The following is a 50474-nucleotide window of genomic DNA, read 5'->3' as shown; positions in this document are numbered from 1 at the left end:
GTTACATTCCGAACCCGGAAGCTAAGCCTCACAGCGCCGATGGTACTGCAGGGGGGACCCTGTGGGAGAGTAGGACGCCGCCGAACAATCATTCAAAGACCGAGGCCCCCAGCGATTTCGCTGGGGGCCTCGGTCTTTTTTTGGTAGTACCGCCGCTCCGAGGCGGTGCCGGCCTCTGCTTGCAGGGGCCGGACCACAGCGGATGCCGGACAATGGATGAGGTGGGCACGCGGCCATGGGGCCGGCGGCCCGGACGCGCTGGGACCGATCGACGGTCGCTGGCGCCACAGCTTGTAGCAGCAGACAGGAGTCACCAGCATGTCTAACCCGTCCCAGGACCGTCCCGAGCGTCGATCGGACGGGGGCCGCGGTTACGAGCCCCGTCGTGGGGGCGGGCCCAACGATCGTGGCCCGCGCCGGGACGACCGGGGTGAGGGCGGTTTCCGTCGCGACGACCGCGGCGGAGAGCGTGGTGGCTTCCGTCGTGACGACCGCGGTGGTGACCGTCCGCAGGGCGGTGGCTTCCGTCGGGACGACCGTCCCTCGGGTGGCTACGGCTCCCGTGACCGTGACGACCGTGGCGGCGACCGTGGTGGCCGTTCCTACGGTGACCGCCCCCAGGGTGGCGGCTACCGCGGCGGCGACCGTCCCCAGGGCGGCGACCGTCCGCAGGGTGGTGGCCGTTCTTACGGTGACCGTCCGCAGGGTGGCGGTTTCCGTCGGGACGACCGTCCGTCGGGCGGTTTCAACCGTGACGACCGCGGTGGCGACCGTGGTGGCCGTTCCTACGGCGACCGCCCCCAGGGCGGCGGTTTCCGTCGCGACGACCGTGACGACCGCGGCGGCCGTTCCTTCGGTGGCGACCGTCCGCAGGGTGGTGGCCGTTCTTACGGTGACCGTCCGCAGGGTGGTGGCTTCCGTCGGGACGACCGTCCGTCGGGCGGTTTCAACCGTGACGACCGCGGTGGCGACCGTGGTGGCCGTTCCTACGGCGACCGCCCCCAGGGCGGCGGTTTCCGTCGCGACGACCGTGACGACCGCGGCGGCCGTTCCTTCGGTGGCGACCGTCCCCAGGGCGGCGGCTTCAACCGTGACGACCGCCCGCGTCGGGACGACCGTCCGCAGGGCGGCGGTTTCCGCCGCGACGACCGTCCCTCGGGCGGCTACGGCCGTGACCGTGACGACCGCGGTGGCGACCGTGGTGGGCGTTCCTACGGTGACCGTCCGCAGGGTGGCGGTTTCCGTCGGGACGACCGTCCGTCGGGCGGCTTCAGCCGTGACGACCGTCCGCAGGGCGGGTACCGGCGCGACGACCGTGACGACCGTGGCGGCGACCGCGGTGGCCGTTCCTACGGCGACCGTCCGCAGGGCGGCGGTTTCCGTCGTGACGACCGTCCCTCGGGCGGCTTCAGCCGTGACGACCGTGGCGGCGACCGCGGTGGGTTCCGTCGGGACGACCGTCCGTCGGGCGGCTTCAGCCGTGACGACCGTCCGCAGGGCGGGTACCGGCGCGACGACCGTGACGACCGTGGCGGCGACCGCGGTGGCCGTTCCTACGGTGACCGTCCGCAGGGCGGCGGTTTCCGTCGCGACGACCGTCCCTCGGGCGGCTACGGCCGTGACCGTGACGACCGCGGCGGCGACCGCGGTGGCTTCCGCCGCGACGACCGCGGTGGTGACCGTGGCGGGTTCCGCCGTGACGACCGTGGCGGCGACCGCGGTGGGCGTTCGTACGGTGGCGACCGTGGTGGCGACCGCGGCGGGTTCCGTCGTGACGACCGCGGTGGCGAGCGTGGCGGCTACCGCCGGGACCAGCAGGACGAGCGCCGTCACGAGCCGGTGCAGCGGCTGCCGATCCCGGACGACGTGACCGGCTTCGAGATCGACGCCGATGTCCGTCAGGACCTGAAGAGCCTGCCGAAGACCCTCGCGGACGACGTGGCGCGCAACCTGGTGATGGTGGCGCGGCTGCTCGACACCGAGCCGGAGGAGGCGTACAAGTACTCGCGCGTCGCGCTGCGGCTGGCGTCCCGGGTCGCGAGCGTTCGCGAGGCGGCGGGTTTCGCGTCGTACGTGACGCAGCGGTACTCGGAGGCGCTGACGGAGTTCCGCGCGGCTCGTCGGATGACGGGTCGGGTGGACCTGTGGCCGGTGATGGCGGACTGCGAGCGTGGTCTGGGCCGTCCGGAGCGGGCGCTGGCGATGGCCGGTGAGCCCGAGGTGAAGCAGCTGGACAAGGCCGGCCAGGTCGAGATGCGTCTGGTCGCGGCGGGTGCCCGCGGCGACATGGAGCAGTTCGAGGCCGCCGTGGTGACGCTGCAGAGCCCGGAGCTGGCGTCGAGCGCGGTGCACCCGTGGACGGCGCGGCTGCGGTACGCGTACGCGGAGGCGCTGATCGCGGCGGGCCGCGGTGACGAGGCGCGCGACTGGTTCGCGAAAGCGGCGGAGGCGGACACCGACGGTTCGACCAACGCGTCGGAGCGGCTGGCGGAGATCGACGGCATCGAGTTCGTGGACGCGCTCGACGAGGACGCCGAGGACGACGACGTCGAGGACGTCGAGGAGGCGGAGGCCGGGGCGAAGCCGGCTCGGCACATCGCCAAGGACGAGATCGGCGACGACCGGATGATCTTCGAGGACGAGGAAGACGTCGAGGAGTTCTACGACGAGGACGACGTCGAGATCGACGAGGACTACGAGGACGAGGCGCCGAAGCGCACCGACCGCGACTGATCCGCGATCGACTGATTGATCGACTGACCGAAGAGCCCCGGTACGCATCCGCGTACCGGGGCTCTTCGCGTTTCTCAGCCCAGGTCGAGGGAGCGCAGGACCAGCCCGGTGGCGGGCTTGGGGCCGAAGGAGGTGGACTTGCGCGGCATGGTGACGCCCTGTTCGGCCAGACGGCGGACCACCCGCTCCTCGACGGGGTGGAGCAGCACGGCGGTGCCGCCGGTGCGGGCGGCCTCGGCCTCGGCGGCTTCGGCGGAGTGCAGGTAGCCGATGTCGTCGGGGCCGTCGGGGAGGCGCCAGGTGTGGTCGAGCAGGGTCTCGTGGAGCACGGTGGCGTCGAGCCGGCGCCACTCCTCGGGGCGGTCGGTGCGGACCGTGTCGGCGAGCAGGGCCGGGTCGGGGTCGCTGAGCAGCCGGTAGGTGCCGTCGCCCGCGGTGAGCAGGAAGGCGTTGGCGTCCGAGTGCTTGGCGTCGGCGAGGGCGTGCAGGGCGGCGTCGAGCGGGCCGGGGACGTCCTTGACCTGCCAGTGGTCGCCGAGGGCGGCGAGCGCACGGTCGAGGGGGAGGCGGTAGAGGACGCGGTGGATGGCGCGGACGGCCAGCGGGTAGCGGGCGGTGTCGACGAGCAGGACCAGGCCGCGGTCCCAGGGGCTGCGGGGGAGGTGGCGGTGCTCGCGCTGGAGCCGCAGGTACATCTCCCAGCGGTGGTGGCCGTCGGCGATGAGGGCGCGGCAGGTGGCGAGGTCGCGGGTGACCTTGGCGAGGTCGGTGGGGTCGGTCACGGCCCACAGCCGGTGGTCGGTGCCGTCGCTGGTGGTGGTGGCGAGCAGGGGCTCCTGCCGGACGGTGCGCTCGATGACGTCGGCGGCGCCGCCGTTGCCGCGGTAGGTGAGCAGCAGCGGTTCGAGGTTGGCGCGGGTGGTGCGCATCAGGCCGACGCGGTCGGCGACGGGGCGGGGCATGACGTCCTCGTGGGGGAGGACGACGCCGGCTTCGCGTCCGCTGACGGCGAGGGCGCCGATCAGGCCGCGCTGCAGGGTGTCGGGGCCGTCGCCGTGCAGGCGCTGCTCGTAGACGTAGAGCGCGGGGACGGGGTCGGCGGTGAGGACGCCCTGCTGGCGCCACTGGGCGAGGAGGCGGGCGGCGTGCCGGTAGCGGGTGTCGCGGTCGGGGCGGTCGCCGGCGTCCTCGGGTTCGGGGCGGGGCAGGATGAGGCGCACGATGTTGTGCGGGTCGGCGGTCTCGAGGTCGAGGCGACGGTCGGGGTCGACGACGTCGTACGGGGGTGAGGTGACGGCGGCCAGCGTGCCGACCCGGTCGGGGACGTAGCGCAGGCCCCGGAACGGGGACAGGGACAGTCCTGCGGTGGCGACGTGGCCGGGGTCTCCGGGGCCGCCCGCCGAGGGCTCTGCGCCGCTTTCGGCACGGTGTGAGCTCATCTTGGGCATGTTAGTCGGGTAGTCCTTGTTGAGAGATCACTATGTGCGCGGCCGCGGCGGCCGCGGGCGGTGGGACCGGAAGCGGGGTACGGCATGGTGGGTGGGCACGGGTACCTGAACGGCAACAGCGCGGACGGTGGGGCGGGCATTCCCGGCGGCGGTGCGGGGGAGGACGGTGCGGGGCTGCCGGAGGGCGGCGTCTACGACTGGTTCCGGCGCGGGGTGCTGCTGCTGGAGCAGCGGCATCCGGCTGCGGCGGTGCAGTTGCTGGCGCGGGCGGCGGAGGCGGAGCCGGGGTCGAGATCGATCCGGGAGGCGCTGGCCCGGGCGCAGTACGACGCGGGGTCGTACGCGGAGGCACTGGAGAACTTCCGGACGGTGGCGCAGGCGGATCCGACGGACGACTACGCTCAGTTCGGTTGGGGAGTGGCGGCGGCGCGCCTGGGTGATTTCGAGGCGTCGGCGAAGCACCTGTCGTTGGCGGTGGCGATGAGCCCGGAGAACGCGCACTATCGGGCGGCGCTGCGGCAGACGCGGGCGACGCTGGCGGCCCGGGCGGGTGCCTACGGGCCGCTGCTGCCGGGTGCGCCCGGGTACGAGGCGCCGCCGCAGGACCCCGAGCAGGGCGTGTAGCCGACCGACGAGATGGCAGAGGTGGAAGAGGGATGACGCAGGGCGCCGCCGGAGGGTCCCGGGTCGCACCGGGCGGTTGCGACCGTCCGCTGACCGGGGCGTACGACACCGCGCTGTTGGACCTGGACGGGGTGGTGTACGCCGGCCCGGCCGCGATCGAGCACGCGGTGGAGTCGTTGGCGGTGGCGCGGGCCGCGGGGATGCGGCTGGCGTACGTCACCAACAACGCCTCGCGGCCGCCGCGGGTGGTGGCGGCGCACCTGTCGGAGCTGGGTGTGCCGGCCGAGCCGGAGGACGTGATCAACTCGGCGCAGGCGGCGGCGCGGCTGGTGTCGGAGCGGGTGCCGGCCGGGTCGAAGGTGCTGGTGGTGGGCGGCGCGGGGCTGGAGGAGGCGCTGGTCGAGCGCGGTCTGGTGCCGGTGCGTTCGCTGGACGACGATCCGGCGGCGGTGGTGCAGGGCTACGACCCGACGATCGGCTGGGCGGACCTGGCGGAGGCCTCGTACGCGGTGGGCCGGGGGCTGCCGTGGGTGGCGTCCAACACCGACATGTCGATTCCGACGGCGCGGGGCATCGCGCCGGGCAACGGGACGCTGGTGGCGGCGGTGCGGGCGGCGACCGGGGCGGAGCCGGAGGTGGCGGGCAAGCCGCTGCCGCCGATGCACCGGGAGACGGTGATCCGCACGGGTGCGCGGCGGCCGCTGGTGGTCGGTGACCGGTTGGACACGGACATCGAGGGTGCGTTCAACGGCGGAGTGGACAGCCTGCTGGTGTTCACGGGGGTGACGACCCCGGCGATGCTGCTGTCGGCGCCGGTGGAGCACCGGCCGACGTACCTGGCGGAGGACCTGCGCGGGCTGCTGGAGGCGCAGCCGGAGGTGGTGGCGCTGGGCGGTGGGGTGTTCGGCTGCGGCGGCTGGTCGGCGTCGGTGGTGGACGGTGCGCTGCGGCTGGAGGGCGCGGGGGAGCGCTGGGACGGGCTGCGGGCGCTGTGCGGCGCCGCCTGGTCGGCGCTGGACGCGACGGGGGCGGCGGCGGACGGGCGGAAGGCGCTGGCCGAGCTGGCGCTGTAGGCGCAGGCCCAGAGGGGCGTACGCCCCGGGGGCTAGAGGAGGGTCCGCAGGCGGAGCAGGTCGCGGAAGCCGGCTTCGAGGCGGACCCGTCCGGCGGCCCAGGCGGAGGCGAAGTTGAGCTTGCCGCCGACCAGGGCGACCAGGTCGTCGCCGCTCATGGTGAGCCGGATGTCGGCCTTGGTGGCGGGCCTGCCGGGGGCCTCGGTGACGTCGGTGATCCGGCCGTCGCGCAGGCGGCCGGTGAACGTCAGGTCGAGGTCGGTGAGGTGGCAGGTCAGCGAGCGGTCGAGGGCGGCCGCCTTGCGGACGTCGCCGCCGGAGCCGGCGAGGTTGTGGCTGAGCTGCTCCAGTGCCGTGCGGCACTCCTCGATGCTGGCCATGGCGGTGGGGCTCCTGGTGCGGGCGGGTACTCGTCCGGTCCACGCTAGCGCAGCGGTTGGCGGAGCCGGAGGGCCGAGCTGCGGCGGGCGGGCGGGGGTTGGGGGTAGCGTCGGGTGTCGGGAAGTCCGGTGCACGGCGCGAGCGAGGAGGCACAGGGATGCTGCGGGATGCGGTGCGGGGCGTGGTGGTGGTCGCCGCGGAGCTCGCCGAGGAGGCGGGGCGGCGGGCGCTGGGGGCGGCGGAGGGGCTGCTGGCGCGCGGCGGGGTGGACGTGGCGGAGCTGGAGCGGCGCCTCGGCGGGCCGTTCCCGACGTCGCCGGAGGAGCTGCGGACGCTCGCCGGGGAGGCGGTGACCGCGGGCCGGGCCGGGATCGACCTGGTGACCGGGGTGGCGCGCAGCGAGGTGGAGCGGGTCTTCGAGAAGGTCGGCGACCAGGTGGTGAAGGTGGGCGTGGTGCTCAGCTTCCTGGAGTCGAAGCTGCGGGAGGTCGAGGAGGAGCAGCCGGCGCCGGCGAAGCCGGAGAGCCGGGCGGGCGGGCTGTTCCAGGCGGGCTGGGAGGCGGAGGCGCCGGCCTACGAGTCCGAGCCGGGCAACGGCTGGGACGCGGAGGAGTGGGCCGAGCCGGAGCCGGAGGACGTGCCGTCGGCGGCGCCGGCAGCTCCGAGGAAGGCCATGCCGAGGAAGCCGGCTGCGGGGAAGAGCACGGCGAAGAAGGCGGCGGCGCAGGGTTCGGCGGCGGGTTCGGCCGCGAAGAAGAGCACGGCGAAGAAGGCGGCGGCGAAGAAGGCCACGGGCACGTCGGCTGCGGCGAAGAAGGCGGCGGCGAAGAAGACCGCGTCCGCGGGTACGGCGAAGAAGGCGGCGGCCAGGAAGGTCGCGGTGAAGAAGACCGCGGCGGCGGGCACCGCACGGAAGACGTCGGCGAAGAAGACCACCGTGGTACGGCGCAGCAGCAGTGCGAAGGAGAGCGGTTCCGATGGCTGAGCCGGAGCCGACCGGCCATCCGGGGGTGGACGACGCGCTGGCCCGGCTGGAGGAGCTGGACGGGGTGGACACGCAGACGCGGGTCGAGGTGTACGAAGATGTTCACCGGCGGCTGTCCGAGTCCCTGGCCGCCCTCGACAGCGAGTGATTCTTCGTAGGAGCTGAGTTCCCCAGTGGCAGTGGCACGACGCCGTCTCGACGCGGAGCTGGTCCGTCGCAAGTTGGCCCGGTCGCGTGAGCACGCGAGCGAGTTGATCGCGGCGGGCCGGGTGACGGTCGGCGGTACCACGGCGACCAAGCCGGCGACCCAGGTGGAGACGTCGGCGGCGGTGGTGGTGGCGAAGGACGACAGCGACCCGGAGTACGTGTCGCGGGGCGGCCACAAGCTGGCGGGGGCGTTCGCGGCGTTCGTGCCGCAGGGGCTGCTGGTGGAGGGGCGCCGGGCGCTGGACGCGGGTGCGTCGACCGGCGGGTTCACCGACGTGCTGCTGCGCGCGGGCGCGGCGCACGTGCTGGCGGTGGACGTCGGCTACGGGCAGCTGGCGTGGTCGCTGCAGAGCGACGAGCGGGTGACCGTGATGGACCGCACCAACGTCCGGGAGCTCACCCCGGAGCAGCTCGGCGGGGTGCCGGTGGACCTGGTGGTGGGCGACCTGTCGTTCATCTCGCTGGGCCTGGTGCTGCCGGCGCTGGCGGGCTGCTGTGCGCCGGACGCGGACCTGGTGATGATGGTCAAGCCGCAGTTCGAGATCGGCAAGGAGCGTCTGGGCAGCGGCGGTGTGGTGCGCAGCCCGGAGCTGCGGGCGGAGACCGTTCGGCAGGTGGCGGACCAGGCGTGGGCGCTGGGTTTGGGGGTGGTGGCGGTGACGGCGAGCCCGCTGCCGGGCCCGTCGGGGAACGTGGAGTACTTCCTGTGGCTGCGCCGGGGTGCGGAGCGGCTGGATCCGGCGGACGCGGACCGGGCGGTGGCACAGGGCCCGCAGTAGCGGTCGGCCGCGGCGGAGGACTTAGGCTACTTGGCAGGCGTCCGACCGCCGCGCAGACTGGCGGCTCGACCGGGTCGCTGTGTGGCGGGACCGGCAGGCGTAGGGAGAGGGCAGCGGGCTGATGAGTGACGTTCGTACGGTCTTTCTGATCGCGCACACGGGGCGGGAGGCGGCGCTGCGCAGCGTCGAGGGCCTGGTGCACGGCCTGCTGAAGGCCGGGATCAGAATCCGGCTGCTGGCCGCCGAGGCGGTGGGGCTGGATCTGCCGGAGGGCGTCGAGCTGGTCGGCGGCGGGCACGGCGCGGCCGACGGCTGCGAGCTGATCCTGGTCGCCGGCGGGGACGGGACGCTGCTGCGCGGTGCGGAGCTGGCCCGGGAGTCGGGGCTGCCGATGCTGGGCATCAACCTGGGCCGGGTGGGGTTCCTCGCGGAGGCGGAGCGGGACGACCTGGCGGTGGTGGTCGAGCGGGTGGTGGACGCCGACTACGAGGTCGAGGAGCGGATGACGGTCGACGTCCTGGTGCGCACCAACGGCGATGTGGTGCACGAGGACTGGGCGCTGAACGAGGCGTCGATCGAGAAGGCGTCGCGGGAGCGGATGCTGGAGGTGGTCACCGAGGTGGACGGCCGTCCGGTGTCGAACTTCGGCTGCGACGGGGTGGTGCTGTCCACGCCGACCGGGTCGACGGCGTATGCGTTCTCGGGCGGCGGGCCGGTGGTGTGGCCTGAGGTGGAGGCGCTGCTGATGGTGCCGATCAGCGCGCACGCGCTGTTCGCGCGGCCGCTGGTGACCTCGCCGGACTCGGTGCTGGCGGTGGAGGTGCAGCCGAAGACGCCGCACGGGGTGCTGTGGTGCGACGGGCGCCGTTCGGTGGAGCTGCCGGCCGGGGCGCGGGTGGAGGTGCGCCGGGGGAAGACGCCGGTGCGGCTCGCACGGCTGCACCGGGCGCCGTTCACGGACCGTCTGGTGGCGAAGTTCGCGTTGCCGGTGACCGGTTGGCGGGGGCGTACGGACACCCACTGAAGTGGGCGGCGGGGTTCCGGAACCCGGGGGCGTCGGTCGGAACTTGACGGAGTGTCAGTGACGTTGGAGGGGGCGCTGGCGTTTTCTCTCCGTCGAGTGAGGACTGACACCGATGCGTTTCCTTTTCACCGCTCCGGCCGCGGCCGGTCACCTGTTCCCGATGGTGCCGACGGCGCACGCGCTGCTGGCGGCCGGGCACGAGGTCCTGTTCGCGGGCTCGGCGCCGCTGGACTTCCTGCGCAACACCGGCATCCCGGTGGTGGACGTCGGTGACGGCGGCACGCTGGGCGACCACTTCGCGCGGATGCGCGAGGAGGGCGTGGAGTTCGTCTCCAACGGCCGGTCGGACGAGGAGACCTTCCGGCTCGCGGCGATCGGCTTCGCCCTGCACGCCCGGGTGACGGTGCCGGCGCTGCTGCGGGTGGCCGAGGCGTGGCAGCCGGACGTGCTGGTGCACGCGCCGTTCCAGGCGGCCGCGCCGCTGGTCGCGGCGAAGCTCGGGATTCCGACGGTGGTGCACAACTTCGGTGCGATGCCGACGGCGGCCATGGTGGGGATGCTGGCCGAGCAGTTCGCCGACGAGTACCGGGAGCACGGCGTGTCCGGTCCGGTGGTGGGCCGGGTGCTGGACGTGCTGCCCGCGTCGCTGGGCGGTGACGGGACGGGCTGGCGCAGCCGGTACGTGCCGTACAACGGCGGCGGGGTGGTGCCGGTCGAGCAGCTCGGCGGGGCGGGCGGGCGTCCGAAGGTGGTGGTGACGCTGGGCACCGTGCTGACCGAGTGGGACGGCGTCCGGGCGATCACCGGGCTGGTGCGGCAGGCGGCCGCGGTGGACGCGGACTTCCTGCTCGCGGTCGGCGAGGCGGACCTGGCGATGCTGGGCGAGCTGCCGGCCAACGTCCGTCCGCTGCCGTGGGTGCCGCTGTCGGTGCTGGTGGGCGGGGTTGACGCGATCGTGCACCACGGCGGTGACGGGTCGACGTGGACGTCGGCGGCGGCCGGGCTGCCGCAGTTGGTGCTGCCGCAGGGCGCCAACCAGTTCATCAACGCCGGTGTGGTCGCCGACCAGGGCATCGGGCTGCGGTCGAGCTCCGAGGAGGTGGACAGCGCGCTGCTGGAGCGGCTGCTCACCGACGAGGGCCTGCGCAAGGCGGCGGCGGGTGTCCGGGCGGAGATCGCCGCGCTGCCCTCGCCGGCCGAGCTGGTGCCCGAGCTGGTGGCGTACGGGAAGCGCTGACGGCGGTGCCCGGCCGGGCCCGGCCGGTGTCAGACGGCGAGCGGCGAGGTGTCGTCCAGCGGTGACCAGCGGCCGGTGGCGGCCAGGTCGGCGGCGGCGACGAGCCGGGCGACCGCGGCCTCGGCGCCGGCCGGCGGGACGGTGAGCGGGATCCGCAGGTAGTTCTCGAACGCGCCGTCGACGCCGAACCGGGTGCCCGCCGCGAGGCGGACGCCGACCCGCTCGCCGGCCCGGGCCAGGGCGCCGCCGGAGACCCCGGCGGTGCCCACCCACAGCGCCAGGCCGCCCGGCGGCATGGTGAACCGCCAGTCGGGCAGCTGCCGGTGGAGCTCGGCGGCGAGGGCGCGGGCGCTGGAGCGCAGCCGCTCGTGCTGGTGGGCGCGGACCTCCGCCAGGTCGTCGGTGAGCAGGACGGCGGCGATCAGCTGGTCGAGCACCGGGGTGCCGATGTCGCTGAACGCGCGGGTCTCGGCCAGCTGCCGGACCAGGGCGGGGGCGGCGCGCAGCCAGCCGATCCGCAGGCCGCCCCACAGCAGCTTCGCCGCGGAGCCGGCGGTGACCACCTGGGCGGTGCGGTCCAGCGCGGCCAGCGGCCGGGGGAGCGCCGACTCCGGGGTGTCCCAGCCGAGTTCGGCGGGGGTCTCGTCGACCAGGACGGCGGTGCCGGCGGCGCGGGCGTACGCGAGCAGCTCGCGGCGCTGGTCCTCGTCGATCAGGGCGCCGGTCGGGTTGTGGAAGTCCGGGATGGTGTAGGCGAGCCGGGGTGCGGCGCCGCGCAGCACGCGCTGCCACTCGGCGAGGTCCCAGCGGGGCCGGCCGGGGCCGGCCATCGGCACCGGGACCAGGCGGGCGCCAGTCAGCCGCAGCGACTGCAGGCTGTGCGCGTAGCTGGGCGCCTCGACGGCGACCCGGTCGCCGCGGCCGATCAGGGCGCGCTGCGCGAGGTTGAGGGCGCTCATCGCGCCGGTGGTGATCAGCACCTGGTCCGGGGTGGTCGGCAGGCCGCGCTCGGTGTAGCGGCGGGCGACGGCCTCGCGCAGCACCGGCACCCCGGTCGGGTAGTTGCCGTGCCCGGCGGCGTAGGCGGGCAGCAGCTCCAGGGCGCGGGCCGCAGCCCGGCCGAACCAGGGCTGCGGGGCGGGCAGGGCGGCCACGCCGAGGTCGAGGACGCTCTCGCGCTCGTCCGGCGGGACGGGGTGCAGGGCGTCGCCGGGCGGGCGGGAGCCCTCGGGCAGCGTCGTCCAGCTGCCGGATCCGCGGCGGCTCAGCAGGTAGCCCTCGGCGCGCAGCGCCTCGTACCCGGCGGCGACGGTGGTGCGGCTCAGGGCGAGTTCGGCGGCCAGTTCGCGTTCGGCGGGCAGCCGGGTGCCGACCGGCAGCCGGCCCTCGGCGACCAGGGCGGCGATCCGGTCGGCGAGCGCCCGGTAGGCGGGGCGGCGGGGGAGGTCCGGCAGGCGGGTGCCGTCCAGCAGCCGGGCCAGGGCGGGCGGGGTGAGGGTGCTGTGCCAGTCGCTCATCGGAGAATCAGTCCACTTGTCGGTGATTGGACCTGTCGGAGTCCTGATTGGACTTCCCATGATGGGTCCAGTTCGTGAACCAGAGCAAGTGAGGAGAGACAGCCATGGCGACCGACGTGCTGCCCCGGCCGGGGATCGAGTGGAGGGGGCGGCGGCTCGGCCGGCGGCTCGGACAGCTGGCGGTCGGCCTGTGGCTGTACGGGTCGAGCGTCGGACTGATCCTGCGGGCCTCGCTCGGCGGCAGCCCCTGGGACAGCCTGCACCAGGGGCTCTCCCGGCACCTGGGGATGGGCGTCGGCGTGTGGATGACGATCGTCGGCGCGCTGGTGCTGCTGCTGTGGATCCCGCTGCGCCAGCGCCCCGGGGTCGGGACGGTCGGGAACGTCCTGGTGCTGGGGGTGGCGCTGGACACCACCTTGGCGGTGGTGCCGGTCCAGCACGCGCTGGCCGTCCGGGTGCCACTGCTGCTCGCCGGCGTGCTGCTCAACGGCCTGGCCACCGGGATGTACATCGGCGCCCGGCTCGGCCCCGGCCCGCGGGACGGCCTGATGACCGGCCTGCACCGGCGCACCGGCCGCTCGATCCGCCTGGTGCGGACGCTGATCGAGGCGACGGTGCTGACCGCCGGGGTGCTGCTGGGCGGCACGGTGGGCGTCGGCACGGTGCTGTACGCGCTGGCGATCGGCCCGCTGGCGCAGTTCTTCCTGCGCTGGTGCACCGTACCGGAGAGCCGGGCGGCGTAGCCCCCGACCGGGTCCCGTGGGGATGAAAATGGGCTCGTGGGGCCGGTGGTCGTCGCGGAGCGACGGTGGAACCTCGTAAGGTCGTCACCGTGTTGGACGAGATGCGGATACGGGATCTGGGCGTCATCGACGACGCGGTGGTCGAGCTGGCGCCCGGCTTCACCGCCGTGACCGGTGAGACCGGTGCGGGCAAGACCATGGTGGTGACGAGCCTGGGGCTGCTGCTCGGCGGCCGGGCGGACCCGGGCCTGGTGCGCAACGGCTCGGACCGGGCCGTGGTGGAGGGCCGCCTCGCGCTGTCCGCGGACAGCCCCGCGGTGGCCCGCGCGGTCGAGGCGGGGGCCGAGCTCGACGACGGTGAGCTGCTGATCAGCCGGACCGTCTCCGCCGAGGGCCGCTCCCGCGCGCACGTCGGCGGGCGCTCCGTCCCGGTCGGCCTGCTCGCCGAGCTGGGCGAGGACCTGATCGCCGTGCACGGCCAGACCGACCAGCAGCGGCTGCTGCGCCCCTCCCGCCAGCGCGGCGCGCTGGACCGGTACGCGGGCGAGGCGGTCGCCGAGCCGCTGGCGCGCTACCGCGAGGTGTACCGGCGGCTGCGCGAGGTGTCGGCGACCCTGGAGGAGCTGACCACCAGGGCGCGCGAGCGCGCCCAGGAGGCGGATCTGCTGCGCTTCGGCCTGGACGAGGTCGCCGCCGCCGAGCCGGTGGCCGGCGAGGACGTGGAGCTCGCCGCCGAGGCCGAGCGCCTGGGCCACGCCGACGCGCTGTCCTCCGCCGCGACGCTGGCGCACGCCGCGCTGGCCGGCGACCCGACCGACCCGGAGGCGGTGGACGCGGGCACCCTGCTCGCCCAGTCCCGCCGCGCGGTGGACGCGGTCCGCCACCACGACGAGCGGCTGGCCTCGCTCGCCGACCGGCTGAACGAGGTCGGCTACCTGCTCGCCGACGTGGCGGGCGACCTCGCCGGGTACGCCGACGACCTGGACGCCGACCCGGTCCGCCTCGCCGCGGTCGAGGACCGCCGGGCGGTCCTGTCGCACCTGCTGCGCAAGTACGCGGGCCCCGAGGGCACCCTCGCCGAGGTGATCGCCTGGGCGGAGGCCGGTGCGCTGCGGCTCGCCGAACTCGACGGGGACGACGATCGGATCGACGAGCTCGGCGCCCAGGAGACCGCGCTGCGCGCCGAGTTGGGCGACCTGGCCGCCGAGGTGTCGGGCGCCCGGCAGGCCGCCGCCGACAAGTTCGCCGCCGCGGTCTCCGACGAACTGGCCGAACTGGCCATGCCGCACGCCCGGGTGAGCTTCGCGATCAGCCAGGTCGACGACCTGTCCGGGATCGAGGTGGACGGCCGGGCCGTCGCGTACGGCGCGCACGGTGTGGACGAGGTCGAGGTGCTGCTCGCCCCGCACCCCGGTGCCCAGCCGCGGCCGATCGCCAAGGGCGCCTCGGGCGGTGAGCTCTCCCGGGTGATGCTCGCGGTCGAGGTGGTGTTCGCGGGCGCCGACCCGGTGCCCACCTACCTGTTCGACGAGGTGGACGCCGGTGTCGGCGGCAAGGCGGCGGTCGAGATCGGCCGGCGTCTGGCCAAACTGGCCCGCAGCGCGCAGGTCGTGGTGGTCACCCACCTCCCGCAGGTCGCCGCCTTCGCCGACCGGCACCTGGTGGTGGAGAAGACCAACGACGGCACCGTCACCCGCAGCGGCGTCAAGACGCTCAGCGACGAGGAGCGGGTCCGCGAACTCTCCCGCATGCTGGCCGGTCTGGAGGACTCCGAACTCGGCCGCGCCCACGCCGAGGAACTGCTCGCCGCGGCGCGCACCTCGCGCGTCGGATGAAGCCGTCGGGTGAAGCCGTCGGACGGAGCCGCGGGGTGAACCCGCGGGGGTGAACCTGTCACAGTGCCCGCGGGCGCGGGGCGCGACGTGCCGCGCGACGCGCCCGCAGGCGACGCCGACTGTCCAAGGACCCGCCGGACCTGGCATGGTGGCGGCTGGACACTGGCTTTTGATCGAGTCGGAGCGAGACGACGTGGAGCATTCCGCCGCCCGGGCCACCGCAGCAGCACCCCAGCTGCACGTGGTCCTCGTCATGGCCGCCGCCACCGGCGGCATCGGCGCCCATGTGCGGTCCCTCGCACACGGGTTGGTCGCACACGGAGTCTCGGTGACGGTGTGTGCCCCGGACGGTGCGGACCAGCTGTTCGGCTTCTCCGCGACCGGCGCGCGGCTGCACGTCGTCGAGATCACCCCGACCGCCGGCGCCCGCAGCGACGCCACCGCGATCGGCGAGCTGCGCAAGGCGTTCACCGGTGCCGACGTGGTGCACGCCCACGGCATGCGCGCCGGTCTGCTCTCCGACCTGGCGCTGCGTACGGCCGGCCGCTTCCCCGGACTGCGCCCGCAGACCCCCCTGGTGGTCACCTCGCACCACGCGGTGCTGGCCACCGGCATGGAGCGGCGGCTGCAGCGGCTGATGGAGCAGCGGGTGGTGCGGACCGCCGACCTGGTGCTCGGCGCCTCCTCGGACCTGGTCGCCCGGGCCCGTGAGCTGGGCGCCGCCGACGCCCGGCTCGGACCGGTCGCCGCGCCGCCCATCCCGCCCGGCACCCTCGGACGGGACGAGGCGCGGGCCGCGCTCGGCGCGGAGCCCGAGCAGCCGGTGGTGCTCGGCGTCGGCCGACTGGTGGCGCAGAAGTGCTTCGGGCTGCTGCTGGACGCGGTCGGCCGGTTCACCGCCGCGGACCCGCTGGTGGCGATCGTCGGGGACGGCCCGGAGCGGTCGGCGCTGCGGGAGCGGATCGCGGTCGAGAAGCTGCCGGTCGAACTGCTCGGCTACCGGACGGACGTGCCGGACCTGCTGGGCGCCGCGGACGTGGTGGTGGTGAGCAGCCGCTGGGAGGCGCGCTCGCTGGTGGTGCAGGAGGCGATGCGCGCCGGGGTGCCGGTGGTGTCGACCTCGGTGGGCGGCGTGCCGGAGCTGGTGGGGGACGCGGCGGTGCTGGTTCCCTTCGGGGACGCCCGGGCGCTGGGCGACGCGGTCGCGAAGCTGCTGGGGGACCCGGGTCGGCGGCGGGAGCTGGCGGAGGCGGGGCGGCAGCAGGCGACGACGTGGCCGGACGAGGCGGCGACGGTGGCGCAGGTGCTGTCGACGTACGACGAGTTGGTGCAGAGGTCGGGGAACTAACCTGAGGGTGTAACCGGTTGCGGGATGCCCTCGCAGTTCCCCGAGCCCCTGATGGTTGCTCTAGACCGTCACCGGTTCGGCCATGTAGGCGCCGGCGCAGGCGGTGAGGCGCAGGGCGGTGTCGATCAGCGGGACGTGGCTGAAGGCCTGCGGGAAGTTGCCGACCTGGCGCTTGGCGCGCGGGTCCCACTCCTCGGCGAGCAGGCCGAGGTCGTTGCGCAGCGCGAGCAGCTTCTCGAACAGCTCGCGGGCCTCGCCGACCCGGCCGATCATGGCGAGGTCGTCGGCCAGCCAGAACGAGCAGGCGAGGAACGCGCCCTCGTGGCCGGAGAGCCCGTCGACGTTGACGCCCTGTTCGTCGTGGGTGGGGTAGCGCAGCACGAAGCCGTCATCGGTGGACAGTTCGCGCTGGATGGCCTCGATGGTGCCGATCACGCGCTTGTCGTCGGCGGGCAGGAAGCCGACCTGCGGGATGAGCAGCAGCGAGGCGTCGAGCTCCTTGCTGCCGTAGTACTGGGTGAAGGTGTTGCGCCCGGGGTCGTAGCCGCGGTCGCAGACGTCGCGGTGGATCTCGTCCCGCAGCTCGCGCCAGCGCTCCAGCGGGCCCTCGGCGTTGGTCTGCTCGATCAGCTTGATGGTGCGGTCCACGGCGACCCAGGCCATCACCTTGGAGTGGACGAAGTGCCGGCGCGGGCCGCGGACCTCCCAGATGCCCTCGTCGGGGTTGCGCCAGTGCTCCTCCAGGTAGCCGATCAGCTTGAGCTGGAGGTGGTGGGCGTGGTCGTGCCGGGCGAGGCCGGTCATGTGGGCGAGGTGCAGGGCCTCCACGACCTCGCCGTAGACGTCGAGTTGGAGCTGGCCGGCGGCGCCGTTGCCGATCCGGACGGGCTTGGAGTTCTCGTAGCCCGGCAGCCAGTCGAGCGAGGACTCGGTGAGCTCGCGCTCGCCCGCGATGCCGTACATGATCTGCAGGTTCTCCGGGTCGCCGGCCACCGCGCGCAGCAGCCACTCGCGCCAGGCGCGGGCCTCCTCGCGGTAGCCGGTGCGCAGCAGCGAGGAGAGGGTGATCGCGGCGTCCCGCAGCCAGGTGTAGCGGTAGTCCCAGTTGCGTTCGCCGCCGAGGTCCTCGGGCAGCGAGGTGGTGGGGGCGGCGACGATGCCGCCGGTGGGGGCGTAGGTGAGCGCCTTGAGGGTGATCAAGGAGCGGACCACGGCCTCCCGGTAGGGGCCCTGGTAGGTGCACTGGCCGACCCAGTCGCGCCAGAAGCGCTCGGTGGACTCCAGCTCCCGCTCGGCCTCCGGCGGGGCGGGGGCCGGCTCGTGCGAGGCCTTCCAGGTGAGTCCGAAGGTGATCCGCTCGCCCTCGCCGACGGTGAAGTCGGCGTAGGTGGTGAGGTCGCGGCCGTAGGTCTCGGCCGCGCCGTCGAGCCAGACCGAGTCGGGGCCGGCGACGGCGACCGTGCGGTGTCCGCCGTCGGGCTGCTCGACCCGGTGCACCCAGGGGACGATCCGGCCGTAGGAGAAGCGCATGCGGACCGCGGAGCGCATCCGGACCCGGCCCTTGAGGCCCTCGACGATGCGGATCATCTGCGGGACGTCCGGGGTGCCGAGCAGGTGGCGCGGCGGCATGAAGTCGATCACCCGGACGCTGCCGCCCTGGGTGTCCCACTCCTGTTCGAGGATCAGCGAGTCGCCGCGGTAGCGGCGCCGGTCGCACGGCACGGCGGGGGCGGCGGCGGTGACCGGGGGCATCGGGCTTTCACCCGGATCGGTGAACGTGCCGAGCGGGGCCGGGGGTACGGCGGGAGTGTCGACCGGCTCGGCGGGGCCGATCCGCCAGAACCCGTGCTCATCGGTGCCCAGCAGCCCGGCGAAGACCGCGGGGGAGTCGAATCTCGGCAGGCACATCCAGTCGACGGCGCCGTCCCTGCTGACCAGGGCGGCGGTCTGCATGTCCCCGATGAGTGCGTAGTCCTCGATACGGCCGGCCATGGTTCTCCAGTTCGCGGTCGGTGCTCGGTGACCCGACGGCGGGCGTTCGGAGGGGGAGTGGGGAGCCCGGGAACCGGGCCGGGCGCTCCGGGCCGTCGGCGAGGCGTCCGTGCAGAATAAACCGGCGTCGGGGGCGGGGGCACGCGGAGATCGCACAGTGCGGCCGTCCTGGCGGAAAGTCGGAACATAATCGGTCCAATCGGGGGATACGGCGTTGCCCGGAAGGACCATCCGGAGATGATCCTTCCGGGTCATCCCGGACCGCCCCGAGGGGGCCCGTCGCGACACGCGCGGACACCTCCTCGCCGTCGCACTGATACGCTGGTATCCCGTGGACTGGTGGGCAGGACAGGCGGACAGCCCCTCCACCGGCGTCACCCTCGACACGCGACCCACGGGAGCCCCCTCTTGGCACAGCCCCATTCCGGCAAGTCGGCCTCCGGCCGCGCCGTGACGACCAAGCACCTCTTCGTCACCGGGGGTGTCGCCTCTTCGCTCGGCAAGGGGCTCACCGCCTCCAGCCTCGGCGCCCTGCTCAAGGCGCGCGGCCTGCGCGTGACGATGCAGAAGCTCGACCCGTACCTCAACGTGGACCCGGGCACGATGAACCCGTTCCAGCACGGTGAGGTCTTCGTCACCGACGACGGCGCCGAGACCGACCTGGACATCGGCCACTACGAGCGGTTCCTCGACACCAACCTGCACGGCTCGGCGAACGTCACCACCGGCCAGGTGTACTCGACGGTCATCGCCAAGGAGCGCCGCGGCGAGTACCTGGGCGACACCGTCCAGGTCATCCCGCACATCACCAACGAGATCAAGTCCCGGATCCGCCGGATGGCGACCGAGGACGTCGACGTGGTCATCACCGAGGTCGGCGGCACCGTCGGCGACATCGAGTCGCTGCCGTTCCTGGAGGCGGTCCGCCAGGTCCGCCACGAGGTCGGCCGGGACAATGTCTTCTTCGTGCACGTCTCCCTGCTGCCGTACATCGGCCCCTCGGGCGAGCTGAAGACCAAGCCCACCCAGCACTCCGTCGCCGCGCTGCGCAACATCGGCATCCAGCCGGACGCGATCGTGCTGCGCGCCGACCGCGAGGTCCCGCAGGCCATCAAGCGCAAGATCTCGCTGATGTGCGACGTGGACGAGGAGGCCGTGGTTGCGGCCATCGACGCCAAGTCGATCTACGACATCCCCAAGGTGCTGCACGGCGAGGGCCTGGACGCGTACGTGGTGCGCCGCCTGGACCTGCCGTTCCGCGACGTCGACTGGACCACCTGGGACGACCTGCTGCGCCGCGTCCACGAGCCGCAGCACGAGGTCAAGGTCGCGCTGGTCGGCAAGTACATCGACCTGCCGGACGCGTACCTGTCGGTCACCGAGGCGCTGCGCGCCGGCGGCTTCGCCAACAACGCGCGGGTCCAGATCAAGTGGGTCACCTCCGACGACTGCCTGACCCCCGAGGGCGCGCAGGAGCAGCTCGGCGACGTCGACGCGATCTGCATCCCCGGCGGCTTCGGCGACCGCGGTGTGGACGGCAAGGTCGCCGCCATCACCTACGGCCGCGAGAACCGCATCCCGCTGCTGGGCCTGTGCCTGGGCCTGCAGTGCGTGGTCATCGAGGCGGCGCGCAACCTGGCGGGCCTGCCGGCCGCCAACTCCACCGAGTTCGACCCGGCCGCCAAGTACCCGGTCGTCTCGACCATGGCCGAGCAGCTGGCGATCGTCGACGGCAAGGGCGACCTGGGCGGCACCATGCGCCTGGGCCTCTACCCGGCGAAGCTCGCCGAGGGCTCGATCGTGCGCGAGGTCTACGCCGGCGAGCAGTACGTCGAGGAGCGCCACCGCCACCGCTACGAGGTCAACAACGCGTACCGCGCCGACCTGGAGAAGACCGGCCTGCAGTTCTCCGGCCTGTCCCCGAAGGGCGACCTGGTGGAGTACGTCGAGTACCCGCGCGAGGTGCACCCCTACCTGGTCGCTACCCAGGCGCACCCGGAGCTGAAGTCCCGCCCGACCCGCCCGCACCCGCTGTTCGCGGGTCTGGTGGCGGCGGCCATCAAGATCAAGACCGGCGAGCAGTAAGCCCCTGCCGGCAGTCGGGCGGCGGTCGTGCGGATGTGTTCCGTACGGCCGCCGTTCGGCGTTTCCGGGCGCGGTGTGGCGTAGATTGTGTCGTACTGACGAAAAGGGGAGTGGTGCGACATGGCCGAGCAGGTTCGGGACACGGCGGAGCAGTGGCCGGAGCGGAACGGATCCACGCCGTTCCAGGGCAGGGTGACCGGGGTGCGGACCGAGGAGGTCCGGATGCCGGACGGGAGCTGGGCACGCCGCGACTACCAGCTGCACCCCGGGTCGGTGGCGGTGCTCGCCCTCGACGCGGAGCAGCGCGTGCTGGTGCTCCGCCAGTACCGCCACCCGGTGAAGCGGCGCCTGTGGGAGCTGCCGGCCGGCCTGCTGGACGTGCCCGGCGAGAACCCGCTGCACGCCGCCCAGCGGGAGCTCTTCGAGGAGGCGCACTGCAAGGCCGGTGAGTGGCGGGTCCTGGTCGACCTCTACACCTCGCCGGGCGGCTCGAACGAGGCGCTGCGGCTGTTCCTGGCGACCGACCTCGCCGAGGCGGAGGAGGAGCGCTACGCCGCGCACGGGGAGGAGCTGGAGATCGAGACGGCCCGGGTGCCGCTCGCCGAGCTGGTCCGGCTGATCCTCGCCGGGGAACTGCAGAGCCCGACCATGGTGAGCGGCGTGCTGGCGCTCAACGCGGCGCTCGCCGCGGGCGGCCTCGACGCGCTGCGCCCGGCGGACAGCCCCTGGCCGGCCCGGCCGTTCTGACGCCCCGGCGCGGCCGGCCGGCGGGTGCCCGCTCGGTGCACTGCCGCTCCGCGGCGCGGTCCCCGGAGGGGGGCCGGTCACCTGAGCGGGTGGCCCTCCCGGGCGGGGGCTGCCCTCTCTCCGACGGCCTGCCGCTTCGCGGCGCGGCCGCAGGCGCGGGTGGCGGGGGAGAGCCGGCCGGGCCGGTGGGGCTGCCGGGGCCTGTGCCTTCGGCCGGCGGGGTGCCCGCTCGGTGCGTCCCGTCGGCGGACTGCCGCTCTGCGGCCCGGTTCCCGAAGGGGACGGTCACCCGAGTGGGTGGCCCTCCCGGGCGGGGGCGCGGGTGGCGGGCGGGGGCGTCGGTTGATCCGGTGGGGTGATTCGGCGGTTGGTAGTACCGGATGTCAGCTCGGCTGGGGCGCGGGCTCGAACTACGCTTCGCGGACAGGGTCCGAGGTGGGCCGGGTCGGCTGAGCGACTGGTCGGGAGTGGCGCGGGTGGCGAGGAAGACGGCGACGATCGACGAGCAGCCCACCGCGGCGGGCGGGCCCGACCGGCTGCCCGCCACCACCGCGCCGTTCGGCGGGCGCGGCGCCGAGCTGGCGGCCCTCGCGCAGGCGGCCGCCCGTCCCGGCAAGGGCCGCGGCCGGCTCGTGGTGCTGGCCGGCCGGCCCGGCTCCGGCCGGACCTCGCTCGCCGTCCGCTACGCCCGCTCGGTCGCCGCGGACTACCCCGACGGCCTGCTGTACGCCCGGCTCTCCGCCCCCGACGGCACCCGGGTCGAGGCCGGTCGGGCCGCCCGGCTGCTGCTCGACCAGCTCGGGGGCGCGGTCGAGGCCCTGCTGCCGGGTGCCACCGAGGACGACCCGGCGTGCGAGGCGCTGCGCGCCGAACTCGGCGGGCGGCGGGCGCTGCTGCTGCTCGACGACGTGCGGGACGCCGCGCAGGTGTGGCCGCTGCTCGCCGAGAAGACCGAGTCGCTGGTCCTCGCCACCACCTTCGGGCCGCTCACCGGGATCGAGGGCATCGACCCGGTGATCCTGGGCGGGCTCGACCAGTCCGTCGCGGTGCGGCTGCTCGGCGAACTGGTCGGCGGCACCAGGATCAGCTGCGACCCGGCCGGTGCCGGCGACCTCACCGAGGCGTGTGCCGGCCGTCCGGCGGCCCTGCGGATGATGGCGGGCTGGCTGCGGGCCAACCCGCAGGCCGCGGTCACGGACGCCGCGAAGGCCCTGCACCCGCCGACCGAGGAGGACGCGACGGCGCGGCCGCGGGCCCGGGGCGCCCAGTGGTTCGGCGGCCGGAGCGGCAAGAGCGGCAAGGGCGGCAAGGCGGGCGAGGCGGGCGAGGAGCGGAAGGGCGGCCGTGCGGGCGCGGCGTCCCCGGTGCCCGGTGGGATCGCCGCGGACGCGGAGCGGGTGGACTCCCGCTGGAGGAGCGGCGGCGACGGCGCGGCCGGGGGCGAGGGACGCGCGAGCGGTGCGCGCGTGGACGCCGCCGCCGGCGGTACGGCCTCCGCCGGGCGGCCCGGGGATGCGCGGGACGGGGCCGGGCGTGCCGGGGCGCCGGAGGTGCGGCGGGAGCCGCGGGAGGCGGAGCCGGTGCCGGTGGCGGACAGCGATCCGCTGAAGGGCGCCTTCGAACTGCTCTACCGGCGGCTGCCGGCCGCCCGGGCGCGGATGCTGCGGATGCTGACCCTCGCCCCCGGGCAGCTCGCGGACCTGCGGATCGCCTCCGCCCTGGTCGGCTGCCCCGCGCCGGAGGCCGGGGAGGCGCTGGAGCAGCTGGCCGAGCAGGAGCTGCTGGAGCGCGAGCCGGCGGCCGCCGACGGCACCCGGCGCTACCGGGTGCCGGGCCGGCTGTACGTCCGCCTGGTCGAGCTGCGCGAGGAGCAGGACCGTCCGTCCGAGGTCGAGCTGGCCCGGGCCCGGATGCTGGAACGGCTGGTCCGGCTGGTCGACTCGGCGCGGATGCTGCTCGACCCGGCGGCCGGCCCCAATCCGGACCCGCTGCCCGGGCCGCTGCGGCTGCGCACCGCGGCCCACGCGGCCGGCTGGCTCGCCGAGGAGCGCGAGCAGCTGCTGGCGGCCGTGGCGAGCGCGGTCGGCGAGGGCGATCTGGACGGGACCGCCGGCCGCCTGGTCACCGCCCTGCTGCGGGCCCTGCCGCTGACCGGCGCCGCTGCCCCGGCCGACCTGTACCAGCTGCACGAGTCCGTGCTGAAGGTCGCCGAACGCCAGCGGGCCCCGCGCCGGGCCGCGGCCGCGCTGCTCAACCTGGCCGACCTGCAGGCGGCGGCCGGCCACTGGGAGCAGGCCGACGGGCAGTACCGGCAGGCGGTCGACCGGGCCAGGGAGGCGGGCGACGAGCCAGGCTGCGCCCGCGCGATGGAGGGCGCGGGCAACGCCCAGCGGGCGCTCGCCGACCCGGTGCGCGCCGCGGATTGGTACGGCCGGGCGCTCGCCCTGCGCCAGGGGTTCGGCGACCAGGCCGGCGAGGCGCGGCTGCTGGCCCGGCTCGGCGAGGCGCACGCCGCCCAGCGCCGCTTCGAGGAGGCGCTGCGCGAGTACCGCGCGGCGGCCGGGGCGCTGCGCCGCCTGGGCGACGTCCGGGGCGAGGCGGCCGTGACGGCCATCCTGCACCGTCTGCAGCAGCGGCTCGATCACGAGGGTAAAGGCATGATTCAGGAGTAGTGTCTGTTATGGGTGTTTTACTGCGCTTTGGCGCCTGAAGTGCCCTGCAAGCCTACGAACCTGCCAATGGGTCCGGCGGATTTAGTCACTTTGGAAGGCTGACGGATCCGCTGGGCTTCATTACACTCGACAGCAGTCGCGCAGCGAACCGTGCCCCGGCGTATCCGGCGGCTCCTGTCGTGCGCGCCGCCCGCCGGTCTTCTCCGGTAGGGACCCCCATGGCAAGAGGACGTGTTTAGCCGTGAAGGTCGGCATCCCCCGCGAGGTCAAGAACCACGAGTACCGCGTGGCCATCACGCCCGCCGGCGTGCATGAGCTGGTCCGCAACGGACACGAGGTCGTCATCGAGGACAACGCCGGTCTCGGCTCCTCGATCCCCAACGAGGAGTACGTGGCCGCCGGCGCCACGATCCTCCCCACCGCCGACGAGGTGTGGGCCGCCGCCGACCTGCTGCTGAAGGTCAAGGAGCCCATCGCCGAGGAGTACCACCGTCTGCGCAAGGGCCAGACCGTCTTCACGTACCTCCACCTCGCCGCGGACCGCGCCGGCACCGACGCGCTGGTCGCCTCCGGCACCACCGCCATCGCGTACGAGACCGTGCAGCTGGGCAACGGCGCGCTGCCGCTGCTCGCCCCGATGTCCGAGGTCGCGGGCCGTCTCGCCCCGCAGGTCGGCTCCTACCACCTGATGCGTCCGGCCGGCGGCCGCGGCGTCCTCCCCGGTGGCGTGCCCGGCACCCACCCGGCCAAGGCCGTCGTCATCGGCGGTGGCGTCTCCGGCTGGCACGCCGCCACCATCGCCATCGGCATGGGCTACGACGTGACCCTGCTCGACCGCGACATCAACAAGCTGCGCGAGGCCGACAAGATCTTCGGCAACAAGATCAAGGCCATCATGTCCAACAGCTTCGAGCTGGAGAAGGCTGTCCTCGAGGCCGACCTGGTCATCGGCGCCGTCCTCATCCCGGGCGCCAAGGCCCCGAAGCTCGTCACCAACGAGCTGGTCTCCCGCATGAAGCCGGGCTCCGTGCTCGTCGACATCGCGATCGACCAGGGCGGCTGCTTCGAGGACTCCCGTCCCACCACGCACGCGAACCCGACCTTCGAGGTCCACAACTCGGTGTTCTACTGCGTCGCCAACATGCCGGGCGCCGTCCCGAACACCTCCACCTACGCGCTGACCAACGCGACGCTGCCGTACGTCGTCGAGCTGGCCAACCGCGGGTGGAAGGAGGCGCTGCGCCGCGACGCCGCGCTCGCCAAGGGCCTGAACGTCCACGAGGGCCAGATCACCTACGCGGCCGTCGCCGAGGCCTTCGGCCTGCCGTCGGTCTCCCTGGACAGCGTCCTCGCCTGACGCCACCGCTCGACGAACGCCCCCGGCCCGCTCCCCTCGGGCCGGGGGCGTTTCGCCGTGCCTGCCGCCCGCCCCCACCTGCGGCGCGCCGATCAATCCGGACGGGTTGGTCAATTTCTGTGCGTCGTGTCACCCGCTCTGTCGACAATGGCATCTGACGCGACCTCGGGGGAGAGTCGGGGTCCGCAGAAACGTTAGGGTCGTAGGGCAGCTCATCCCTTGACAGTGAGGCGATGAACGGCCGACACATCATGCCCACTACCGTGGATTGTGTTGCTGCGAATGCCCGCAACGGCCTAGAGTCGCAAACCGTCGGCATGCTGCCACGCTGACGAATCGACATAGAGTCCTGGACGCCCAAGGAGGTAAGACGACTTGTGAATGAGTCGACATTTGCTCCCGGGGGTGGTCAGCCAGGACTGGCGGAGCTCTCCGCCGGGCAGCCGAACGATGAGGCCCGGCAGGCCACGGTGGGCACGGTGGAGGTCGGCTCGGTCGCGGTCCGCACCTTCGAGGCGCGGCAGAGCGCCGCTCCCGCCGCCCCCGACTTCGACGCGGACTTCGCGGCGTACGGGCTGTCCTACAGCGAGCTGGCCTACGGCCCCTACGACGACCCGGACGCCGAGTACGAGCCGGACCCGGAGTACGCCGCCACCCTGGCGCCCGACGCCGCCCGCCAGCGCCGCGAGCGGGTCGGCCCGACCGGCCGGCCGCTGCCGTACTTCCCGATCCCCGCGCCGCTGGCCGAGCACGGCCCCGCGCAGATCATCGCGATGTGCAACCAGAAGGGCGGCGTCGGCAAGACCACGTCGACCATCAACCTGGGTGCCGCGCTGGCGGAGTACGGCCGCCGGGTGCTCCTGGTCGACTTCGACCCGCAGGGGGCGCTGTCGGTCGGCCTGGGCGTCAACCCGATGGAGCTGGACGTCACCGTCTACAACCTGCTGATGGAGCGGGGGCTGACGGCCGATGAGGTGCTGCTGAAGACCGCGGTGCCCGGCATGGACCTGCTGCCGTCCAACATCGACCTGTCCGCCGCCGAGGTGCAGCTGGTCAGCGAGGTCGCCCGCGAGTCGGCGCTGGCCCGCGCGCTGAAGCCGCTGCTGCCGGACTACGACTACGTCATCATCGACTGCCAGCCGTCCCTCGGCCTGCTGACGGTCAATGCGCTGACGGCGGCTCACAGCGTGATCGTGCCGCTGGAGTGCGAGTTCTTCGCGCTGCGCGGTGTCGCGCTGCTCACCGAGACGATCGAGAAGGTCTGCGAGCGCCTCAACCCGGAGCTCCGCCTGGACGGCATCCTCGCCACCATGTACGACTCGCGCACCGTGCACAGCCGCGAGGTGCTGGCGCGCGTCGTGGAGGCGTTCGGCGAGCACGTGTTCCACACGGTCATCGGGCGGACCGTCCGGTTCCCGGAGACCACGGTGGCCGGCGAGCCGATCACCACGTACGCGACCAACTCGGTCGGTGCCGCCGCCTACCGCCAGCTCGCCAGGGAGGTGCTCGACCGGTGCCGCCCCGCCGAGTGAGTCTCCCCGGGGCCGACGAGCTGTTCCGGGCCACCGGGGGAATGGCCCTGTCGCCCTCCCTCGCCCGGTCGGGCGAGGGCCGCACGGAGACCGCCCGCACCGCCGAGCCCGGCGGCGCGCCGGCCGACGGCGGCCGGGCGAACGGCGCACCGGTCAACGGCGCGGTCAACGGTGTACCGGGACCCGCCGGCCCGGCGGGCGGCCCGCAGGCCGGCAGCGGGGCCGTGGCGGCCCCGGGAGGCGCCGCCGAGGGTCAGGTGCCCGGACAGGGCGCCGGGGTCCGCAGCGGCCCGCACGCGGCCGCTGCGGAGGAGGCCGCGGACGGGGTCCGCCGCCCCCGCGCGCCGCGCGGCCGCGGCCCGCGCCGCCCCACCGGGCGCGAGCGGCACGACGAGAAGATCACCGTGTACGTCTCCGCCGAGGAACTGATGGACCTCGAGAGCGCCCGTCTGGTGCTGCGCGGGGAGCACGGTCTGGCGGTCGACCGCGGTCGGGTGGTTCGGGAGGCCATCTCGGTCGTGCTGGCCGACCTGGAGCAGCGCGGCGAGGCGTCGATCCTGGTCCGCCGCCTGCGCGGCCGGTGAGCGGCCGCTAGCGCGCGCTCGCGCGCCACTGCCCGTCCGCCCCGACCGGGTGCGAGGATGGGCAGGTCATGACGGGTCCGGGTGTGCCGCAGCAGGTCGCCGGCGTCTCCGAGGCGGAGGCGCGCGGGGTCTTCCAGGTGCGGCTGGCCAACTTCGAGGGCCCGTTCGACCTGCTGCTGAGCCTGATCGCCAAGCACAAGCTAGACGTCACCGAGGTCGCCCTCTCCAAGGTCACCGACGAGTTCGTGGCGCACATCCGGGCGATGGGGCCGGAGTGGGACCTGGACGCGGCCACCGAGTTCCTGGTGGTGGCGGCGACCCTGCTCGACCTCAAGGCGGCCCGGCTGCTGCCGGCCGCCGAGATCGAGGACGAGGAGGACCTGGCGCTGCTGGAGGCACGCGACCTGCTGTTCGCGCGGCTGCTGCAGTACCGGGCGTACAAGCAGGCGGCGGCCGTCTTCGCGGAGCGCTGGGCGGCCGAGCTGCTCTCCCGCCCGCGCACCGTCGGCCTGGAACCGCACCACGCGGAGCTGCTGCCCGAGGTGGTGCTCACCATCGGCCCCGAGCGCTTCGCGCAGCTCGCCGCGAAGGCGATGGCGCCGAAGCCGAAGCCCGTCGTGTACGTCGACCACATCCACACCCCGCCGGTGAGCGTGCGCGAGCAGGCGGCGCTGGTGGCCGACCGGCTGACCGCGCTCGGCGAGGCGAGCTTCGGCCGGCTGGTCGCGGACGCGGAGAACACCCTGGTGGTGGTCGCGCGCTTCCTCGCGCTGCTGGAGCTCTACCGTGAGAAGGCGCTGGACTTCGAGCAGCCGGAGGCGCTCGGGGAGCTGCTGGTGCGCTGGGTCGCGGAGACCGACCGGCAGGTCGAGGTGACGGACGAGTTCGACCGCCCGCCGGGCGAGAGCAGGGAGGACGATCCCGCATGACCGCCAAGCAGCCGCGCCGCACCCTCGGCCTGCCCGGGCAGGCCCGCCCGGAGGAGTGGCAGGAGTCGGCGTACGCGGAGCAGCCCGACCCGCTGCCCGAGCCCGTCGTCGCGCCCGCCGCCGAGCGGCTTCCCGGGCGGTCTCCCGGGCAGATTCCCGAGCCGGGCCCCGGGCCGGTCGCGGAGCCGGTTGCCGGGGAGCCGGCGCTCGAGGAGCTCGGGGTGCCGCTGGGCGCCGCGCTGGAGGCGGTGCTGATGGTCGCCGACGAGCCGATCCCGGAGGCGCGACTGGCCGCGGTGCTGGACGCGCCGCGCGGCGTGGTGGGCGTGGCGCTGCGGGCGCTGTCGGCCGAGTACACGGCCCAGGGCCGCGGTTTCGACCTGCGGCTGGTGGCGGGCGGCTGGCGTTTCTACACCCGCCCGGAGTGCGCGGCGGCGGTCGACCGCTTCGTGCTGGACGGCCAACAGGCCAGGTTGACACAGGCGGCGCTGGAGACGCTGGCGGTCGTCGCGTACCGGCAGCCGGTGTCGCGCGGGCGGGTCTCCGCGGTACGCGGTGTGAACTGTGACGGCGTGATGCGTACCCTGGTACAGCGAGGACTGGTGGAAGAAGCCGGATCCGAGCCCGAAACCGGAGCGATCCTGTATCGGACGACGAACCACTTCCTGGAACGGATGGGGCTGCGCGGCCTGGATGAGCTGCCGGAGCTCGCGCCCTTCCTGCCCGAGGTCGACGACGTGGAAGCGGAGTCCCTCGAAGGAACGGTGATCGCGGAGGCGGTCGCAGCGGCACAGGACGGGCCGAACCAGGCGGCAGACCAGACGGAAACGACGTACGGACATTTTGATGCGTAGCAGTGGCAGCAACGGCAGGAACAGCGGCGGCCAGGGCCGGGGCGGACAGAACAGCAGCAGGGGCGGGCAGCAGGGTCGGGGCGGGCAGCAGGGCGGCGGCCGCGGCGGCTCGTCCTACGGCGGCGGCTCCGGCCGGGGCGGGTCCTCGTCCGGCGGCGGCTCGTCGTACGGCGGCGGCTCCGGGCGGGGCGGGTCCTCGTACGGTGGCGGCTCGCGCGGCCAGGGCGGTTACCAGGGTGGTCAGGGCGGCGGCCAGTCGCGCGACCGGCGCGACGGCGGCCGGGAGTACCCGGACCGTCCGCTGCGCCCGGAGGAGCGCCGGTACGACCGCCCCGAGTTCGGCGGCGGCCCGAACGCCACGCCGTCGCGCGGCGCGTACGGCAACCGCAAGCCCGGTGCCGCTCCGCGGCCGCGCCGCGAGGGCCAGGGCGCCCCGGGCGACCCGCGGCGCCAGCCGCAGCGCTCCCGGGAGCTGCAGGCCAAGATCGAGGACGCGGTGCTGGCGCGCTACGACAAGCCGGCCGTGAAGACCCCGAAGACCTTCGGCGAGCCCGAGGGCGAGCGCCTGCAGAAGGTGCTGGCCCGCGCGGGCATGGGCAGCCGGCGGGCCTGCGAGGAGCTGATCGAGCAGGGCCGGGTCGAGGTCAACGGCGTCCTGGTCACCGAGCAGGGCAAGCGGGTCGACCCGCAGAACGACGAGATCAAGGTGGACGGCCTGACCGTCGCCACCCAGTCGTACCTGTTCTTCGCGCTGAACAAGCCGGTCGGCGTGGTCTCCACCATGGAGGACCCCGAGGGCCGGCAGTGCCTGGGCGACTACGTGACCAACCGGGAGACCCGGCTGTTCCACGTCGGCCGCCTGGACACCGAGACCGAGGGCATCATCCTGCTCACCAACCACGGCGAGCTGGCCCACCGTCTCACCCACCCCAAGTACGGCGTGACCAAGACCTACCTGGCCGCCATCACCGGCCCGATCCCGCGCGACCTCGGCAAGCAGCTGGAGCGCGGCGTGGAGCTGGAGGACGGCTTCGCCCGGGTCGACGACTTCAAGGTGATCTCCAACCTCGGCAAGAACTACCTGGTCGAGGTGACCCTGCACGAGGGCCGCAAGCACATCGTCCGCCGCCTGCTGGCGGAGGTCGGCTTCCCGGTCGACAAGCTGGTGCGCACCCACTTCGGCCCGATCGCCCTCGGCGACCAGAAGTCGGGCTGGCTGCGCCGCCTCACCAACCCGGAGGTCGGCCAGCTGATGCGCGAGGTCGGCCTGTAGGTCGGGCGTGCAGTTCGGCCTGTAGTTCGCAGCGGCCGAGGGCCCCATCGCCGTACAGCGGTGGGGCCCTCGCCGTGTTTTACCTGGGTTTTTATGTGAGCCTGGCCGCATGGCCTTGTCAGCACACATCCCGGTGGCAGAGGATTGCCACCGATGTTCGCTCCGACGCGTGGCGTAAAATCGCCACGAAGGTCGGGGCCGGGGGTGGGGGAAGGAGCGAGGTGCTCGACTCATTCGGAGTGCTCGGCCTCGGACGGCCGGACGGGCAGGTGTACGCGGCGCTGGTGGTGGCCCCGCAGTCCACCGCGTCCGAGCTGTCCGAGCAGTGCGGCCTGACGCTCCAACAGAGCCAGGACGCGCTGGACCGGTTGGCCGAGCAGGGCATGGCCACCCGCGCCCCGGTCGACCGCGAGCGCTACCTCGCGGTCGCGCCGGACGTCGCGATCGGCACCCTGATCGGCCACCGCGAGGCCCAGCTGCGCAGTGCCCGCGCCGAGATGCACCGCCTGATGGACGCCTTCCGCGAGGCGTCCCGCTACACCGACCCCGCGCACTCCGTCGAGGTGCTGACCGGCGGCGAGGCGATCGCCCAGCGGCTGGAGCACCTGGTCGACACCAGCCAGTACCAGGTGCGCGGCTTCGACTGCCCGCCGTACGTGATGGACCCGACCGTGCAGCAGCCCCGGCAGCGGGCCAAGCTCAAGTCCGGGGTGCGGATCCGGACCGTCTTCGACAAGGAGGCGATCGCCTGGCCGGGGCGCCTGGAGCAGGAGATCCTGGTCGGCGTCGCGGACGGCGAGGAGGCGCGGGTGCGGCCCGTGCTGCCGATGAAGATGATGATGTCGGACGACAAGATGGCGATCATCCCGATCTCGGTCGGGGACAGCGTCCTGGACGCGGCGTACGTGATCCATCCGTCCGCGCTGCTGCAGGCGCTGGACGCGCTGTTCGAGGCCGAGTGGGAGCGGGCGGTGCCGCTGCAGACCGCGCTCGGCGGCGGCACCGAGGGCCCCGAGCCGGAGTCCGACCACCTCAAGCTGCTCGGCCTGCTGGCCGCCGGGCTGACCGACGAGTCGATCGCCCGCTCGCTCGGCTGGTCCGCGCGCACCACCCAGCGGCGGCTGCAGGGCCTGATGCGCGAGCTCGGCTCCACCACCCGCTTCCAGGCGGGCATGGCCGCCCGCGAGCGCGGCTGGATCTAGGACCTCCCGTTCCGCCCGGCCCGCCGCCTTCTGCGGGCGGCGGGCCGGGCGGTGGCGGGTCGGTCAGCTCCAGGGCCGCAGGGTGGCCCAGCGGCCGTCCTGACCGCGGTCCAGCTTCTCCAGGCCGACCACGGCGGTGCGGTTGAGCCGGCCGTAGATGTGCGGGAAGAGCACGCCCGGCGTGGCGCCGGGCGGCGGCCCGCCGGCCGCCGCCTCCCACTTCACCATCGGCTCGACCAGGCCCTCCTCGATCAGCAGGACCATCAGCGGGTCCGGCGTGTTCTTGAAGAACGCGTTGGCCACGGCCAGCACCGTCTGCTCGTCCGCCGAGCAGTGGATGAACCCGTCGGTGAGCAGCGAGGCGGCGGTGTACGGGCGGCCCGGGTCGCGGAGCCAGTCGTCCAGCGGAGCGAGATGGTAGATCATGTCTCTTTTGTACCGGAGTTGACGGGCTGACGGACGGTCACAGCCCGGCGACCTTGCCCGAGGCGGACACCTCGTACACCAGGGTCACCGTGCGGCGCCCGCCCGGCGGCAGCGTGACGTCCCAGCGGACCACGCCCTCGGCGTCCAGCTCGTCCGGCGCGGGTGAGCAGGACTCCTTGCGCAGCCTGACCTCCACCGCGGAGACCTCGGAGACCGGGATCCGCTCCCGCAGGGTCACCAGGCGCTCGTCGTGCTCGTCCGGGCCGGAGAAGCGCGACAGGTGCAGCCTGACCGTCCGGGTGACCACGGTGCGCTGGGTCAGCCCGGCCGAGTCGCGGCTCTCCTCGGTCTCCCGGACCACCCGGTAGCCGTCGGTGGAGCCGAACGCCAGCTCCGCCGGGGCGCCCGGCGCGGTGAACGCCAGCTCCGCCCGCCCCGTGAAGCCGCTGCCCTGCACCAGGTCCACCGGACCGGCCAGCAGCGCGTGCCCCGAGGCGTTGGTGAACCGGACCACCCGGGTGACCAGCGGCGACAGCTCCGGCGCGCAGACGAACTCGCTGCCCGCCGGGGCGGCGAAGTCGCTCAGCGGCACCCGGTGGGCCCGCCCGTCGCTGGGCACCGACGCCGGATCCGCGGCGCGCAGCACCCGCACCTCGCCGCCGTCGTCCACCCCCGGCAGGCCGGTCGACCCGCCGGTGCCGGTGGGCCCGGTGTCGGAGATGACCTCCTCGCGCAGCTCCACCTGGACCGTGCGGCGCTCCTCGGCGGAGCGCTCGCGCAGCGTGAGGCGGTCCTCGGTCAGCCGGGGCGGCTCACCGGCCAGCGCCGAGCGGGCCGTCGACAGCGTCAGCCGCACGCCCGACCAGTCCTCGCCGGTGCGCTGCCACACCATCGCGTCGGTCTCCAGCCGCAGGGTGCCGCCGTCCAGCGTCGCCCGGTAGGCGGGGCGCCACAGCGCGCACGGCGCCAGGTGCTCCACCCGCAGCCGGGCCGGACCGGCGGCCGACGCGTCCACCGTCAGCTCGACGTACGCGGTCAGCTCGGCCGGCTCCTCCTCCGCCTCGTCCAGCGCGGCCTCCGCCTCCGCCAGCTCGGCCGCCAGCCGGGCCAGCCGGGCGCGGACGGTCCGCACCTGCTCGCCGTACGACTCGCGCTCGGCGTCCACCCGGTCCAGCTCGCGCGTCCAGCGGGCGTGCTCCACCTCGCCGCGGCCCGCGCCCTCGCCGATCTCCCGCAGCAGATCGGCGGCGAGCTGCGCGAGCAGCGCGAGGCGCGCCTCCAGACGCTCGCGGTGGCGGGTCGCGGTGAGCTGCTCCTGCTCCAGGTCGTGGATCCGGTGGCGCAGCGGCGAGTCGTCGGCGGTCGGCGGCAGCGGGGCGCGCGGGGACCAGCTGCGGACGACCCGGGCGTCCAGGACGGTGGCGGTCCCGGCGGTGTCGTTTCTGTCGGACGGGGTCAGCTCGGCGCGCAGCGAGCGGTCCACGGCGAGCGCGGTGACCGGGCCGAGGCGCAGCCGGTGGACGCCGGCCGCCAGGTCGAGGACGGTCGCGCGTTCCACCAGTGCGCGGTCCTCCAGACAGGTGACGGCGGTGACCGGCAGCGGGATCGCCGAAGCGGGCGTGTCGTTCATGGTTCAGCTCCTCCGGTTGCCGCCGACCAGGGCCTTGCCGGCCGGAATACGGATCTCGTAGCCGCCGTCCAGCACGGCGGAGCCGCCCGCGGGCAGCTCCACCCGGCGGACGCGGGTCGACGGCGGATTGCCCGCCGGGTCGTTCACGGTGTCCGGGTCGGGCGGCGACCAGCCGGGCCGCTCCTCGATCCGGACGTCCGACTCGGAACTGACCGGGACGCGCTCGCGCACCTCGACCAGCGCCGGCCGCGCCAGGTTGTTGACCAGCTCGATCCGGACCCGGTGGTCCAGCACGGTGGTCGAGTTGAGCATCCCCGCGGACGACTCGCGCAGCTCGGTGCGGCGGGCCACCCGGATGCCCTCCGCCTGCCCCAGGCCCACCTCGCGGGTCGCGCCCGGGGCGAGCGTCGGCAGCGCGGCGGTCAGCAGGAAGTCGCCGTCCACGGTCACCTCGACCGGGCCGGCGAGCAGCGCGTGCCCGGTCGAGTTGGACAGCACCAGCGTCGCGTACACCGCCTCCTCCACGGACGGCACGCACACGTACTCGGTGCGCAGGCCCACCGGGAGCTCTGCCACCGTGACGGTGTGCCAGGTGCCGTCCGACGGGATGTCCGCCGGCGCGGCGGCGTCGTACCGGTAGTCGAAGGAACCCGCCGAGGTGCGCGGACTGACCGCGCGGGCCGGCAGCGGCAGCGACTGGTGCAGGGCGTTCGCCCGGCGCAGCGCCTCGCCCTCCGCCGGGTCCGCCTTCGCGTCGGCGAGCAGGCGGCCGCGGCGGGCGGCCGACCGGTCGGGGCCGGCGAGGGTGAGCGCGGCGTAGTCCAGCTGGGCGGTGCTGGGATGCGGGCCGCTCGCCGCGGCCTCCGCGGCCGCGCCCGGCCCCCCGCCGCCGGGTGCCGCCGGGCCCGCCGGCGCGGCTGCGGCGGCGAAACCGGCCGGGGCGGCGAGCGTCGGCGCGGAGCGGGTACGGCCGCCCGGGCGGGCGCTGCGTGTCACCCCCGGGGCGGCACCGGTCGGAGCCGGCGGCGGCGGGCCGGCGAACGCAGCCGGGGCCGGGGCGATCTGCGGCGGCGGCGCGGGCATCGGCACCGGCGGGGGCAGCGCGCCGCCCGCGGTGTCGCCCAGGAACTCCGGACTGTCGAAACTCGGGGCCGCGTAGCCCGGACTGCCGTACGCCCCGGTGTCGTACCCGGTGCCGCCGTACCCCGCCGGGGCGCCGTACGGCTGCGGCTGCGGCGGAGGGGTCGCCCGGCGGGGCCGGGCCGGGCGGGCCGGGGCCGACTTCGCGACCGCGTCCCAGCCGGCGAACAGGTCCGCGAGGCCCGGCGGCGGCTCGCGCCACCCCGACGGCGCGGGCGCCGGCTGACGGCGGCCGATCCGCACCGACCGCAGGCGCGGCAGCTCGGTACGGCGCGCCACGTCCGCGGTGGACAGCGCCAGCCCCACCGACGACCAGTCCTCGCCCGTCAACTGCGCCACCGACGCGCACAGCACCAGGCGGCCCTCCGCCTCGCCGCTCCGGTGCGACAACCGGTACGACGGCACCCAGCGGGCACCCGGCACCACGTACTCCAGCTCCAGGACCACCTCGCCCGCGCCGGGCTCCGCGACCGTGAGCGCCGCCACCGAACCCGACGCCAGCGCGCCGCTCGGGCCCGCCGTCGACGCGCGGGCCAGCTCGTCCTCGGCGACCGCGAGGGCGTGGCCGGACAGACGCAACTCCTCGTCCAGCTCGGTGAGACGGGCGTGCAGCGCGGTCAGCCGGGCCTCGACGAAATCGGCCAGGTCCAGCCACGCCTCGGCGGGCGTGCGGCGGTGCGGCTCGTCCTCGCGGCGCGGCGGGGGCGACGGGCGGAGCGTCGCCACCTCGTCGATCCGGGCACGGTGCCGGCTCCGTCGCTCCGACAGGGCCTCGTACTCCTCGCGCAGCGCCTCCACCCGGGTCCGCAGCTCCGGCAGCTCCTGCGCCGTCGCCGGCCGGGCCTCCGTCTCCACCCGCGCCTCGGTCACCCGGCCGCCGCCGTCGACCACCCGGGCCCGCAGCGTCCCCGCCCCGACCACCCGCGGCAGACCCGACACCCGCACCCGGCCGTCCGCCGACACCACGCCCGCCGTCCGCCGCCGGCACACCGCACCGACCGCATGGACGACCACCGACTCCAGACTCGACTCCCACACCCGCGAACGCTCCGCCGCCACCCGCCGTACCCCCTTCGTCAGAACCCCGGCCCGGGCGCCCAGTCTGCACCCGCAGCCCGCCCCCCGACCGGGATTTCCACCTGCGCGTCGGTGTACCGGACGCCCCCCACCACCCCCCGGTTCCGGCCCGCCGACGGTAGGACGACGAAGCACCCGCAAGCCGCCACGCCCGGCCCCGGAAGCCCACCGCGCACCCCGCGGCCCCCGCCTCCGGCGGGAAGTCGAACGGGCCCCCGGCGCCCGCGCCTGCGGCGGGCTTTCCGGGGTACCACGAGCCCACCCGGTCGGTTGCGGCCCGTGGCGCGTGGCGTGACACGCCTCCGAGGGCTCCGGCGGGCCGTCGCCCGGCGCGTGGGGCCGCCTGCGGCGGGCTCCGGCGGGGCGGTGGGTGCGGGGTGCGGGGTTGGGTGCTCGGTGGGGTGGTGCTCCGTGGCCGGGGGGTGTCCGGGGGGCGGATGGGCGGGGACTCGGTGGTGGGATGTGCGAGAGGATGGGGCAGCAGTAGCCCGTCGTGTCAGGAGATCCAGCAAGCCATGCGCACTGTCGCCGTCGTCGGCACCGGTCTGATCGGCACGTCTGCCGCACTCGCGCTCACCCGGCGCGGGCTGACCGTCCACCTGGAGGACGCCGACCCGGACGCCGCGCGGACGGCGGCGTCGCTCGGGGCGGGCATCACGGAGCCGGCCGAGGGCCCGGTCGACCTGGCGATCGTCGCGGTGCCTCCGGCGCTGGTGGGGAAGGTGCTGGCGGACTGCCAGCGGCGCGGCCTGGCCCGCTGCTACACGGACGTGGCGAGCGTGAAGGCGGGCCCGCGCGCGGAGGTCGCCGCGCTGGGGCTGGACACCACGCACTACATCGGCGGCCACCCCATGGCGGGCCGGGAGCGGTCCGGCCCGCTGGCCGCCCGCGCGGACCTGTTCGAGGGTCGCCCGTGGGTGCTCACGCCCACCCCCGACACCGACACCGAGACGCTGAACGCGGCGCTGGAGCTGGTGGCCCTGTGCGGGGCGATGCCGATCGTGATGGACGCGGCCGCGCACGACCGCGCCGTGGCGCTGGTCTCGCACGCCCCCCAGCTGCTGTCCTCGCTGGTCGCCGCCCGGCTGGAGAACGCGGACGAGACGGCGATAAGGCTGTCCGGCCAGGGCGTGCGGGACGTCACCAGGATCGCCGCGTCCAGCCCCGGGATGTGGGTGGACATCCTGTCGGCGAACGCCGGCGTCGTGGCGGACATCCTGGACGAGGTCGCCGTCGACCTGGGCGAGACGGTGACCGCGCTGCGCGCCCTGCAGGCGTCCGACGAGGGCGAGCGCCGGGCGGGCGCGGCCGGGATCGAGGCGGTGATGCGGCGCGGCAACACCGGCCAGTCGCGGATCCCGGGCAAGCACGGCGCCCCGCCGACCCGGTACGAGACGGTCACCGTGGTGCTCGGCGACCAGCCGGGCGAGCTGGGCCGGCTGTTCGGCGAGGTCGGCGCGCTCGGGGTGAACATCGAGGACGTCACGATCGAGCACTCGACCGGCCAGCAGGTCGGCCACGTGCAGCTCGCGGTCGCGGCCGGCGTGGTCAAGCCGCTGGTCACCGGCCTGCGCGAGCGCGGCTGGGCGGTGCGGGACTGAGGGCCGCGCCCACGGCGACATGGACCGGCGCGCCGGTCCATTAACCTTGAGTGGGACATCCCCGATTTCCGCGCCGAGCACCACCGCACGACGGCGCGCCCAGCACCGTGTACAGCACAGCGCGTACAGCACAGAGAGGTTCGCCCCGTGGAAACTGCCGACCGAGCGTCGCACGCCCCGGTCGTCGTCGCCATCGACGGACCCTCCGGCTCCGGGAAGTCGACCGTCTCCCGGGCGGTCGCCGCCCGGCTGGGACTGAGCTTCCTCGACACCGGTGCGATGTACCGGGCGATGACCTGGTGGATGCTGACCAACGACGTGGACGTGGAGGACGCCGAGGCGGTGGCCATCGCGTGCACCAAGCCGGTGATCGTCTCCGGTACGGACGCCGACGGCCCGACGATAACCGTCGACGGGCAGGACGTCTCCGGGCCGATCCGCGGCCCCGAGGTGACCGCCAAGGTCAGCGCGGTCGCCGCCGTCCCCGCGGTCCGCACCCGCCTGGTCGAGCTGCAGCGCGGCTGCGCCGAGGTCGCCGAGCGCGGCATCGTCGCCGAGGGCCGCGACATGGGCTCGGTCGTCTTTCCGCACGCCACCGTCAAGGTCTTCCTGACCGCCTCCGAGACGGCCCGCGCCGAGCGCCGGGCCGCCGAGCTGCGCGCCAAGGGCCTCGACGAGGCGACCATCACCGCGATGGCCGCCGACCTCGCCCGCCGGGACGCCGCGGACTCCTCCCGGGAGACCGCGCCGCTCACCCAGGCGGCCGACGCGGTCCTGGTCGACACCAGCGACCTCACCCTGGAGCAGGTGATCGGCCGGATCACCGCCCTGGTCGAGGAGCAGGCCGCCCTCCCGGCCGCCTAGCGACCCCGACACCACACCCAAACCGTCCGACTACGAGAGACGTAGTTTCGCGCTGCCCGCAGGGCAGGAACGCACGGCACGCCCCTGGGAAGGGCCGGGCCGGGAAATGGAACGCAGGAACATGAGCAACGACACCCCGGTCCAGCAGGGCCACCACGGCGAGCTCGACGCCGCCGAGTACGCCGAGTTCATGGCGCTCGCCGCCGAGGAGGGCTTCGACGCCGACGAGATCGACGCCGACCTGGACGCCGCCTCGCACGGCCCGCTGCCGGTGCTGGCCGTCGTCGGCCGCCCGAACGTCGGCAAGTCGACCCTGGTCAACCGCATCATCGGCCGCCGCGAAGCGGTCGTCGAGGACCGCCCCGGCGTCACCCGCGACCGCGTCACCTACGAGGCGATGTGGGCCGGCCGCCGGTTCAAGCTGGTCGACACCGGCGGCTGGGAGATCGACGTCTTCGGCCTGGACGCGATGGTCGCCGCGCAGGCCGAGTTCGGCATCGAGTCCGCTGACGCGGTGCTGTTCGTGGTGGACGCCACCGTGGGCGCCACCGACACCGACGAGGCGCTGGTCAAGCTGATCCGCCGCTCCGGCAAGCCGGTCGTGCTGTGCGCCAACAAGGTGGACGGCCCGTCCACCGAGGCGGAGGCCGCGTACCTGTGGTCGCTCGGCCTCGGCGAGCCGTACCCCGTCTCCGCGCTGCACGGCCGCGGCTCCGGCGACCTGCTGGACGCCGTGCTCGAGGTGCTGCCCAAGGCCCCGCCGCAGCTGTTCGGCAACGGCCAGGTCGTCGGCGGCCCCCGCCGCGTCGCGCTGATCGGCCGCCCGAACGTCGGCAAGTCCAGCCTGCTCAACAAGGTTGCCGGCGAGGAGCGGGTGGTCGTCAACGAGCTGGCCGGCACCACCCGCGACCCGGTCGACGAGATGATCGAACTCGGCGGCAAGACCTGGAAGTTCGTCGACACCGCCGGTATCCGCCGCCGCGTCCACCAGACCGCCGGCGCCGACTTCTACGCCTCGCTGCGCACCGCCTCCGCGCTGGAGAAGGCCGAGGTCGCGGTGGTCCTGATCGACGCCAGCGAGACCCTCGCCGAGCAGGACACCCGGATCATCTCGATGGCCGTCGAGGCCGGCCGCGCCGTGGTCATCGCGTACAACAAGTGGGACCAGCTCGACGAGGAGCGCCGCTACTACCTGGAGCGCGAGATCGAGCGCGACCTGGTCCAGGTCCAGTGGGCGCCCCGGGTCAACGTCTCGGCCAAGACCGGCCGGCACATGGAGAAGCTCGTCCCGGCGATCGAGACCGCGCTGCAGGGCTGGGAGACCCGGATCTCGACCGCGCGGCTGAACGCCTTCCTCGGCGAGCTGGTCGCCGCGCACCCGCACCCGATCCGCGGCGGCAAGCAGCCGCGCATCCTGTTCGGCACCCAGGCGGGCACCCGTCCGCCGCGGTTCGTGCTGTTCTCCTCCGGCTTCCTGGAGGCCGGCTACCGGCGCTTCATCGAGCGCCGACTGCGCGAGGAGTTCGGCTTCGAGGGCACGCCGATCTCGATCTCCGTCCGGGTCCGCGAGAAGCGCAAGCGCAAGTGATCCGGGCCCGAGCGATTCGGGCCTGAGTGTTCGAAGGGCCGGGTGGGAGTTCCGACTCCCGCCCGGCCCTTCGTCGTTGCCTGCGTCGTGCGTCGTGCTTCAGGCGTGGCTGCTGCGGCCCGGCGGCAGGGAGAGCATCGAGCGGTGCCGCCCGCCCCCCGTGCCGGCCGCCGGCTGCGCCGGACCGAGGTAGCCGGCCGACACCCAGCCCGAGCCCTCGGTGGGCTGGGCCTGCGTGGGCATGTACTGCGGCGTCCCGTGGCTGTGCCCCGGGTACGTGTGGAACGCCTGCTGCTGCGGGTACGGCAGTCCTTCGAGCGGCTGTGGCTCACGCACCGCGAAGCCGGTGAACCGCATGTTCTCCTCACCCGAGCGGTCACCCGGCAGTGCCCGGAACAGCCGCCGGTACTCGGAGTACAGCGCGTCGTAGATCGGCGTGGGCGAGACCGGGTGCTCCGCGTCGTACGACGGGCGCATGCTCGGGATCTGCCGGGCGGGGGTGGTGGTGGCGGAAGGGCGGCTCGGGGAGGCGACGTCGTAGCTGTACACGTAGGAGCCAACGAGCGAGTCCGGCCGGGGATGCGGGAACCGTCCGGGCTGTCCTATGCCAGTCGGCGCGTTCTCGGTGGTGAACGGGGGTTCGGCGGACGGCCGTTCGCCACCCGCCGGCCCGGCCGGCCCGGCGGTGTCGGGTGCGGCAGTGTCCTCGGCCGGGACGGCCGGGACGGCCGGGCCGGCCGGTGCGGTCGGGTCCGCAGGGCCGGGCGTCGTGGGCGCGCCGTCGTGGAGCCCGGGCGGGGTGGCCGGGGCGACGGGGCCGGGCGCGGCGCCGGGAGTGCCGGGTGCGGCGCCGGGGGCGGTGGTCACGTGCCCGCCAGCGGGAGCATCGCGGCGGCGAGCACGCCCTGGGCGGCGGCGCGGTCGAGCGCCAGGCGCAGCAGGTCCTCGCGCGGCTGGCGGCCGACGGTTCCGGCCGGCACGGCGTACATGATCACCTCGGACTGGCGCCCGGCCGCCACCCGCCAGGCGTCGGTGACCTGGAGCGGCTGGTGCGCCTGCCACCACGCGGCGCTGCCGCCGGTCGCGGAGGGCTGCAGGATCGCGTGCAGCCGGCCCATCGCCATCAGCACCGACCAGCCGCGGGTCGGCCGGACCGGCAGCTGGTTGACCTCCTCGACCAGCTGGAAGCCGTGCTCGGTCAGCAGCGACAGGAACTCGTCCTCCCCGGTGAGGCTGCCCGGCCGGCCGACCGCGCCGGTCGGCTCGACCACCAGCGCGGCCAGCCCGGTGTCCCCGCACAGCACGATGCCGCAGGTCACCCCGAGCACCGCGGGCTGGGCGGGCTGGGCGAGGCCGGAGGAGGAGGGGGAGGGGGTGTTCACGGCCGGCGCGGTCAGCTGCGCGGGCGCGGCGACGGGCGGCGCGGTGGCCGGTACGGGAGCGCCCGGCGCGGGGATTCCCGGCGCGGGGACGCCCGGTGCGGGGATTCCCATGGCGGGGGCGGACGGGGCGGCGGCCTGGGCGGCGAGCGCGGCGGTCAGCACGTCGGGCGTGGCCTGCCCGCCGGCCTGGGCCTGGCTGATGCTGCGGACCGCGCCCAGCAGCTGCTCCTCGGAGACCGGCACCACCTGGGAGGGGATGCAGCGGGAGTGGGCGAAGGCCAGCACCGCCGTCTCGTCGCCGACGAACAGCACGGTGCTGGTGGGCTCCACGAGGGAGTCACCCGGTTGGCGGCAGGAGGTGCAGTCGTAGGCGGAGGGCGCGTTGGCACCGGCCAGCAGGCTGTCGGCCTCGCCGTCGCCGATCTCGGCTCGTACGTCCTCGCTCACCTCGAGCATGCGTGGCACGGAGACTCCTCGGTTCCTCTGGGGCATGGGGACCGCGGCGCGGGTGCGCCCGACCGCCATTACCAACGGACCGTTGTGGCTGGGGTCACGGGTGAGCTCGGCTCCGACGGGATTTGCCGCAGTTCTGACTGCCCTGCGTAACGTCCTGGTCGCAATGTGTCGACGCTGTGCCCGACCTCACAGGGGTCAAACTGTGACGCAGGCCGCATCCGGGGCGTGTTTGATCATGGAATCATCGGACAAATGGGGCAAATTGGAGCAATTTGCTAGATCGATACCGCCGGTAACGCCGCATTGACCTGGGAAGTCCCGAAAGTGTTTGGAGCCCGCCCGGCCGGCTCGTAGCTTCGTAGCCAGTGCAACGAGCACTACCCGGGATCACCCCCTGGGACGCACGACCGCCGCAAGGCCGGTCCGGTGCGCGGAGGGTGGCCGGGGCGGCGTGGCACGTCCGACACGTGCACGGCCGCCTTGCGGACGCGGCGAGCGAAACCGTGGCCTTTCACAGGCCTGGTTCCGCATGCCCGCCCGGGGCTGTCGAGAGGATCCTCATGACCTTCCGTAACGAGACCGCCGCTGCCACCACCGCCACCAAGCGCAACCGCGTCCGGGTGGCCGTCATGGGCGGCGCGCTGGTCGCCCTGCCGGTGGCCGGCCTCGTCACGGCCAACACCGCCTCTGCCGCCTCGGTGTCCACCTGGGACAAGGTCGCGCAGTGCGAGTCCACCGGCAACTGGTCCATCAACACCGGTAACGGCTTCTACGGTGGCCTGCAGTTCACCTCCAGCACCTGGGCCGCCTTCGGTGGCACCCAGTACGCGCCGCAGGCCAACCAGGCCACCAAGGCGCAGCAGATCTCCGTCGCCGAGAAGGTGCTGGCCGAGCAGGGCCCGGGCGCCTGGCCCGTCTGCTCCGTCCAGGCCGGTCTGACCAAGGGCGGCGCCGCCGCCGACGTGGACACCTCCTCGTCCTCGGCCTCGGCGTCCTCCTCCTCGAAGTCGACCACTTCGAAGTCGACCACCGACTCCTCGGCGTCGACCACCGACTCCTCGGCCAAGGCCTCGCGCTCCGAGACCCGCGCCGCGGCCCCGAAGGCCGCCGAGCAGAGCACCGCCCCGAGCACCACCGACACCGCCAAGAAGAGCACCCCGGCCCCCTCGGCCCCGGTGAACACCTCCAAGGGCGGCACCTACACCGTGAAGTCCGGCGACACCCTGAGCAAGATCGCCGCTTCCCAGGGCGTCGACTGGCAGTCCCTGTACAACAACAACACCGGCGTCGTCGGCGGCAACCCGAACCTGATCTACCCGGGCCAGGTCCTGTCCGTCTGACCTCCGGTCGGCTCGTGCGCGAAGCCGCCGTCTCCCCTCGGGGAGCCGGCGGCTTCCGCCGTTCCGCGTTCCGTCCTTGCCTCCCCGGACGGATGCACGGACGGGTGCACGACGCGCGGCGGCAGGGCAGCCGGCTGCTTACCGTCGAGGGATGCGCACCCGTGTGACGAACCGGCCACTCCTGGTGGCCGCCTTGCTGATACCGGCCCTCGCCGCGCTCGCCCCCACCCGCGCGCCCGCCCTGCCCACCCCCGACGCCACCTGGGACCGCCTCGCCCAGTGCGAGAGCGACGGCGACTGGCACGCCGACACCGGCAACGGCTTCTACGGCGGCCTGCAGATCTGGCCCCCGACCTGGCGCGAGGCCGGCGGCCTGCAGTACGCCGAGCGGCCCGACCTGGCACCGCGGCGCCAGCAGATCGCCGTCGCCGAGGAGATCCTGCGCCGCCAGGGCTGGGAGGCGTGGGGCGCCTGCGCCCGCCTGATCGGCGTCCTGAAGCGCTGAGTACCGCTTTGCCCGATCAGGCGGTGGTCAGGCCCAGGGCACTTCGCCCTTGGCGACCTTGGTGCCGAGCTCGGCGGCGTACGGCAGCCCGGCGTCCGGGTAGCGGCGGCGCAGCCCCGCCTCGGCACCGGCCGCGTCCGGCGACTTGCCGAGCTCGGTCTCGAAGGCCTTCAGGTAGTCGCGGGTCCAGCGGACCGCGGTGCCGTCGGTGGCCCCGCCGGCCCGCCGGTGGCCGGCCGCGACGAACGCCGGGTCCAGCGCCTCGATCCCGTCCAGCAGGTCGATCCACGCCTCGCGCTCGGCGGCGTGCGGGGTGTCCGCCGTCCACACGTGCAGGTCCTGGTACAGCAGTACCCCGCCGAGCACCGAGCGGCTGCGGTGCTCCCACAGGTAGTGGTGCTCGGGCAGGCCCAGCTCCGCGCCGCGCAGCTCCAGCCGGTGGCCCTCCAGCTCGATCGCCTCGCCCGTCGGCAGCGGCTCCAGGTCGACCAGCCGGGTGGACAGCTCCCCGCCGAGGTGCGCCCAGGCGGTCCGCTTGGCGGCGTACGTCTCCTCGATCCGCTCGATCACCCGGGCCGGGGCCAGCACCGGCACCTCGGGGAAGGCGTCCCGCAGCGCCTCGGCGCCGAAGTAGCAGTCCGGATCGCCGTGGCTCACGACCACCGCCGACAGCCGCCGACCGCTGCGCTCCACCTCCTGCGCCAGCCGCCGCCCGTCCGACAGCCGGAAGCCCGCGTCCACCAGCACCGCCCGGTGCACGCCGAGCACCAGCACGGCCGTCTTGTACAGGGACTCCTCGGGGAAGTCGATGATCCTGAACTCCAGCTGGTCCATCCCGGCTCCCTTCCCGCGCATGGCTTCCCCCGTCAGCCTCTGCCGTCGCCCAGCCGCCCGCACTCTCGCGCCGCGGACGGCTGCGCCGAACGGTCCACCGGCGGCGGTGTCGGATCGAGTGCGGTCACCGATGGAAGGATGGGGGAGTGAGCGGCGAACTCTTCCCCCGCGAGCGCGCCGACCCCGCGCCCGGCGCCGTCCTGCTGCCCGACTGGCTCTCCGCCGCCGAACAGCGCGAGCTGGTCGACGCCTGCCGCACCTGGGCCCGCCCGCCCGCCGGGATGCGCACCACCGTCCTGCCGACCGGCGGCGTGATGTCCGTCCGCACCGTCTGCCTCGGCTGGCACTGGTACCCGTACGGCTACGCCCGCACCGTCGTCGACGGCGACGGCGACGGCGAGCCGGTCAAGCCCTTCCCCGACGAACTGCGCGCACTCACCCGGCGGGCGCTCGCGGACGCGTACGGCCAAGGGCTGGCCGAGGTGACCGGGGCGTCCGGGTACGAGCCGGACGTCGCCCTGGTCAACCACTACCCGCACGGCGCCAGGATGGGCCTGCACCGGGACCGCGAGGAGCGGATCGACGCCCCCGTCGTCTCGCTGTCCCTGGGGGACACCGCCCTCTTCCGGCTCGGCAACACCGAGACCCGCACCCGCCCCTGGACCGACCTGGAGCTGCGCAGCGGCGACCTGCTGGTCTTCGGCGGACCGTCCCGGTTCGCGTACCACGGCGTGGTGCGGACCCTGCCGGACACCGCCGACCCCGCGCTGGGGCTGGTCGGGCGGCTGAACATCACGGTGCGGCAGTCGGGCCTGGACCGACCCGACCGGCGCGAGGGCGGTCGACCGCCCGGTGCTCCGATTGACCGCCCCGGGCGGCGGGAATTCCCGGACGGCGAGGAAACTTGAGGGTGAGGTATGCGGTGATCGCGGGCACACACCCAGAGCCCGCCCGATCGCCAGGAGAGGGAGCGCGCACATGGGAACCCCCGTCGACCAGCTCGTCGACCTGCTCGACCTGGAACAGATCGAGCTGAACATCTTCCGCGGCCGCAGCCCCGAGGAGGCGCTCCAGCGCACCTTCGGCGGCCAGGTCGCCGGCCAGGCCATGGTCGCCGCCGGACGGACGGTCGACGCCGACCGGCCGGTGCACTCGCTGCACTCCTACTTCCTGCGCCCCGGCATCCCCGGCGTGCCGATCGTCTACCAGGTCGACCGGATCCGCGACGGCCGCTCCTTCACCACCCGCCGGGTGCTCGCCATCCAGGGCGGGCGGTCGATCTTCGCGCTCACCGCCGACTTCCACAAGCCCGAGCAGGGCGGCATCGAGCACCAGCACACCATGCCCGACGTGCCCGGCCCCGAGGAGTTGCCCAGCGCCCTCGACGAGGTCGGCTCCAAGCTCGGCGAGCTCCCCCCGTTCATCAGCCGCCGCCAGCCCTTCGACATCCGCTACGTCGACCGGCTCAAGTGGTCCCGCGAGGAGCTCGACGGCGTCGAGCCGCGCAGCGGCGTCTGGCTCCGCACCAACGGCGCCCTGCCCGACGACCCGCTGATCCACGTATGTGCCCTCACCTACGCCAGCGACATGACGCTGCTGGACGCCGTCCGCGCCCCCGTCGAACCGCTCTGGGGCGAGCGGAACTTCGACATGGCCTCGCTCGACCACGCCATGTGGTTCCACCGCCCGTTCCGCGCCGACGACTGGCTGCTCTACCAGCAGGAGTCGCCGATCGCCCACGCCGCCCGCGGCCTCGCCCGCGGCGAGATCTACGACCGCAGCGGCCGCCTGGTCGTCTCCGTCATGCAGGAGGGACTGTTCCGGCCGCTCGCCGGCCGCTGAGCCGCCGGGCGGCCGCCATCCGCCGCCGCCGAGCCGGCAACCTGTCCGCTTCGACTTCCCTGGGAGGGCTCCACCGATGACCGCCACCGCCGCCGACGAGTGGGAACGCTGGACCGAGTCCCGTACCGCCTCCGTGAGCGCCCCGCACGGCCCGCTGTCCCTGACCGGCACCCACTGGCTGGAGCCCGAACCCGCCAAGATCCCAGGCCTGCCCGGCCAGTGGTGGGCCACCGACGGGACCGTCCGAGCCGTCGTCGAGGCGACCGACGGCCTCCGGGCGGAGCGCGGCAACGGCCTGCTCGAAGGCGAGGTGGCACTGCGCCCCGACACCGACCCGGCGCCCGACCTCGCCGTCCTCGGCGACCTGCGCCTGGTGCCGATCGAACGCGAGGGCGAGCTCGCGCTGCGCGTCTTCGACCCGCAGTCCGCCGCGCGCACCGCGTTCACCTGCATCTCGGTGTTCCCGTACGCCGCCGACTGGGCCGTCCCCGCCGTCTTCACGCCGTACGAGACCGGCGACCGCGCCGTGGTCGTCCCCAACGCCGACGGGCGCGAACGCCCGCTCGACGTCACCGGCCAGATCGCCTTCACCCTGGCCGGCGAGCCGTACACGCTCACCGTCAGCCGCGCGGGAGCGGACGGGCGGCTGAGCGGCGTCATCGCCGACGCGACCAGCGGCCACGAGACGTACCGGTTCCGGTTCATCACCCTGCCCGCCCCCGACGCGGACGGGCACACCGTGCTCGACCTCAACCGCGCCTACCTGCCGCCCTGCGCCTTCGCCGACCACTTCGTCTGCCCCTTCCCGCCGCCCGGCAACCGGCTGCCCGTCGCGGTGGAGGCAGGCGAGCGGCACGTGGTGACGGCCGAACTGTTCGGCTGACGTGCCCCGGCCCTCGGCGGTCGCCTGACACGGCGACAGACGGACCCCGCCCGATTGGGTGGCGGGGTCCGTACCCGAACATGGTCGATGTGTCGACAGAACAACAGACGTCCGGGCCCGACTCCGCGCAGCCGAAGGCCCCGGCTGACCGTCCGCCGAAGCAGGCGCCGCAGGCCTCGGGAGCTTCGGGGCCGTCAGGTCCGTCTGGGTCGTCGGGACCACCCGGGCCGCCCGGACCGTCCCGGCTCTCCCGACTGTCGCGGGGTGCGCTCGCCGACCTCGGACCGCTCCGGGAGATACCCGACTACCGGCGGCTCTGGTTCGGCCAGGCCGTCTCCGCCATCGGCCAGCAGATGACCGCCGTCGCCGTCTCCGTCCAGGTCTACCAACTCACCCACTCCACCTTCGCCACCGGCCTGGTCGGCCTCTGCTCCCTCCTCCCGCTCGTCGTCTTCGGCCTGTACGGCGGCGCCATCGCCGACACCGTCGACCGCCGCCGCCTCGGCATGATCGGCTCCGCGGGCCTCGCCCTCGTCTCCTGCGGACTCGCCCTCCAGACCGCCCTCGGCGCCGAGCAGGTCGGCCTGCTGTACGCCGCCGTCGCCCTGCAGGGCGCGTTCTTCGCGGCCAGCTCCCCGGCACGGTCCGCGATGATCCCGCGACTCGTCCCGCGCGAACAGCTCCCCGCCGCCAACGCCCTCAACACCATCGGCATGAACCTCGGCCTCACCGTCGGCCCGATGCTCGGCGGCCTCCTCATCGGCGCGTACGGCGCCGGCGCCGCGTACGCCCTCGACACCGTCGCGTTCGGGGCCACGCTGTACGCGATGTGGCGGCTGCCCGCGATGCGCCCGACCGGCGCCACCGGCGCCCGCGCCTCCGTCCTCGACGGCCTCCGCTTCCTCCGCGAGCAGCCCAACCTGCGGACCAGCTTCCTCGCCGACCTCGCCGCCATGATCTTCGGGCTGCCCCGCGCCCTCTTCCCCGCCATCGCCGTCGGCTTCTACGGCGGCGGACCCGGCACCGTCGGCCTCCTCGTCGCCGCACCCGCCGTCGGCGCCCTCGCTGGCGGACTCTTCTCCGGCTGGATCGCCCGCGTCCACTGGCACGGCGCCGCCGTCCTCACCGCCGTCGCCGCCTGGGGCCTCGCCATCGCCGCGTTCGGCCTCATCCACCAACTCTGGCTCGGCCTGCTCTTCCTCGCCGCCGCCGGCTGCGCCGACACCATCAGCATGATCTTCCGCAACACGATGATGCAGGTCGCCGCCCCCGACGACATGCGCGGCCGCCTCCAAGGCATCTTCATCGTCGTCGTCGCCGGCGGCCCCCGCCTCGGCGACTTCGAATCCGGCACCGTCGCCGCCCTCACCACCCCCACCGTCTCCGTCATCACCGGCGGACTCGCCTGCGTCGCAGCCGTCCTCCTCCTCGCCGCCCGACGCCCCGCCTTCCTCCGCTACGACGCCCGCCGACCCACCCCCTGACCTGCACCCTTCCCGCCACCGCCCCACCGCACCACGCCAGCCGAAACCTGGCAGCGAGCACCCCCCGACGTGCTGTATTGTTTTCCACGTCGCCGAGAGATCGACGACAGGTCGCACCGCCGAAGATCACCGACCACCGGTCGGAGACCCGAAGCAGCACGACCACGGGACGTGGCGCAGCTTGGTAGCGCACTTGACTGGGGGTCAAGGGGTCGCAGGTTCAAATCCTGTCGTCCCGACAGTGATGTCGGAAGCCCGCTCATCTGGAACATTCCAGGTCAGCGGGCTTCTTCGCGTTGCGGCGACTGTTCACTTGACGAGGCGCAGGTGGTGCACTCCCGGTTCCTTGGGGACCAGTTGGGGACCGGAGTCGTCCCGGCCGGCCGCGAGGTGGGCGCTGAGCGCTTCGCCCGCCAGCTCGATCGAGCGGCGATCTGGATGCAGGTAACGCTGCGTTGTGGTGAGCGAGCCGTGGCCAGCGATCATCCGGAGGACGTGCAGGGGGACGCCGGCGTCGGCCATCCACGTGAGACCGGTGTGGCGGAGGTCGTGGCGCCGCAGGTACTCGTAGCCGAGGCGGAGCACCACCTCGTCCCAGTGAGTGGCGTCCCGCAGGACTGCGGTGGTGATGCGTCCCCCGCGCGGGCCGGTGAACAGGCGGGCCATCGGGTCGTGGCCGACGGCGCTGAGACGCTGCTCGACCAGCGGGCGGATCTCAGGGATCAGCGGGACCGTCCGCCGGCGCTTGCCCTTGGTGCCCTTGTCCATCAGCCCACCCGGGCCCGGTGTGGTCTGCCGGCAGAGGTCCCACATCCAGGTCTTCGAGTCGATGTCCTTGGCGCGCACGCCGGAGACTTCGCCGATCCGGCTCGCAGTGCAGGCCGCGAACCTCACCACGTCGCCCCACCCCGCGTACTCGCCGGCGGAGCGTTCCACCAGGGCCGTGGCGAGTTGGTCGAGAGCGTTCCAGTCGCGCAGGGCAAGAGACCGCGGGTCGTCGAGCTCGTCCTCGGCCAGCTTGTACTCCCGCTGCCAGCCGACCACCCGTGCGGGGTTCACCGCCAGGAGTCCGTCACGGACGGCCTGTTCCATGACACGGACCAGAACGGCGAGGCTGGACTTCACGGTCGACCGCCCGCACTCATCCGCGATCCACCCGTAGACAGCGCGGTCCGCCAGCCCGTTGGTGATGGTGGCGACCTGGAGGTGTCCGAGAGTCGGCACGACGCGGAGCCGCCAGCCGGCACGGTAGGGGTCCAGCGTCTTCGGTTCGAGCCCCCTCATCGCCAACTCCCAGTTGGCATTGCCGTACTCGGCGAGCGTCATGGCCGCGGTGGACGGAGAGACGCCCCGGGACGCGGCCTTCTTCATCCGGTCGATCCAGGCGGTTGCCTCGTCTTCGGCCTCGAAGGACTCCGAGCGCGATGGACGGGCCTTCGTACCGGGAACGGTCCAGCGCACCCGGGCACGGTAGGGAGAAGCCCGGTCGGGGCGGTACTCGATGTCGTCGGACAGCTTGATCCCGAGGGGGAGGGAGAGTTCAGGCATCACGCCACCTGGGCCGGGTCGATCCGGCGCGAACGCAGCCACGCCTGCACGTCCGGGACGCTGTACATGGTCACGCGCGAGGTGAGCCGAACGAAGGGCGGCCCCTGCGGCGGCAGACTGGTCCGCCAGCGGCGGAGCGTGGAGGGGTCGACGCCGATCAACTCGGCCACCTCATCGGTCTCGTACCAGCCGCTGTGCAGCAGGTCAGCCGGTTCCGCCGCGGCAGCGGTTTCGGGGGCCTGAGTCCTGCCGATCAGGGCAACAACCTGGGCTAGCGTCAGCTTCGGCTCAACCAACGGTCTCGTCCTCCTCGGCGATCAACGCGTTCAGTTCCTGTCGGTCGGTGGTGCGGCGTTCGTGCAGCTCGCGGGCGATGCCGGCGGCGAGCAGGGATTCGCCGGGTGAGTTGCCCGCTCCGGCGAAGACCCAGTGGGCGAGGACGAGGGTGTCGGTGTCGGGCAGTTCGTCCAGGTCGGGATGGCCGGCCGCGAGCAGGCGTTCGCGGAGTGCGGTGCGGGCTTCGTTGGCGCGGTAGTCGGCGCGGACCTGGCGGAGCGCGCTGAGGGTGGTGGAGTAGGTTGGGGACTTGCTGGAGAAGTGGCCGCGGAAGCCGAGCATGGGTTGCGTCCAGGGAAGTGGTGTACGGGTTCCACCCGTTCCGGGGGTTTCGTCCCGGTAGCGGGTGTCACCTGAAACGTAAGACGGCCACCGGT

The 50474-nt window shown here is 74.1% G+C and carries 43 protein-coding genes, 1 tRNA gene, 1 rRNA gene and 1 pseudogene; 33 read left to right on the top strand and 13 right to left on the bottom strand.

Going from position 1 to position 50474, the window contains the following annotated elements; all coding sequences use genetic code 11:
- The 3 genes and pseudogenes from rrf to ACGFX4_RS36675 all read left to right on the top strand — a co-directional run.
- Positions 1 to 86 (top strand): 5S ribosomal RNA (gene rrf, locus ACGFX4_RS36685); the annotation flags it as partial.
- 232 nt (positions 87 to 318) lie between these two features.
- A pseudogene (locus tag ACGFX4_RS36680) lies at positions 319 to 1260 on the top strand (hypothetical protein); the annotation flags it as partial.
- 579 nt (positions 1261 to 1839) lie between these two features.
- Entirely contained in the window at positions 1840 to 2733 is an 894-nt protein-coding gene (locus ACGFX4_RS36675) for a tetratricopeptide repeat protein (protein WP_393084367.1), read from the top strand.
- 74 nt (positions 2734 to 2807) lie between these two features.
- On the opposite strand, the gene ACGFX4_RS36670 is transcribed toward ACGFX4_RS36675, so the two are convergent.
- Positions 2808 to 4172 (bottom strand): DUF1015 family protein, encoded by a 1365-nt coding sequence (locus ACGFX4_RS36670; protein ID WP_393084361.1) that lies wholly within the window; start codon positions 4170 to 4172, stop codon positions 2808 to 2810.
- Between the two features lie 93 nt (positions 4173 to 4265).
- Between ACGFX4_RS36670 and ACGFX4_RS36665 the strand changes: the two genes are divergently transcribed.
- On the top strand, positions 4266 to 4805 hold the full coding sequence (locus tag ACGFX4_RS36665; RefSeq protein WP_393084359.1) for a tetratricopeptide repeat protein: 540 nt from the start codon (positions 4266 to 4268) through the stop codon (positions 4803 to 4805).
- 32 nt (positions 4806 to 4837) lie between these two features.
- Entirely contained in the window at positions 4838 to 5878 is a 1041-nt protein-coding gene (locus tag ACGFX4_RS36660) for an HAD-IIA family hydrolase (RefSeq protein WP_393084356.1), read from the top strand.
- Between the two features lie 32 nt (positions 5879 to 5910).
- Here ACGFX4_RS36660 and ACGFX4_RS36655 read toward each other — a convergent pair whose 3' ends face one another.
- Positions 5911 to 6258: an alkyl sulfatase C-terminal domain-containing protein gene (locus ACGFX4_RS36655; protein WP_393084353.1), complete on the bottom strand. Its 348-nt coding sequence runs from the start codon at positions 6256 to 6258 to the stop codon at positions 5911 to 5913.
- A 158-nt stretch (positions 6259 to 6416) separates the two neighbouring features.
- Between ACGFX4_RS36655 and ACGFX4_RS36650 the strand changes: the two genes are divergently transcribed.
- The 5 genes from ACGFX4_RS36650 (at position 6417) to ACGFX4_RS36630 (ending at position 10491) form a co-directional block, all read left to right on the top strand.
- The gene (locus tag ACGFX4_RS36650; RefSeq protein WP_393084351.1) at positions 6417 to 7244 is read left to right on the top strand and encodes a hypothetical protein; all 828 of its coding nucleotides are present in this window, start codon (positions 6417 to 6419) and stop codon (positions 7242 to 7244) included.
- Positions 7237 to 7392: a hypothetical protein gene (locus ACGFX4_RS36645; protein ID WP_393084348.1), complete on the top strand. Its 156-nt coding sequence runs from the start codon at positions 7237 to 7239 to the stop codon at positions 7390 to 7392. The genes ACGFX4_RS36650 and ACGFX4_RS36645 overlap by 8 nt, the downstream gene beginning before the upstream one ends.
- 31 nt (positions 7393 to 7423) lie before the next feature.
- The gene (locus tag ACGFX4_RS36640; protein ID WP_393084345.1) at positions 7424 to 8230 is read left to right on the top strand and encodes a TlyA family RNA methyltransferase; all 807 of its coding nucleotides are present in this window, start codon (positions 7424 to 7426) and stop codon (positions 8228 to 8230) included.
- Between the two features lie 121 nt (positions 8231 to 8351).
- The gene (locus ACGFX4_RS36635; protein WP_345699573.1) at positions 8352 to 9254 is read left to right on the top strand and encodes an NAD kinase; all 903 of its coding nucleotides are present in this window, start codon (positions 8352 to 8354) and stop codon (positions 9252 to 9254) included.
- A 112-nt stretch (positions 9255 to 9366) separates the two neighbouring features.
- Positions 9367 to 10491 carry a glycosyltransferase gene (locus tag ACGFX4_RS36630; RefSeq protein WP_393084342.1) on the top strand — a complete coding sequence of 375 codons (1125 nt, stop codon included), beginning with the start codon at positions 9367 to 9369 and terminating at the stop codon, positions 10489 to 10491.
- A gap of 29 nt (positions 10492 to 10520) precedes the next feature.
- On the opposite strand, the gene ACGFX4_RS36625 is transcribed toward ACGFX4_RS36630, so the two are convergent.
- Complete coding sequence (locus tag ACGFX4_RS36625; RefSeq protein ID WP_393084339.1) at positions 10521 to 12008, bottom strand: PLP-dependent aminotransferase family protein; 1488 nt, start codon at positions 12006 to 12008, stop codon at positions 10521 to 10523.
- Between the two features lie 104 nt (positions 12009 to 12112).
- Between ACGFX4_RS36625 and ACGFX4_RS36620 the strand changes: the two genes are divergently transcribed.
- The 3 genes from ACGFX4_RS36620 (at position 12113) to ACGFX4_RS36610 (ending at position 15934) form a co-directional block, all read left to right on the top strand.
- Positions 12113 to 12751, top strand: coding sequence for a YitT family protein (locus tag ACGFX4_RS36620; RefSeq protein ID WP_393084336.1), 639 nt, complete (start codon positions 12113 to 12115; stop codon positions 12749 to 12751).
- 101 nt (positions 12752 to 12852) lie between these two features.
- Positions 12853 to 14586 (top strand): DNA repair protein RecN, encoded by a 1734-nt coding sequence (gene recN, locus ACGFX4_RS36615; protein ID WP_393084364.1) that lies wholly within the window; start codon positions 12853 to 12855, stop codon positions 14584 to 14586.
- Between the two features lie 193 nt (positions 14587 to 14779).
- Positions 14780 to 15934 carry a glycosyltransferase family 4 protein gene (locus ACGFX4_RS36610; protein WP_393084333.1) on the top strand — a complete coding sequence of 385 codons (1155 nt, stop codon included), beginning with the start codon at positions 14780 to 14782 and terminating at the stop codon, positions 15932 to 15934.
- A 60-nt stretch (positions 15935 to 15994) separates the two neighbouring features.
- On the opposite strand, the gene ACGFX4_RS36605 is transcribed toward ACGFX4_RS36610, so the two are convergent.
- Positions 15995 to 17926: a glycoside hydrolase family 15 protein gene (locus tag ACGFX4_RS36605; RefSeq protein ID WP_393084330.1), complete on the bottom strand. Its 1932-nt coding sequence runs from the start codon at positions 17924 to 17926 to the stop codon at positions 15995 to 15997.
- Positions 17927 to 18334: 408 nt separating this feature from the next.
- Between ACGFX4_RS36605 and ACGFX4_RS36600 the strand changes: the two genes are divergently transcribed.
- The 10 genes from ACGFX4_RS36600 to ACGFX4_RS36555 all read left to right on the top strand — a co-directional run bounded on the left by ACGFX4_RS36600 (position 18335) and on the right by ACGFX4_RS36555 (position 31161).
- Positions 18335 to 20011 carry a CTP synthase gene (locus ACGFX4_RS36600; RefSeq protein WP_393084328.1) on the top strand — a complete coding sequence of 559 codons (1677 nt, stop codon included), beginning with the start codon at positions 18335 to 18337 and terminating at the stop codon, positions 20009 to 20011.
- A gap of 120 nt (positions 20012 to 20131) precedes the next feature.
- A complete protein-coding gene (locus ACGFX4_RS36595) occupies positions 20132 to 20758 on the top strand; it encodes an NUDIX domain-containing protein (RefSeq protein ID WP_393084325.1) in 627 nt (208 codons plus the stop codon).
- Between the two features lie 476 nt (positions 20759 to 21234).
- Complete coding sequence (locus tag ACGFX4_RS36590) at positions 21235 to 23430, top strand: ATP-binding protein (RefSeq protein WP_393084322.1); 2196 nt, start codon at positions 21235 to 21237, stop codon at positions 23428 to 23430.
- A 241-nt stretch (positions 23431 to 23671) separates the two neighbouring features.
- A complete protein-coding gene (ald, locus tag ACGFX4_RS36585; protein WP_393084320.1) occupies positions 23672 to 24787 on the top strand; it encodes an alanine dehydrogenase in 1116 nt (371 codons plus the stop codon).
- 470 nt (positions 24788 to 25257) lie between these two features.
- Positions 25258 to 26319, top strand: coding sequence for a ParA family protein (locus tag ACGFX4_RS36580; RefSeq protein ID WP_393084317.1), 1062 nt, complete (start codon positions 25258 to 25260; stop codon positions 26317 to 26319).
- Positions 26316 to 26903 carry a hypothetical protein gene (locus ACGFX4_RS36575; protein ID WP_393084314.1) on the top strand — a complete coding sequence of 196 codons (588 nt, stop codon included), beginning with the start codon at positions 26316 to 26318 and terminating at the stop codon, positions 26901 to 26903. The genes ACGFX4_RS36580 and ACGFX4_RS36575 overlap by 4 nt, the downstream gene beginning before the upstream one ends.
- Before the next feature lie 68 nt (positions 26904 to 26971).
- Positions 26972 to 27832 (top strand): segregation and condensation protein A, encoded by an 861-nt coding sequence (locus tag ACGFX4_RS36570; protein WP_393084311.1) that lies wholly within the window; start codon positions 26972 to 26974, stop codon positions 27830 to 27832.
- Complete coding sequence (gene scpB, locus ACGFX4_RS36565) at positions 27829 to 28686, top strand: SMC-Scp complex subunit ScpB (RefSeq protein WP_393084308.1); 858 nt, start codon at positions 27829 to 27831, stop codon at positions 28684 to 28686. The genes ACGFX4_RS36570 and scpB overlap by 4 nt, the downstream gene beginning before the upstream one ends.
- Positions 28679 to 29959 carry a pseudouridine synthase gene (locus ACGFX4_RS36560; RefSeq protein ID WP_393084305.1) on the top strand — a complete coding sequence of 427 codons (1281 nt, stop codon included), beginning with the start codon at positions 28679 to 28681 and terminating at the stop codon, positions 29957 to 29959. Before scpB ends, ACGFX4_RS36560 begins: the two co-directional genes overlap by 8 nt.
- Positions 29960 to 30180: 221 nt before the next feature.
- Entirely contained in the window at positions 30181 to 31161 is a 981-nt protein-coding gene (locus tag ACGFX4_RS36555) for a TrmB family transcriptional regulator (protein WP_393084302.1), read from the top strand.
- A 63-nt stretch (positions 31162 to 31224) separates the two neighbouring features.
- Here ACGFX4_RS36555 and ACGFX4_RS36550 read toward each other — a convergent pair whose 3' ends face one another.
- Genes ACGFX4_RS36550 through ACGFX4_RS36540 form a run of 3 tightly spaced genes read right to left on the bottom strand, consistent with a single transcriptional unit; the run spans position 31225 to position 35395 of the window.
- A complete protein-coding gene (locus tag ACGFX4_RS36550; protein WP_393084299.1) occupies positions 31225 to 31587 on the bottom strand; it encodes a DUF952 domain-containing protein in 363 nt (120 codons plus the stop codon).
- 37 nt (positions 31588 to 31624) lie between these two features.
- Positions 31625 to 33217 carry a mucoidy inhibitor MuiA family protein gene (locus tag ACGFX4_RS36545; protein ID WP_393084296.1) on the bottom strand — a complete coding sequence of 531 codons (1593 nt, stop codon included), beginning with the start codon at positions 33215 to 33217 and terminating at the stop codon, positions 31625 to 31627.
- Between the two features lie 3 nt (positions 33218 to 33220).
- Positions 33221 to 35395 carry a DUF4139 domain-containing protein gene (locus ACGFX4_RS36540; RefSeq protein WP_393084293.1) on the bottom strand — a complete coding sequence of 725 codons (2175 nt, stop codon included), beginning with the start codon at positions 35393 to 35395 and terminating at the stop codon, positions 33221 to 33223.
- Positions 35396 to 35949: 554 nt separating this feature from the next.
- Here ACGFX4_RS36540 and ACGFX4_RS36535 point away from each other — a divergent pair.
- The 3 genes from ACGFX4_RS36535 (at position 35950) to der (ending at position 39487) form a co-directional block, all read left to right on the top strand.
- On the top strand, positions 35950 to 37035 hold the full coding sequence (locus ACGFX4_RS36535) for a prephenate dehydrogenase (RefSeq protein ID WP_393084291.1): 1086 nt from the start codon (positions 35950 to 35952) through the stop codon (positions 37033 to 37035).
- Between the two features lie 147 nt (positions 37036 to 37182).
- The gene (gene cmk / locus ACGFX4_RS36530; protein ID WP_393084288.1) at positions 37183 to 37899 is read left to right on the top strand and encodes a (d)CMP kinase; all 717 of its coding nucleotides are present in this window, start codon (positions 37183 to 37185) and stop codon (positions 37897 to 37899) included.
- 121 nt (positions 37900 to 38020) lie between these two features.
- Complete coding sequence (gene der, locus ACGFX4_RS36525) at positions 38021 to 39487, top strand: ribosome biogenesis GTPase Der (protein WP_393084285.1); 1467 nt, start codon at positions 38021 to 38023, stop codon at positions 39485 to 39487.
- 99 nt (positions 39488 to 39586) lie between these two features.
- Here der and ACGFX4_RS36520 read toward each other — a convergent pair whose 3' ends face one another.
- Both ACGFX4_RS36520 and ACGFX4_RS36515 read right to left on the bottom strand, forming a co-directional pair.
- A complete protein-coding gene (locus ACGFX4_RS36520) occupies positions 39587 to 40354 on the bottom strand; it encodes a hypothetical protein (RefSeq protein WP_393084283.1) in 768 nt (255 codons plus the stop codon).
- Positions 40351 to 41334 (bottom strand): hypothetical protein, encoded by a 984-nt coding sequence (locus ACGFX4_RS36515; RefSeq protein ID WP_393084280.1) that lies wholly within the window; start codon positions 41332 to 41334, stop codon positions 40351 to 40353. The genes ACGFX4_RS36520 and ACGFX4_RS36515 overlap by 4 nt, the downstream gene beginning before the upstream one ends.
- Positions 41335 to 41885: 551 nt before the next feature.
- On the opposite strand from ACGFX4_RS36515, the gene ACGFX4_RS36510 reads away from it, so the two are divergent.
- Together ACGFX4_RS36510 and ACGFX4_RS36505 are read left to right on the top strand one after the other, a co-directional pair.
- Complete coding sequence (locus tag ACGFX4_RS36510; protein ID WP_393084278.1) at positions 41886 to 42665, top strand: transglycosylase family protein; 780 nt, start codon at positions 41886 to 41888, stop codon at positions 42663 to 42665.
- A 151-nt stretch (positions 42666 to 42816) separates the two neighbouring features.
- Positions 42817 to 43170 (top strand): transglycosylase family protein, encoded by a 354-nt coding sequence (locus tag ACGFX4_RS36505; protein WP_393084275.1) that lies wholly within the window; start codon positions 42817 to 42819, stop codon positions 43168 to 43170.
- A 27-nt stretch (positions 43171 to 43197) separates the two neighbouring features.
- Here the strand turns inward: ACGFX4_RS36505 and ACGFX4_RS36500 are convergent, their stop codons facing one another.
- Positions 43198 to 44004 (bottom strand): MBL fold metallo-hydrolase, encoded by an 807-nt coding sequence (locus ACGFX4_RS36500; protein ID WP_393084272.1) that lies wholly within the window; start codon positions 44002 to 44004, stop codon positions 43198 to 43200.
- A gap of 146 nt (positions 44005 to 44150) precedes the next feature.
- Between ACGFX4_RS36500 and ACGFX4_RS36495 the strand changes: the two genes are divergently transcribed.
- From ACGFX4_RS36495 to ACGFX4_RS36475, 5 genes are all read left to right on the top strand, one after another.
- On the top strand, positions 44151 to 44912 hold the full coding sequence (locus ACGFX4_RS36495) for an alpha-ketoglutarate-dependent dioxygenase AlkB family protein (protein WP_393084269.1): 762 nt from the start codon (positions 44151 to 44153) through the stop codon (positions 44910 to 44912).
- 70 nt (positions 44913 to 44982) lie between these two features.
- The gene (locus tag ACGFX4_RS36490) at positions 44983 to 45846 is read left to right on the top strand and encodes an acyl-CoA thioesterase (RefSeq protein WP_393084266.1); all 864 of its coding nucleotides are present in this window, start codon (positions 44983 to 44985) and stop codon (positions 45844 to 45846) included.
- Positions 45847 to 45922: 76 nt separating this feature from the next.
- Positions 45923 to 46729: a DUF1684 domain-containing protein gene (locus tag ACGFX4_RS36485; RefSeq protein ID WP_393084263.1), complete on the top strand. Its 807-nt coding sequence runs from the start codon at positions 45923 to 45925 to the stop codon at positions 46727 to 46729.
- An 80-nt stretch (positions 46730 to 46809) separates the two neighbouring features.
- Entirely contained in the window at positions 46810 to 48213 is a 1404-nt protein-coding gene (locus ACGFX4_RS36480; protein WP_393084260.1) for an MFS transporter, read from the top strand.
- A gap of 165 nt (positions 48214 to 48378) precedes the next feature.
- Positions 48379 to 48452, top strand: a tRNA-Pro gene (locus tag ACGFX4_RS36475).
- Positions 48453 to 48522: 70 nt separating this feature from the next.
- Here ACGFX4_RS36475 and ACGFX4_RS36470 read toward each other — a convergent pair.
- The 3 genes from ACGFX4_RS36470 to ACGFX4_RS36460 are packed head-to-tail and all read right to left on the bottom strand — an operon-like array spanning position 48523 to position 50379.
- On the bottom strand, positions 48523 to 49761 hold the full coding sequence (locus ACGFX4_RS36470) for a tyrosine-type recombinase/integrase (protein WP_393084257.1): 1239 nt from the start codon (positions 49759 to 49761) through the stop codon (positions 48523 to 48525).
- On the bottom strand, positions 49761 to 50057 hold the full coding sequence (locus ACGFX4_RS36465) for a helix-turn-helix transcriptional regulator (protein ID WP_393084254.1): 297 nt from the start codon (positions 50055 to 50057) through the stop codon (positions 49761 to 49763). Before ACGFX4_RS36465 ends, ACGFX4_RS36470 begins: the two co-directional genes overlap by 1 nt.
- Positions 50050 to 50379, bottom strand: a complete 330-nt coding sequence (locus ACGFX4_RS36460; RefSeq protein WP_393084251.1) for a replication initiator — start codon at positions 50377 to 50379, stop codon at positions 50050 to 50052. Before ACGFX4_RS36460 ends, ACGFX4_RS36465 begins: the two co-directional genes overlap by 8 nt.
- Positions 50380 to 50474: the final 95 nt, after the last annotated feature.

Source organism: Kitasatospora sp. NPDC048365 (assembly GCF_043200835.1).
GTDB lineage: Bacteria > Actinomycetota > Actinomycetes > Streptomycetales > Streptomycetaceae > Kitasatospora > Kitasatospora terrestris.
This window is presented reverse-complemented; position numbering and strand designations above follow the sequence as displayed.

Bases quoted from the DNA above. Each gene is read 5' to 3' on its own strand.
- ACGFX4_RS36500 (WP_393084272.1), bottom strand. From the start codon at position 44,004: ATGGACCAGCTGGAGTTCAGGATCATCGACTTCCCCGAGGAGTCCCTG.
- ACGFX4_RS36655 (WP_393084353.1), bottom strand. From the start codon at position 6,258: ATGGCCAGCATCGAGGAGTGCCGCACGGCACTGGAGCAGCTCAGCCAC.
- scpB (WP_393084308.1), top strand. From the start codon at position 27,829: ATGACCGCCAAGCAGCCGCGCCGCACCCTCGGCCTGCCCGGGCAGGCC.
- ACGFX4_RS36510 (WP_393084278.1), top strand. From the start codon at position 41,886: ATGACCTTCCGTAACGAGACCGCCGCTGCCACCACCGCCACCAAGCGC.
- ACGFX4_RS36460 (WP_393084251.1), bottom strand. From the start codon at position 50,379: ATGCTCGGCTTCCGCGGCCACTTCTCCAGCAAGTCCCCAACCTACTCC.
- ACGFX4_RS36570 (WP_393084311.1), top strand. From the start codon at position 26,972: ATGACGGGTCCGGGTGTGCCGCAGCAGGTCGCCGGCGTCTCCGAGGCG.
- ACGFX4_RS36625 (WP_393084339.1), bottom strand. From the start codon at position 12,008: ATGAGCGACTGGCACAGCACCCTCACCCCGCCCGCCCTGGCCCGGCTG.
- ACGFX4_RS36505 (WP_393084275.1), top strand. From the start codon at position 42,817: ATGCGCACCCGTGTGACGAACCGGCCACTCCTGGTGGCCGCCTTGCTG.
- ACGFX4_RS36635 (WP_345699573.1), top strand. From the start codon at position 8,352: ATGAGTGACGTTCGTACGGTCTTTCTGATCGCGCACACGGGGCGGGAG.
- ACGFX4_RS36670 (WP_393084361.1), bottom strand. From the start codon at position 4,172: ATGAGCTCACACCGTGCCGAAAGCGGCGCAGAGCCCTCGGCGGGCGGC.
- recN (WP_393084364.1), top strand. From the start codon at position 12,853: ATGCGGATACGGGATCTGGGCGTCATCGACGACGCGGTGGTCGAGCTG.
- ACGFX4_RS36490 (WP_393084266.1), top strand. From the start codon at position 44,983: ATGGGAACCCCCGTCGACCAGCTCGTCGACCTGCTCGACCTGGAACAG.
- ACGFX4_RS36630 (WP_393084342.1), top strand. From the start codon at position 9,367: ATGCGTTTCCTTTTCACCGCTCCGGCCGCGGCCGGTCACCTGTTCCCG.
- ACGFX4_RS36535 (WP_393084291.1), top strand. From the start codon at position 35,950: ATGCGCACTGTCGCCGTCGTCGGCACCGGTCTGATCGGCACGTCTGCC.
- der (WP_393084285.1), top strand. From the start codon at position 38,021: ATGAGCAACGACACCCCGGTCCAGCAGGGCCACCACGGCGAGCTCGAC.
- ACGFX4_RS36470 (WP_393084257.1), bottom strand. From the start codon at position 49,761: ATGCCTGAACTCTCCCTCCCCCTCGGGATCAAGCTGTCCGACGACATC.
- ACGFX4_RS36605 (WP_393084330.1), bottom strand. From the start codon at position 17,926: ATGGCCGGCCGTATCGAGGACTACGCACTCATCGGGGACATGCAGACC.
- ACGFX4_RS36620 (WP_393084336.1), top strand. From the start codon at position 12,113: ATGGCGACCGACGTGCTGCCCCGGCCGGGGATCGAGTGGAGGGGGCGG.
- ACGFX4_RS36660 (WP_393084356.1), top strand. From the start codon at position 4,838: ATGACGCAGGGCGCCGCCGGAGGGTCCCGGGTCGCACCGGGCGGTTGC.
- ACGFX4_RS36645 (WP_393084348.1), top strand. From the start codon at position 7,237: ATGGCTGAGCCGGAGCCGACCGGCCATCCGGGGGTGGACGACGCGCTG.
- ACGFX4_RS36550 (WP_393084299.1), bottom strand. From the start codon at position 31,587: ATGATCTACCATCTCGCTCCGCTGGACGACTGGCTCCGCGACCCGGGC.
- ACGFX4_RS36485 (WP_393084263.1), top strand. From the start codon at position 45,923: ATGACCGCCACCGCCGCCGACGAGTGGGAACGCTGGACCGAGTCCCGT.
- ACGFX4_RS36480 (WP_393084260.1), top strand. From the start codon at position 46,810: ATGGTCGATGTGTCGACAGAACAACAGACGTCCGGGCCCGACTCCGCG.
- ACGFX4_RS36665 (WP_393084359.1), top strand. From the start codon at position 4,266: ATGGTGGGTGGGCACGGGTACCTGAACGGCAACAGCGCGGACGGTGGG.
- ACGFX4_RS36650 (WP_393084351.1), top strand. From the start codon at position 6,417: ATGCTGCGGGATGCGGTGCGGGGCGTGGTGGTGGTCGCCGCGGAGCTC.
- ACGFX4_RS36595 (WP_393084325.1), top strand. From the start codon at position 20,132: ATGGCCGAGCAGGTTCGGGACACGGCGGAGCAGTGGCCGGAGCGGAAC.
- ACGFX4_RS36560 (WP_393084305.1), top strand. From the start codon at position 28,679: ATGCGTAGCAGTGGCAGCAACGGCAGGAACAGCGGCGGCCAGGGCCGG.
- ACGFX4_RS36545 (WP_393084296.1), bottom strand. From the start codon at position 33,217: ATGAACGACACGCCCGCTTCGGCGATCCCGCTGCCGGTCACCGCCGTC.